Below are 57,671 nucleotides of genomic sequence, written 5' to 3' on the forward strand. Positions count from 1 at the left end.
AACACGCCTTCGGTGACCACCAACTGCTGCCCCGGACAGGGGGCTGTCAGCAGACGATCCAGATGTTGCGAGTCGTTATGGGTAAAGCGACGTAACACGGCAGGGCTAAGACTGGCAGCCTCCAGCAGCGAGGCATGGCTGAGCCTGTCGGCAACAATCTTGTCATCTTTTCCCATCAGTGCGGCAATGACCGCCTGATTGGCGGCAAAACCAGAGATGAACAACAGCGCCCGGGAATAGCCGAGCCACTGCGCCAGCTCTTCTTCCAGCGCCTGATGAGCAACGGAATAACCGCTGACATGGCCCGAGCCGCCGCTGCCGACGCCAAAACGCTCAGCGCCCTGCTGCCACGCGCAGATAATCTGCGGATGGTGGCTTAAGCCGAGGTAGTCGTTGCTGGAGAAATTCAGATACTGGCGACAGTCGGCCTGCAGCCAGCGACCGGCACCCTGCGTCACCGCATAGCGCTGACGCAACGCATCAGCACTACGACGCGCTGTTAGCGCATCGTCAATTTTTTGCTGCCAGGTCATACGGTTGCCGCGTTGTAGTAATCGTCGGTATCCGGGGTACGTAGCGCCTGCTCCAGACGTTGTTGCTGTTCGTTATCGCCCGCCAGTACCGCCGTTTGCTGCGGGTTAAGACCCAGCTTACGAAATAACAGCAAATCTTTATCTTCGTTCGGGTTCGGAGTGGTCAGCAGTTTGCAGCCGTAGAAAATCGAGTTGGCCCCGGCCATAAAGCACATCGCCTGGGTTTGTTCGTTCATCTGCTCGCGCCCGGCAGAAAGACGCACGTATGAGGTCGGCATCATGATACGCGCCACGGCGATAGTACGAATAAAATCAAAAGCATCTACGTCGTCGTTATCGGCAAGCGGTGTGCCCTTCACTTTCACCAGCATGTTGATCGGCACGCTTTCCGGCGGCGTCGGCAGATTCGCTAATTGCAGCAGCAGACCCGCGCGGTCGGTCACCGTTTCGCCCAGCCCAACAATCCCGCCGGAGCAGACTTTAATGCCCGCCTCGCGCACTTTATCCAGCGTATCCAGGCGCTCCTGGTAAGAGCGGGTGGTGATGATATTGCCGTAAAATTCCGGCGAGGTGTCGAGGTTGTGGTTGTAGTAGTCCAGACCCGCATTGGCCAGGCGCTGGGCCTGCGATTCGTCCAGCGTGCCCAGCGTCATACAGGCTTCCAGCCCCAGTTCTTTCACGCCCTGAACCATTTGTTCCAGGTACGGCATATCGCGCTCATGCGGGTTCTTCCACGCCGCGCCCATGCAAAACCGCGTTGAACCAGCCTGCTTCGCCTTACGTGCCGAGTCCAGTACCTGTTCAACCTCCATCAACCGTTCAGTTTCCAGACCGGTTTTATAGCGGGAGCTTTGCGGGCAGTATTTGCAATCTTCCGGGCAAGCACCGGTCTTAATCGACAGCAGCGTACTAACTTGTACCTGCTGCGGATCGAAATGCTGGCGATGAACCTGCTGCGCTTCAAACAGCAGATCCAACAGCGGTTTTTCAAATAATTCGGTGACTTGCGACATTGTCCAGCGAGAAGAATGAGCCATATTGGTATACGTTTCGTTGTTAGTTTGGTGTAGACTCGTAAACCTAAATCTTTTTAATTTGGTTTACAAGTCGATTATGACAACGGACGATCTTGCGTTTGACCAACGCCATATCTGGCACCCATACACCTCCATGACCTCCCCGTTGCCGGTTTATCCGGTGGCGCGTGCCGAAGGTTGCGAACTGACCTTAGCCAGCGGTGAGAAGCTGATTGACGGCATGTCATCCTGGTGGGCGGCAATCCACGGTTACAATCACCCGCAGCTGAACGCCACGATGAAAACGCAAATTGATGCCATGTCGCATGTGATGTTTGGCGGCATTACCCATGCCCCGGCCATTGCGCTGTGCCGCCAGTTGGTGGCGATGACCCCAGAGGCGCTGGAGTGCGTTTTTCTCGCGGATTCAGGGTCGGTCGCAGTAGAAGTTGCAATGAAAATGGCGCTGCAATACTGGCAGTCTAAAGGCGAATCCCGCCAGCGTTTCCTGACATTTCGTAATGGTTATCATGGTGATACCTTCGGCGCGATGTCGGTCTGCGATCCTGACAACTCAATGCACAGTCTGTGGAAGGGGTACCTGCCGGAGAACCTGTTTGCCCCAGCCCCACAAAGCCGCATGGGCGGCGAGTGGGACGAACTGGATATGGTGCCTTTTGCCCGTCTGATGGCCGCGCATCGCCACGAAATTGCGGCGGTGATCCTAGAGCCAATCGTACAGGGCGCTGGCGGTATGCGCATGTATCATCCCGAATGGTTAAAACGCATCCGTAAGATGTGCGACCGTGAAGGGATCCTGCTGATTGCCGATGAAATCGCTACTGGATTTGGTCGTACAGGCAAGCTGTTTGCCTGCGAGCATGCCGACATCACTCCGGACATTTTATGCCTGGGCAAAGCGTTAACCGGCGGAACGATGACCCTTTCTGCAACCCTCACCACCCGCCAGGTTGCAGAAACCATCAGCAATGGTGAAGCCGGATGCTTCATGCACGGCCCGACCTTTATGGGCAATCCGTTGGCCTGCGCCGTCGCCTCCGCCAGCCTGTCGTTACTCGAAACCGGCGAGTGGCGCGCGCAGGTAGCGGCCATTGAAGCGCAGTTGCGGGCAGAACTCGCCCCGGCGGCGGACTCCAGTTGGGTCGCGGACGTACGCGTGCTCGGCGCCATCGGCGTCATCGAAACCACGCATCCGGTGAATATGGCAGCGTTACAGAAGTTCTTTGTCGAACAGGGCGTGTGGATAAGACCGTTTGGCAAGCTCATCTACCTGATGCCGCCGTACATCATCCAGCCCGATCAGTTGCGTCGCCTGACGCAGGCCGTGAACGAGGCTGTGCGCAATGCAACATTTTTTAGCGATTAATCAGCGGTAAGCTCTACGGTTTCTGGCTACACTTTTTGGCTAACGAGAGGAGTCAGCATGAAACTAATCAGTAACGATCTGCGCGATGGCGATAAGCTTGGGCATCGCCACGTCTTTAACGGCATGGGGTATGACGGTGATAATATTTCCCCCCACCTGGCGTGGGATGACGTACCCGCAGGAACCAAAAGCTTTGTCGTGACCTGCTTTGATCCTGATGCGCCAACCGGCTCCGGCTGGTGGCATTGGGTGGTGGTAAATCTGCCGGCTGATACCCGCGTACTCCCGCAAGGATTCGGCTCCGGGCTGGTTGCACAACCAGATGGGGTGATTCAGACCCGTACAGATTTTGGTAAAGCTGGTTATGGTGGCGCTGCGCCGCCGAAGGGGGAAACCCACCGCTATATCTTTACGGTTCACGCCCTGGATGTGGAGCGTATTGATGTCGATGAAGGTGCCAGCGGCGCGATGGTTGGATTTAACGTCCATTTCCACTCGCTCGCCAGCGCCTCGATTACGGCGATGTTTAGCTAAGCTGTGTTGTGCCGGATGTCGGTTTCGCCTCATCCGGCCTACAAAGCAGACCGTAGGCCTGATAAGACGCGTCAGCGTCGACATCAGGCAATTTTCTACAGAAATTCAGGCAGCAATTGCAGCAGCGTTCCTTGCGCTAACAGCTCGGTCGCGCACTCAATATCCGGGGCAAAAAAGCGATCCTGCGTGTAGTGGGCAACCTGCTCGCGCAGCGCCTGTCGCGCCTGCTCCAGCAACGGACTGGAGGTTAACCCTTCACGCAGGTCAATCCCCTGACACGCCGCCAGCCACTCCACGGCAATCACGCCGCGCGTATTTGCTGCCATCTCCCACAGTCTGCGCCCCGCCGCCGGAGCCATAGAAACATGATCTTCCTGGTTAGCAGATGTCGGCAAGCTGTCCACGCTGTGCGGATGCGCCAGCGCTTTGTTCTCGCTCGCCAGCGCGGCGGCAGTTACCTGAGCAATCATAAAGCCGGAGTTAACCCCGCCATTTTTCACCAGGAACGGCGGCAACTGCGACATATGTTTGTCCATCATCAGCGCAATGCGCCGCTCTGACAACGAGCCGATTTCCGCAATCGCCAGCGCCAGATTATCTGCCGCCATCGCCACCGGTTCAGCATGGAAATTCCCACCGGAGATCACATCGCCCTCTTCGGCAAACACCAGCGGGTTGTCGGAAACCGCGTTGGCTTCAACCAGCAGGACATCCATCACCTGGCGCATTTGTGTCAGACATGCCCCCATCACCTGTGGCTGACAGCGCAGAGAATACGGATCCTGAACTTTTTCACAGTTATGATGCGACTGCGAAAGCGCGCTGGAGTCGGTCAACACATGACGGTACAGCGTTGCGGCATCAATCTGCCCACGCTGCCCTCGCGCGGCATGAATACGGGCGTCAAACGGACGACGGGAGCCCAGCACGGCTTCTGTGGTCAGCGCCCCGCACACCGTCGCAGACGCAAACAGTTCCTGAGCTTCAATTAACCCGCGCAGTGCAAAGGCGGTGGAAGCCTGAGTGCCGTTGAGCAGCGCCAGTCCCTCTTTCGCCTCCAGCGTGATCGGCTCCAGTCCGGCCTTTTTCAGCGCGTCGGTAGCCGGGAGCCATTCCCCCTGCCAGCGCGCTTTACCTTCGCCCAGTAGCGTCAACGACATATGTGCCAGCGGCGCCAGGTCGCCCGATGCGCCCACCGACCCTTTCGCCGGGATCAGTGGATACACCTCGGCATTCACCAGCGCAATCAACGCTTCAATCACGCTCAAACGAATGCCGGAAAACCCACGCGCCAGGCTGTTGATTTTCAGCACCATAATCAGGCGAACCATTGCGTCATCCAGCGCCTCGCCAACGCCTGCCGCATGCGAAAGCACCAGCGAACGCTGTAAATTCTGCAAATCTTCCGTGGCGATACGGGTCTGAGCCAACAGGCCAAAGCCGGTATTAATGCCATATGCCGTACGGCCTTCAGCGACAATATTATTGACGCAGGCGACGCTGGCGTTGATTGCATCAATCGCCCCGGCATCCAGGTTCAGTTTGACCGGCTGCTGCCAGATTTCACGTAGCTGGGTAAAACTCAGTTGGCCCGGCGTGAGTGTCATGGTGTTCATATCAGCGTTTCTCCTGCGTCGCAGCAATCATTGGCAAATTCAGCCCTTCTTCAACGGCGCACTCCACCGCAATGTCATACCCGGCGTCGGCGTGGCGCATCACCCCGGTAGCCGGATCGTTATGTAAGACTCGGGCGATGCGCGCCGCGGCTTCATCGGTGCCATCGCAAACAATCACCATCCCGGCATGCTGAGAGAAGCCCATGCCAACCCCGCCGCCGTGATGCAGCGACACCCAGGTCGCTCCGCTGGCGGTGTTAAGCAGCGCGTTCAGCAGCGGCCAGTCGGATACGGCGTCTGAACCGTCGCGCATAGCTTCTGTTTCGCGGTTTGGGCTGGCAACAGAACCGGAGTCCAGATGGTCACGGCCAATAACAATCGGCGCAGATACTTCACCGCTGCGCACCATCTCATTAAACGCCAGCCCCAGCTTTTGTCGCCACTCCAGGCCGACCCAGCAGATACGCGCTGGTAAGCCCTGGAAGTTGATCCGCTCACGCGCCATATCCAACCAGTGATGAAGGTGCTTATCATCAGCCACGATCTCTTTCACTTTGGCATCTGTCTTATAAATATCCTGCGGATCGCCTGACAGTGCCACCCAACGGAACGGGCCTATACCGCGACAGAACAGGGGGCGAATATAAGCAGGTACGAAGCCGGGGAAATCAAAGGCGTTTTCCACGCCCATCTCTTTGGCCATCTGGCGAATGTTGTTGCCGTAATCAAACGTCGGCACGCCCATTTTGCTAAACGCCAGCATCGCCTCAACGTGCGTTGCCATTGAACGTTTCGCCGCCTGCACCGTGCCCTGCGGATCGGACACCGCTTTTGCCTGATACTCTTCCCAACTCCAGCCGCACGGCAGATAACCATGCAGCGGATCGTGGGCGCTGGTCTGGTCGGTGACCATATCCGGGCGCACACCGCGCTTCACCAGTTCCGGCACAACGTCGGCGGCATTAGCACACAGCGCAATGGAGACGGCTTTACCCTCGCGGGTGTATTTGTCGATACGCGCCAGCGCATCGTCAAGCGATGTCGCCTGCTCGTCGACGTAACGGGTACGCAGACGGAAATCAATTCGGCTTTGCTGGCATTCAATGTTCAGCGAACACGCACCCGCAAGTGTAGCGGCTAGCGGTTGTGCTCCGCCCATGCCGCCCAGCCCGGCGGTCAGCACCCAGCGTCCGCTGAGGTTACCCTGATAATGCTGACGCCCGGCCTCAACGAAGGTTTCATAAGTCCCCTGCACGATGCCCTGGCTGCCGATGTAGATCCAGCTCCCGGCGGTCATCTGGCCGTACATCGCCAGCCCTTTGGCGTCCAGTTCGTTGAAGTGTTCCCAGGTAGCCCAATGTGGCACCAGGTTGGAGTTGGCAATCAGCACGCGCGGTGCGTTGTCGTGAGTTTTGAATACGCCTACCGGTTTACCAGACTGGACCAGCAGAGTTTCATCGGTCTCCAGTTTGGTCAGCGCATTGACGATGGCGTCATAACATTCCCAGTCCCGCGCGGCGCGGCCAATCCCACCGTATACCACCAGCTCATGCGGATTCTCCGCCACATCGGGATCCAGATTATTCATTAACATGCGCAGCGGCGCTTCGGTCAGCCAGCTTTTGGCCGTTAAGGTGGTGCCGCGTGGGGCACGAATATCCTGCTGACGATATTTGCTATGGGACATGACAGAAAACTCCTCGCGAACGTCGGATAGATAAGAAATATATACTTGTCTATACAAGTCATCGCAAGGATGATTTTAACAATTAAGATACATTTTTATTATATTGCGTCAGCAATCACGGTTTTGATATCCCGACATCAGGACATAAACCGTCCTTGCAGGCGATAGCGGGAACCCGGGAACAGCAAGCGGGCATGAGAGACTATGGACGACGCAGACCAGGTCTTACGGCGGATCAGCAGGCAGGGATCGTGTTCTTTGATATTCAGCAGCGCGCACTCTTCAGCGCTGGCACGTACCGCTTCAACAATATGTTCACCTTCCGTCAGCGGGGCGATCAGTGACAGGTATGCGTGCGGCGTGGTCTGACTGTAATCCTGCGCCAGATACTCCGGCACAATTTCGGCATTCACGCAGCGATCTTCAATCTGTACCGGCAGATCGTTCTCGTAGTGCACCATGACAGAGTGAAAAATGGATGTGCCTTCTTTGACGTTTAACACCAAAGCCTGCTGCGCGTTGGCCTGGGTTTTTTCCAGCGTCAGTACTTCGCACCGGTGCTGATGCTGACGGGCGTTGATTTCATCCGCGATGCTGCGGATTTCAAACAGCGCGGACTGGCCTTTTGGCTCGGCGACAAACGTCCCGACGCCCTGCAAACGCACCAGTAAACCTTCATCCGTTAACTCACGTAGCGCCCGGTTGATAGTCATGCGGCTGAAACCATATTGCGCCACCAGCTCTGCCTCAGAAGGAATGCGATCGTGAGGCTGCCAGATACCGCTGGCAATTTTTTCGCTGATCTCCTGTTTGACCTTTTCGTAAAAAGGAGCCGGAGCAGAACGGGATGGGAGCATGCGTGAGCCTTCCTTAAGCTGAAAATGTGAGTGGGTAGAGTTTACAGGCATTACCCAAGCCTGATAAGCGCAACGCCATCAGGTATATCAGTGCCACCAGTGGGCGATTTGCCAGCCTAATCGCGCCGCCACGCGTGCTGCTCTGCCATCATCGTCAAAGCGTGGATTAAATTCAACCATATCCACCGCCAGGAGTTTACCGCTACGACACAGAGGCTCAATCAGTCTCAGCAGCGTCGCCAAGGGTACGCCAAGCGCGGCGGGGGCCGACACGCCGGGCATTTCCCACACCGGCAGCACGTCGAGGTCGATTGTCAGATAGATGACTTCCAGATTGGCAATGAACTGCGCTAACTGCGCCTGCGCCGTATCGCAATGCAGATCCTCCACCACGGTAACACCGAGCCGCTGGGCCTCATCCCAAAGCGCCTGGGTGTTTGCCGCCCGACTGACGCCGATACAGGCATAGTGAAATTCACGCTGCTGTTCATCGCAAAGCTGCGCCAGCTGGAGAAATGGCGTACCGGATGTAGCTTGTTCAGCTTTGCGCAAATCGAGATGCGCATCGAAGTTGACTATCCCCACTTTCGCCTGCGGGAACGCATCCAGTACGCCAGCGCCGTGTGCAAAAGCGGTTTCATGTCCTCCGCCCAAAACAAAGGTACGCATGTTCTCCTGCTGACAGCGCTGTACCGCATTACGTAACGCCTGCTGCGCGCCCTCAAGATCGGGAGCCTGCGCCACAATATTTCCCAGATCCACCAGCCGATTGTGCTCATCGTGGCTGGCTAAATTCGCCAGCGCCTTGCGTAGCACATCGGGTGCTCCGGCGGCGCCCGTGCGCCCCTGATTGCGTTTAACGCCTTCGTCGCAGGCAAACCCGAGCAACGCTATCTGCTCGCGGTACATTTCTGGGCTAAACGTCGGGCTCAGGGTGATAGTCTGAAACAGGCGCAGCGCATTCGGCGATTCGGCGCGGTCATCACGTCCCTGCCACAGCGCAGGTGAGGCTGGTTGCCAGTTGGTCATGCTATTTGTCCTTTGAATACGCGTTGGTAGAGCGGATTGCGCCCGGGTTCATACAGGATCTCGACCGGGAGGGTTGCATCCCACACCACAAAATCGGCCACAAACCCGGCCTTCAATTGACCGTGGGTGGCATGACGCCCAAGCGCCCGAGCCGCATGACGGGTTACACCCGCCCATGCTTCTTCCGGCGTCAGGCCAAACTGGACACAAGCCATATTCATCGCCCAGTGCAGGCTGATAAACGGACTGGTACCGGGGTTAAAATCTGTCGCTACCGCCATCGGTACCTGATATTGACGCAGCAACGCTACCGGTGGGCGCTGCTGCTCTTTGAGGAAATAGAACGCGCCGGGCAGCAGCACGCCGACCGTACCGCTTTGACTCATCGCCGCCACGCCCGCTTCATCGAGGTATTCAATATGATCGGCGGATAGCCCTTGGTAGCGGCTTACCAACTGTGCGCCGCCAAGCAATGACAGTTGTTCGACATGGCCTTTAATCGGGATGCCCAGCGCCTGTGCAGCCTGAAACACCCGCTCACTCTGCGCCAACGAAAAACCAACGCTTTCACAGAACAGATCGACGGTCTCAAACAGCCCTTGTTCCCACAATTGCGGCAAAATGGTCTCACACACCAGCGTAATATAGCCGTCAGGATCATCCCGGTATTCCGCTGGAGTTGCATGCGCGGCCAACAGCGTCGGGCTGATTTCAACGATACTCTCTGCCGCCAGCTCTGCCACCACGCGCAATATTTTCTCTTCTGTCGGCAAATCCAGGCCGTAGCCGGATTTTATTTCCAGCAGCGTAACACCTTCTTTGATCAGCTGTTCCATCCGCTGATGGGCTACGTGAAAGAGTTGTTCATCCGTGGCGCTGCGGGTCGCCGATACGGTGGCATTGATCCCCCCACCCTGAGCGCTTATCTGCTGGTAGGAGACACCATTTAGTCGCTGCTCCCACTCACCTGCGCGGTTTCCGCCAAAGACCAGATGCGTATGGCAATCAATCAGGCCTGGCGTAATCAGCCTGCCCTGCATATCAAAAGTATTGTCATGCGTGAGATATAACGATGACTCCGGGACGATATCGCGAATCTTGCCCTGGCGGACGATCAGCGCGTGACCATCCAACAGCCCATATGGGGTGCCACGTTCAGGGTCCATAGTCGCCAGACGAACATTGCGCCAGATAACATCATCAGGGAAGAATTGCTGCATTCGACTCACCACTTGTCATAGGTTGTATAGACATTTATTTTTGATTATAGGGATGTTGTCAACCTGAAGAACCATAATTGTTATCTATTTGTGATATAAAGACTCTCCGCGCCAGACATTGCTGCGATAAAAAACAACTTTTTACCTTTTCGCCTTCCCGTTTCGCTCAACTTAGTATAAAAAAGCAGGCTTTAATGGATAACTTTCAAAGCCCGGAGCAACCTGTGAACATATCATCAGTTTCCCGTCTGGCGCTGGCAATGGCTTTTGGCGTGACGCTGACCGCCTGTAGCTCTACGCCGCCCGATCAAATTCCTTCCGATCAAACCGCGCCAGGAACCTCTTCGCGCCCAATTTTGTCGGCCAATGAAGCGAAAAACTTCGTTACTGCGCACTATTTTTCCGCGCTGACGCCAAACACCGCGCCGTGGAGCCCTTCTTCTATTTCTCTGCCTGCACAGCCTGACTTCGTCGTTGGCCCGGCAGGGACTCAGGGCGTCACCCATACCAGCATTCAGGCCGCTGTTGATGCAGCAATCATCAAACGTACTAACAAACGTCAGTACATCGCGATTATGCCAGGCGAGTACCAGGGCACGGTATATATTCCAGCAGCAACAGGTAGCCTGACGCTGTACGGCATGGGCGAAAAACCGCTTGATGTGAAAATTGGCCAGGCCATTGACGGTGAAATGAGCACCGCTGACTGGCGTCGTACGGTGAACCCAGCCGGTAAATACATGCCGGGTAAACCTGCGTGGTATATGTTTGATAATTGCCAGAACAAACGCGGCACGAATATTGGCGTGATGTGTTCTGCTGTCGTCTGGTCGCAAAACAACGGGTTGCAATTGCAGAACCTGACCATCGAAAACAACCTGGGTGACAGCGTTGATGCGGGTAACCACCCGGCCGTTGCACTGCGTACCGATGGCGATAAAGTGCAGATCAACAAGGTCAATATCCTGGGCCGCCAGAATACCTTCTTCGTGACCAATAGCGGCGTACAAAACCGTCTGGAAAACGATCGTCAGCCGCGTACGCTGGTTACCAACAGCTACATTGAAGGCGATGTGGATATCGTTTCCGGTCGCGGTGCCGTAGTGTTCGATAACACCGATTTCCGCGTAGTGAACTCCCGTACCCAGCAGGAAGCCTATGTGTTCGCACCGGCTACCCTGTCAAACATCTACTACGGTTTCCTGGCGATTAATAGTCGCTTCACGGCAAGTGGCGATGGCGTGGCGCAGTTAGGCCGCTCGCTGGATGTCGATTCCAACACTAACGGTCAGGTCGTGATTCGTGACAGCGTGATTAACGAAGGCTTTAACATGGCAAAACCATGGGCTGACAGCGTTATCGCAAAACGCCCGTTTGCCGGTAATACCGGTGCGGAAGATGACAAAGGTGAAATCCAGCGTAACCTGAACGACACCAACTTCAACCGTATGTGGGAATACAACAACCGCGGTATCGGTAGCAAAGTGGTTGCTGAACCTAAGCAGTAAACGTCATTCTCTGATGTAAACCCGGCAGATTCATGCTCTGCCGGGCAATGTGCCGGATACTCATCCGGCATTAGACGCAATATTAGTACGCGTTAACCACCACCCACATCGGGCCTTGTCCTACCGCGTAACGACCTTTCTCCGTCAACAGTCCTTGTTCGCCAGCAATCTCGTATACCGCGATATGGTGCGATTTTTGCCCGGCTGCAATCAGGTATTTACCTCTGTTATCGATATTAAAACCGCGCGGCTGAGTTTCGGTAGGCTGGAAACCTTCTTTGGTCAGCACGCTGCCATCTTCAGAGACGCTAAAGACCGTAATCAGGCTGGCGGTACGATCACAGGCATACAGATGACGACCATCCGGTGTGATGTGAATATCTGCTGCCCAACGGGTATCCGCGAAATCAGCAGGCATCATATCCAGTGTCTGCACACACTCAATCTTGCCGTACGGATCTTTCAGCTCCCAGACATCAACAGAGCTGTTCAGCTCATTCACGCAGTAGGCATATTGCTTATTCGGATGGAACGCCATATGACGCGGGCCCGCGCCTTCAACGGTAGTCACTTCAGTTGGTTCCTGCGCAACCAGATGGCCATCATCGCTAACGTCAAACAGGCAGATACGATCCTGTTTCAACGCCGGAACCCACAGGGTACGGTTATCCGGAGAGATGTTGGCTGAGTGGCAACCATCCAGACCTTCTACCACGTCAACCAGTTCCACCGGCAGGCCATCTTCCAGACGCGTGACGCTAACGCTACCCGCGTTATAAGAGCCTACGAACACGAAACGTCCCTGATGATCGGTAGAAATATGCGTCGGGCTACCCGGCAGCGCAGACTCTGCCGCGAAGGTCAGCGCTCCGTCATCAGGCGCAATACGATAAGCCAACACGCGAAACTCCGGGCGCACACCAACATAGAGGTAACGCTTATCCGGGCTGACGACCATCGGCTGTACCTGACCCGGTACATCAACCACCTGCGTCAGCGTCAGAGAACCATCGTGATTCAGGCTCCAGACGTGGATTTGCTGACTTTCAGGGCTGGCGGTATAAACGGTTTGCTTCATGAATACTCCTTTGCTTTTTGGCAGGTGGCTGCAATTGCCTGACACACGCCTAAGGTAGACGCTTTTAACGGTGAATGCTTAATTAAGGCTCAGAATTTTGTCCGGCTCCCGTCTCGGTGTACCATTCCAGCAGACAAAATTCTCAACCTTAATCTGGAAAAAACTATGACCGCACGCGTGATTGCCCTGGATTTAGACGGTACCCTGTTGACCCCGAAAAAAACCTTGCTGCCATCCTCCCTCGAAGCGCTCTCGCGCGCCAGAGAAGCAGGCTACCAACTTATCATTGTCACAGGTCGCCATCACGTTGCTATTCATCCTTTTTATCAGGCACTGGCGCTGGATACACCTGCAATTTGCTGTAACGGTACCTACTTGTATGATTATCAGGCAAAAAAGGTACTGGAATCCGATCCCCTCCCGGTAGACCAGGCATTACAGCTGATCGAAATGCTGGATGAACATCAGATCCACGGGCTGATGTATGTGGATGAGGCCATGCTGTATGAGCGCCCAACCGGGCATGTGGTGCGTACCGCTAACTGGGCGCAAACTCTGCCGCCGGAACAGCGCCCGACCTTCACCCAGGTTCCTTCGCTGGCGCAGGCCGCACATGACGTCAACGCCGTCTGGAAATTTGCCCTGACCGACGAAGATATTCCGAAATTGCAGCAGTTTGGTCGGCACGTCGAGCAACAGCTGGGGCTGGAGTGTGAATGGTCCTGGCACGATCAGGTCGACATTGCCCGTAAAGGCAACAGCAAAGGACGACGCCTTACCCAGTGGATTGAAGCACAGGGCGGGTCAATGGAAAACGTGATTGCCTTTGGTGATAACTTTAACGATATCAGCATGCTGGAAGCCGCAGGTACCGGTGTGGCGATGGGCAACGCGGATGACGCGGTCAAAGCCCGCGCCAACATCGTGATTGGTGACAACACCACAGACAGCATTGCGAAATTTATCTACTCCCACCTGCTGTAATCAGGCGGTAATCGATACGCTCTTAATTTGCGCGTACAGCCACAGGCCAGGTTTGATACCCAGTTCATCCCTGGCCCATGGGCTAATCCTCGCCCACAGCGTCTTACCGCCCACCTCAAGCTGAACTTCCACCTGACCGTTATCGTCATAACATTGCGCGACTTTTGCCCGGAGAACGTTACGAATACTGGTCTGCTGGGGGGGTTGGAGCACCAGTGAAACATCAGAGGCCTGAATACGAATACGCAGCGCGGTTTGCAGCGGTTGCTCCAGCTTATTGACCCACAGATGCTGATCGCCGAGCGCCAGCGCGGTCATCGCATAGTGTGGATGATGTTCCAGCACGCTGACTTTCAGAATACTGCTTTGCTGTTCCTTAGGCAGCCAGGGGTGCATCACGCTGCTGCCCCAGACATCTTCCAGCGAACCAAACGCTTTGACCTGCCCGTTCTCCAGCACCATCACTTTATCCGCCAGGTGCAAAATCTCATCAAGCGAGTGGCTGACGTACAGCATCGGAATATTAATTTCACGTGCAAGGCGTTGCAGGTAAGGCAGCAGTTCGCGTTTACGCGGTATATCCAGCGAGGCTAACGGCTCATCAAGCAGCAATAACTCAGGCGCGGTCAGCAGCGCCCGACCGATGGCGACACGCTGCTTTTCACCGCCAGAAAGACCGCCAGGCAGACGGTCAAGCAGCGGTTCAATGCCCAACAACGCCACCAGCTTATCAAACTGTCCGGCCATGCTTTTCGCCATTCCGTAACGCAGGTTGCCGCGCACTTTATAGTGCGGGAACAGGCGCGCATCCTGGAAAACATAGCCCACCCGGCGTTTTTCCGGCGTTAAACAGATACCGTTCTCGACGTCGTTTAAGACCCGACCGTTGAGCACGATGCGTCCGGACTGCGGCTGCGTCAGGCCGCTGATGGCGTTAATCAGTGAGGTTTTGCCCGCGCCGGAAACGCCAAAAATAGCGGTGATGCCGCTGGCTGGCAGCGTTTCGTTGAGCGTCAGGCAATGCGTCCCCAGCGTCTGGGAGAAATTGAGTTCCAGCATAATTATCGCCCCGTCCGCTCACGGCTAATACGCGCCAGCCATTCAGAAATCAGCAGCGAAATCAGCGCCAACACAATAGAAATGATACACAATCTCGCCGCCGCGCTTTCGCCGCCGGGAGTCTGGATCAGGGTATACATCGCCGAAGGAATGGTGCGGGTTTCACCAGGAATGTTGGAAACAAAAGTAATGGTTGCGCCGAATTCCCCGAGGGAACGCGCGAACGCCAGCACCGTACCGACAATAATGCCGGGCAGCATCAGCGGTAGCGTAATGGTCATGAATACACGCCAGCGTCCGGCTCCCAGCGTGCGGGCCGCCTGCTCCAGCTTGACGTCGACACCTTCCAGCGCCAGACGAATTGCCCGTACCATCAGAGGAAAAGACATCACCGCTGCAGCCAGTACCGCACCGCGCCAGCTAAAGGCAAAGGTAATGCCAAACCAGTCGTACAACCATTCGCCAATGAATCCGCGCCGCCCCATGGCGACCAACAGCAGATAGCCTACCACGACCGGCGGCAGAACCAGCGGCAAATGCAGAACGCTGTCGAGCAGCGCTTTGCCCGGGAACTTGCATCGCACAAGCAGCCAGGCAAAGAAGATCCCAAACGGCAAACTAAACAATACAGCCAGGGAAGAAACTTTCAGGCTCAGGATGACGGCCTGCCATTCAGGATCGGTCAGTATCATTACTTGGTCGTAAATCCATAACGTTTAAAGATTTCAGCAGCCTGCGGTCCTTTCAGGTAATCATAGAACGCGCTAACCGTTGCGTTTTTGTGCCCATCAACAATCGCGATAGGGTATTCCACTTTTTTGTGCGAATCTTCCGGGAAAGTCGCAACAACTTTTACGCCCTTACTGGCGACAGCATCGGAACCATAGACGATCCCCAGCGGCGCTTCGTTACGCTCTACCAGCGCCAGCGCACCGCGCACGTCTTCAGCAGGAGCCAGTTTCGGGGCCAGGGTATCCCATGCACCCAATTTTTGCAGCGCTTCTTTGGCATAAATGCCCGCCGGAACATGTTCTGGATCGCCAACAGCCAGGCGTCCACCATTCAACAGACTGGTCCAGTTGGTTTTGCTGTCAATGGTGAAGTCTTTCTGCGCGCTGGCTTTCGGCGCAACCACCACCAGACTGTTACCCAACAGCGTTTCACGCGATGCGGTATCAATCGACTTCTTGTCTACCGCGTAGTCCATCCATTTCTGATCGGCAGAAATAAACAGATCGGCCGGTGCGCCTGCTTCAATCTGACGCGCCAGCGTGGAAGAAGAAGCAAAAGAGGAGACAACATCAACGTTCTTCTCTTTTTTATATTGCGTTGCAATGTCCTGCATCGCGTTGGTCAGCGAAGCCGCTGCAAAAACGGTAATCTTTCCTTCATCCGCCAGCGCATGCCCGGCAACGGTAAGAGAAAGTGTTGCCCCTGCAAACAAGCGTAACCATGTACGTGCCATCTGTAACTCCTTTGCGTTTCGTTATGTAGGCGCAAATATAACGAGTAAACCAGGATTTTCCCAGTGGTTATTGATACCAATTAGAGGTTACACAAAGAAAATATCGGCAGGGAAAGCAAGATCTTGAGAAAACGAGTTGGCAGGCAAAAAATATAAACGCCCGACTGAGCGGGCGTTTGGGGAATCAATGATTCTGTCTGGACTGGTCTTTCTGACCGATAGAGGAGAAGATGTTGAACACTTCACCCAGTCCGTAAATCAGCCCCAGGATGACAGCCATCACCACAGGAACCATAATTACGGCGAATACCAGACTTTTCAATAACTCTAACATGGTCAACTCCAGATATAGTCCTTAGTTGTATTCTAACCACATAACACAGAAAAGCACTCCCCTTTTGTGCGGTTGGCTTTGCGCGCGCGCGGTTTTCCGTCACAATACCCCTTTTGCCAGGAGCTTGTGATGCAGGCCGAAATCCTTCTTACGCTGAAACTTCAGCAAAAACTGTTTGCCGATCCCCGTCGCATTTCTCTGCTTAAGCACATTGCGCTTTCCGGCTCCATCAGTCAGGGCGCGAAGGATGCAGGTATCAGCTATAAAAGCGCCTGGGATGCGATTAACGAGATGAATCAACTCAGCGAGCAGACGCTGGTTGAGCGCGCCACTGGCGGCAAAGGCGGCGGCGGCGCGGTGTTAACGCGCTACGGCCAACGCTTAATCCAGTTGTATGATTTATTGGCGCAAATCCAACAGAAAGCCTTCGATGTTTTGAGCGATGACGACGCACTGCCGCTCAATAGCCTGCTGGCGGCGATCTCTCGCTTTTCGCTGCAAACCAGCGCCCGTAACCAGTGGTTTGGCACCATTACCGCCCGCGACCACGATCAGGTTCAACAGCATGTCGACGTGCTGCTGGCGGATGGCGAAACGCGCCTGAAAGTGGCAATCACTGCGCAAAGCGGCGAGCGTCTCGGGCTTGAAGAAGGCAAAGAAGTACTGATTCTGTTGAAAGCGCCATGGGTGGGAATCACTCAGGACGACGCGATCGCTCAGGCCGCCGATAACCAGTTGCAGGGCACGATTAGCCATATCGAACGCGGAGCGGAGCAGTGTGAAGTGTTGATGACCTTGCCAGACGGCCAGACGCTGTGCGCGACTTTGCCGATAGAGCAGGCCCACACATTAACGGAAGGCGCTAACGTCACAGCATATTTTAATGCGGACAGGGTGATTATCGCCACACTGTGCTGAGTTAATTGACATCAGCCTGAAGAACACGTATCCCTGTTATTCATCGCTGCAAATAATGGGATACAAAATGTCATCGTTGCAAATTTCGCAAGGCACGTTTCGTCTTAGCGACACAAAAACGCTCCAGTTAGATGCGTTGACGTTAAACGCGGGTGATAGCTGGGCGTTTGTTGGCTCTAACGGCAGCGGGAAATCTGCGCTGGCCCGCGCGCTGGCGGGCGAGTTACCGCTTCTGAAAGGCGAACGTCACTGTCAGTTCACACGTATTACCCGACTCTCTTTTGAGCAGCTACAAAAGCTGGTCAGCGACGAGTGGCAGCGAAACAACACCGATCTTCTTAGTCCCGGTGAAGACGACACCGGGCGCACTACCGCAGAAATCATTCAGGACGAAGTTCACGACCCCGCCCGCTGCGCTGCACTGGCGCAGCAGTTTGGCATTTCATCCCTACTTAACAGGCGTTTCAAATACCTTTCCACCGGTGAAACGCGCAAAACCCTACTCTGCCAGGCATTAATGTCCACACCGGATTTACTGATCCTTGATGAACCCTTTGACGGGCTGGACGTGGCGTCCCGTCGCCAGTTTGCAGAGTTGCTCGCTGAGTTGCACCAGGCCGGTTTAACGTTGGTACTGGTGCTTAATCGCTTTGATGAAATTCCTGAGTTCGTGCAGTTTGCCGGCGTACTTGCCGACTGCACGCTGACGGAAACCGGTGCAAAACCCGACCTTCTGCAACAGGCATTAATCGCTCAGCTTGCCCATAGCGAGCGGCTGGAAGGCATCCAGTTACCCGAACCGGATGAGCCTTCGGTGCGCCACACGCTGTCAGATAACGAGCCGCGCATTGTGCTTAACGACGGCACCGTCTCGTATAACGATCGCCCTATCCTGCATCATCTGAGCTGGCGGGTAAATCCGGGGGAACACTGGCAAATCATCGGCCCCAACGGTGCGGGGAAATCAACCCTGCTCAGTTTAATCACTGGCGATCATCCCCAGGGATATAGCAACGACCTGACCCTGTTTGGCCGCCGCCGGGGCAGCGGTGAAACTATCTGGGATATCAAAAAACATATTGGCTATGTCAGCAGCAGCCTGCATCTGGATTACCGGGTAAGTACGACAGTTCGCAACGTTATTCTCTCCGGTTATTTCGATTCAATCGGCATTTATCAGGCCGTCTCCGACAGGCAGCACAAGCTGGTACAACAGTGGCTGGATATTCTGGGCATCGATAAACGTACCGCGGATGCGCCATTTCATAGTCTTTCCTGGGGGCAGCAGCGGCTGGCATTGATTGTTCGTGCACTGGTGAAACATCCTACGTTGCTGATCCTCGATGAACCGTTGCAAGGATTAGATCCGCTCAACCGTCAACTGATCCGTCGGTTTGTGGATGTCCTGATCGGTGAAGGTGAAACTCAGCTTTTGTTCGTCTCTCATCACGCCGAAGATGCCCCGGCCTGCATTACCCATCGGCTAGAGTTTGTACCCGAGGGTGATATCTACGCCTATCGACAAACCTCTCTGCGTTAATTTTCATGCCAGGGCGTTTATCACGCCCTTTTTTCTGCTTTTTTTTCAGACAAGTGCTGAAATAACAACCTAACATAATGATTTATAATAAAGTAACTGGCAGTATCGAGTGAAAACACTGGAGTGTAAACGATTCCACTAATTTATTCCGTGTCACACTTTTCGCATCTTTGTTATGCTATGGTTATTGCATACCATAGGCTTAACGGAGCGAATTATGAGAGTATTGGTTACAGGTGGTAGCGGTTACATTGGAAGCCACACTTGCGTGCAGTTGCTGAAAAACGGTCACGAAGTGGTGATCCTGGACAATCTCTGCAACAGCAAGCGCAGCGTACTGCCCGTCATTGGGCGTTTAGGCGGCAAGCATCCGACCTTCGTGGAAGGAGACATCCGTAACGAAGCGCTGATAACCGAAATTCTGCACGATCATGCCATTGATACGGTCATCCATTTTGCCGGTTTAAAAGCCGTTGGAGAATCCGTTGCCAAGCCGCTGGAGTACTATGACAACAACGTCAACGGCACTCTGCGTCTGGTGAATGCAATGCGCGCTGCTAACGTGAAAAACTTCATTTTTAGCTCCTCCGCGACCGTCTATGGCGATCAGCCGCAAATTCCTTACGTTGAAAGCTTCCCCACCGGCACACCGCAAAGTCCGTACGGCAAAAGCAAGCTGATGGTGGAACAGATCCTGACCGATCTGCAAAAAGCGCAGCCCGACTGGAGCATTGCCCTGCTGCGCTACTTTAACCCGGTTGGCGCTCATCCATCGGGAGATATGGGGGAAGATCCGCAAGGTATTCCAAACAACCTGATGCCTTACATCGCGCAGGTTGCCGTTGGCCGCCGCGAGTCTCTTGCCATATTTGGCAATGACTACCCTACTGAAGATGGCACCGGCGTACGCGACTACATCCACGTGATGGATCTCGCCGACGGCCACGTTGCTGCCATGGAAAAACTGGCGGGCAAACAGGGCGTACATATTTACAACCTCGGTGCAGGCATCGGCAGCAGCGTGCTGGACGTGGTCAACGCCTTCAGCAAAGCTTGCGGTAAACCGGTGAATTACCATTTCGCCCCGCGCCGTGATGGCGATCTTCCGGCCTACTGGGCTGACGCCAGTAAATCCGATCGCGAGCTCAACTGGCGCGTGACCCGCACACTGGATGAAATGGCGCAAGATACCTGGCACTGGCAGTCACGCCACCCGCAGGGATATTCGGATTAAGGACCAATCATGACGCAATTCAATCCTGTCGATCATCCACATCGCCGTTTTAACCCGCTCACCGGGCAGTGGATCCTCGTATCACCACATCGCGCCAAACGCCCGTGGCAAGGGGCGCAGGAAACTCCGTCTAAGCAGGTACTGCCTGCACATGACCCGGACTGCTTCCTGTGCGCTGGCAATACGCGCGTTACCGGCGACAAAAACCCGGATTACACCGGGACCTATGTCTTTACCAATGACTTTGCAGCGCTGATGTCCGATACCCCGGACGCGCCGGACAGTCACGATCCGTTAATGCGCTGTCAGAGCGCGCGCGGTACCAGCCGTGTAATTTGCTTCTCGCCCGATCACAGCAAAACGCTGCCGGAACTCAGCGTCCCTGCGCTAACAGAAATAGTGAAAACGTGGCAGGAGCAGACTGAAGACTTAGGCAAAACCTATCCCTGGGTGCAGGTATTTGAGAATAAAGGCGCAGCGATGGGGTGCTCGAACCCGCACCCACACGGACAAATTTGGGCCAACAGCTTTTTGCCTAACGAAGCCGAACGTGAAGATCGCCTGCAGAAAGCATACTTCGCCGAACAAGGCGCGCCGATGCTCGTTGATTACGTCCAGCGTGAACTGGCGGACGGTAGTCGGACGGTCGTTGAAACTGAGCATTGGCTGGCAGTCGTGCCCTACTGGGCGGCATGGCCGTTCGAAACGCTGCTGCTGCCGAAAGCGCATGTTCTGCGTATCACCGATTTGACCGACGAACAGCGCGCTGATCTGGCGCTGGCGTTGAAAAAACTGACCAGTCGTTACGACAATCTGTTCCAGTGCTCATTCCCCTACTCCATGGGTTGGCACGGCGCGCCGTTTAACGGAGAAGAAAACCAACACTGGCAGTTGCACGCGCACTTTTATCCGCCGCTGCTGCGTTCGGCAACCGTGCGCAAATTTATGGTCGGTTACGAAATGCTGGCGGAGACCCAGCGCGACCTGACGGCAGAACAAGCGGCTGAACGACTGCGTGCGGTCAGCGACATCCATTTTCGCGAATCCGGAGTATAAATAATGAGTCTGAAAGAAAAAACACAATCTCTGTTTGCTGAAACATTTGGCTACCCTGCCACCCATACTATTCAGGCACCGGGTCGTGTGAACCTGATCGGTGAACATACCGATTATAACGACGGCTTCGTTCTGCCCTGCGCTATCGACTATCAAACCGTTATCAGCTGTGCGGCGCGCGACGATCGAAAAGTCCGTGTGATCGCCGCTGATTACGACAATCAGGTTGATGAGTTCTCGCTTGATGCGCCGATTATCGCTCATGACAGCCAGCAGTGGTCAAACTACGTGCGTGGCGTAGTGAAGCATCTGCAAAAACGCAACGATGCGTTTGGCGGCGCGGATCTGGTGATCAGCGGTAATGTGCCTCAGGGCGCAGGCTTAAGCTCTTCGGCTTCGCTGGAAGTGGCAGTAGGCACCGTGTTCCAGCAGCTTTATCATCTGCCGCTCGACGGGGCGCAGATTGCCCTGAACGGCCAGGAAGCTGAAAACCAGTTTGTCGGCTGTAACTGCGGCATTATGGATCAGTTGATCTCGGCGCTTGGCAAGAAAGATCATGCGCTACTGATCGACTGCCGTACGCTGGGCACCAAAGCCGTTTCCATGCCTGAAGGCGTGGCGGTGGTAATCATCAACAGCAATTTTAAACGTACGTTGGTGGGTAGCGAGTACAACACCCGTCGCGAACAGTGTGAAACCGGGGCGCGTTTCTTCCAGCAACCTGCCCTGCGTGATGTCAGCTTTGAAACCTTTAGCGCAGTTGCTCACGAACTGGATCCGATTGTCGCCAAACGCGTTCGTCACGTGATCACGGAAAATGCGCGTACCGTTGAAGCCGCGCAGGCGCTGGAAAAAGGCGACCTGCTACGCATGGGTCAACTGATGGCAGAATCTCACGCTTCAATGCGCGATGACTTTGAAATTACCGTGCCGCAAATTGATACGCTGGTTGAGATTGTCAAAGCAACCATCGGCGATAAAGGTGGTGTGCGCATGACTGGCGGCGGCTTCGGGGGCTGTATTGTGGCGCTAATCCCGCAAGATTTGGTGCCTGCCGTACAGCAGGCCGTCGCGCAACAATACGAAGCAAAAACCGGTATCAAAGAAACATTCTACGTCTGCAAACCTTCACAAGGAGCAGGACAATGTTAAGCGAAATCCCTGTGCAGGCTCCGGACGGTCAGCCGTTTCGCCTGCTCACCCTGCGCAATGACGCAGGGATGGTCGTCACGCTCATGGACTGGGGCGCGACGCTGCTCTCTGCGCGTATTCCGCTTAGCGATGGTAGCGTGCGTGAAGCATTGCTCGGGTGCGCCAGTCCGGAACAATACCCGGAGCAGGCTGCGTTTCTTGGCGCTTCAATTGGTCGCTACGCTAACCGTATCGCCAACAGCCGCTATACCTTTGCCGGCGAAACCGTTGAGTTGGTACCAAGTCAGGGCAACAACCAGCTGCACGGCGGGCCAGACGGTTTCGACAAACGTCGCTGGCAGATAGTCAATCAGAATGACCGTCAGGTGCTGTTCGCCTTAACATCTGACGATGGCGACCAGGGTTTCCCTGGTAATCTTTGCGCCACCGCGCAGTATCGCCTGACTGACGATAATCGTATTTCGATAACCTACCGCGCCACGGTCGATAAGCCCTGTCCGGTGAATCTGACGAATCACGTTTATTTTAACCTCGACGGTGACAAAACGGATGTGCGCCAGCATAAGCTGCAAATTATGGCGGACGAGTACTTGCCGGTTGATGAAATGGGCATCCCGCATGACGGGCTGAAATCCGTCGCTGGTAGCACTTTCGATTTCCGCACGCCTAAAATCATCAGCAGTGAATTTCTTGCCGATGACGATCAGCGCAAGGTGAAAGGTTACGATCACGCCTTCCTGCTTCAGGCACAGGGCAATGCGCGTACGCCGGTCGCCCGACTGTGGTCCCAGGATGAAAAACTGCAGATGGTGGTATACACCTCCGCCCCAGCATTGCAGTTTTACTCCGGCAACTTCCTCGGCGGTACACCATCTCGCGGACCAGACGCCTACGAAGACTGGCAAGGTCTGGCGCTGGAAAGTGAGTTTCTCCCGGACAGCCCAAACCATCCAGAGTGGCAGCAGCCGGACTGCTTCTTACGCCCGGGTGAAGAGTATGCCAGCGTGACGGAATATCAGTTTATTCCAGTCTGATCCTTTCCCCTCACAGGCCCGATGACGTAACGTAGCGGGCCTGTTATTTGTTTATCACAGTAGAACCGCTCAAATCCCCACCACTCAAAGACAAAATCGCAACCTTGAATTCACAAGAACCTTACACTGTGGCGCTATTTTCGCTATGGTTATGCGTAAGCATTGCCGCTGACGCTTTACGGCAATATAATGAGAATTATTATCATTCAATATGATTTATAGGAGTGAGTGTATGGCTGTAACTAAGCTGGTTCTGGTACGTCACGGTGAAAGTCAGTGGAACAACGAAAACCGTTTTACCGGTTGGTATGACGTTGATCTGTCAGAGAAAGGCGTGGGCGAAGCAAAAGCGGCAGGTAAACTGCTGAAAGAAGAAGGCTACAGCTTCGATTTTGCTTATACCTCTGTGCTGAAACGTGCCATCCACACCCTGTGGAACGTACTGGACGAACTGGATCAGGCCTGGCTGCCGGTTGAAAAATCCTGGAAACTGAACGAACGTCATTACGGCGCGCTGCAGGGTCTGAACAAAGCTGAAACCGCTGAAAAATACGGTGACGAGCAGGTTAAACAATGGCGTCGCGGCTTTGCGGTAACGCCACCGGAACTGACCAAAGATGACGAGCGTTATCCGGGTCACGATCCGCGTTATGCGAAGTTGACCGACAAAGAGTTACCGGTTACCGAAAGCCTGGCGCTGACCATCGATCGCGTTATCCCCTACTGGAACGAAACCATTCTGCCGCGCATGAAAAGCGGTGAGCGCGTAATTATCGCCGCTCACGGTAACTCTCTGCGTGCGCTGGTTAAATACCTGGATAACATGGGCGAAGATGAGATCCTTGAACTGAACATCCCAACCGGCGTACCGCTGGTATATGAGTTCGACGAAAACTTCAAACCAATCAAACACTACTATCTGGGTAACGCTGACGAGATCGCAGCAAAAGCGGCAGCCGTTGCGAACCAGGGTAAAGCGAAGTAATTTTCATCCCGGGTCAAACGAAAAAAGCGTGGAATGCTCCACGCTTTTTTATTGTCGGATGACGGCGTTGCCTTATCCGGCCTAACGAGCGTAGCCCGGATGAATTTTTTAACCGCGGCGCGCTTTTACTGCATCCGCCAGCTGGCGCAACACCGCATCGGTATCTTCCCAGCCAATGCAGGCGTCGGTGATGCTCTTACCGTAAGTCAGCGGCTCACCGCTATCCGGGTTCTGATTACCTTCTACCAGATGGCTTTCGATCATCACGCCAATAATTGCTTTTTCGCCCCCAGCAACTTGTCCGCAAACATCTTTCGCGACATCCATCTGCTTTTTGAACTGCTTGCTGGAGTTGGCATGGCTAAAGTCGATCATCACCTGCGCTGAAAGCCCTGCTTTGATCAGACCTTCTTTCACGTCGGCAACGTGCTGAGCACTGTAGTTCGGCTCTTTGCCGCCACGCAAAATAATATGGCAATCGCCATTACCACTGGTATTTACGATCGCCGAATGACCCCATTTGGTCACAGACAGGAAGCAGTGCGGCGCTCCTGCGGCGTTAATCGCATCAATCGCTACTTTTATCGTGCCATCAGTACCGTTTTTAAAGCCAACCGGGCAGGACAGACCAGACGCCAATTCGCGATGCACCTGAGATTCTGTGGTACGTGCCCCAATCGCGCCCCAGCTCATCAGGTCGGCGAGGTATTGCGGCGTAATCATATCGAGGAATTCACCCGCTGCAGGCAATCCGCTGTCATTGATATCCAGCAGCAGTTTACGCGCAATGCGCAGCCCATCGTTGATCTGGAAGCTGTTGTCCATGTGCGGATCGTTGATAAGCCCTTTCCAGCCAACGGTAGTTCGCGGTTTTTCAAAATAGACGCGCATAACGATTTCAAGCTCGCCTTTTAACTCTTCACGCAGTGCCAGCAGGCGAGCGGCATACTCTTTGGCGGCTGCCGGATCATGAATAGAGCAAGGCCCAATCACTACCAGCAGGCGATCGTCACTCCCTTTCAGGATTTTATGAATCGCCTTACGGGCATGAGCCACCGTGTTTGCGGCATTTTCAGTAGCGGGGAATTTTTCCAACAATGCGACTGGCGGTAATAACTCGTTGATCTCTTTAATGCGTAAATCGTCGTTCTGATAATTCATGATTATTCCAGCGTTGCCATACTTATATAAATGAATGCAATCCCTCCAATCTATATCTTCAGTCATAAAGTGTAAACGGGGTTTTACACTTTGGACGGATTAATCCTGGAATTGGCCAAAAAAACGCAATAAAGTAGCGAAAAACGAGATCCAACCTACAATTTATAACTGTAACAGCTTTAATTTTCATAAATTTCAAGATTCTATGCTGGGTTTAATTTCTCTGGCAAAACTATTAACCACATATTGATGATGTAACTGGCACATGCACTGTTGGAAGACGTTATCCGACATATCGACCATAACAGGAGCATATTATGCATATGACAAAGCTGGCTTCACTCTTTCTTACCGCTACACTCAGCCTCGCCAGCGGCGCGGCGCTGGCAGCTGAAACCAATACGCAGTCCAATAACGGCCAGGCAAATTCCTCGGCGGATGCCGGTCAGGTCGCCCCAGACGCACGCGAAAACGTGGCACCAAATAATGTCGACAACAGTAACGTGAATTCGGGTGGCACAATGCTGCATCCGAACGGTTCATCAATGAACCATGAAGGGATGACCAAAGATGAGATGCACAAAAACACCATGTGTAAGGACGGTCGCTGCCCTGATGTGAATAAGAAGGTTGAGACCGGAAACGGCATTAACAATGATGCTGAGACAAAAACTGATGGCACTACGCAGTAACGCTGAAAATAAAGCTAATAATGGGAGAGCAATAGCTCTCCTTTTTAATTTTATCATCCCAAAAACGGTATGATGGCATACAGTAAAGATGAGAATAACAAAGGGATGGCATAATGGCGCACTCGTATACTCATACTTCTTCTGAGCAACCCAAGGACAATAATGCCCGCCGCTTGATGTTTGCATTCTGCATTACAGCCGGATTTATGTTGGTTGAAGTGGTGGGTGGAATACTTTCAGGTTCACTGGCCTTGTTGGCCGATGCCGGGCATATGCTCACTGATGCCGCAGCGCTCCTTTTTGCGCTACTGGCCGTCCGGTTTTCCCATCGCCCGCCCACAATACGACACACCTTCGGCTGGCTGAGGCTCACGACACTGGCCGCGTTTGTTAATGCCATCGCATTGGTCGTGATCACCATTTTAATCGTCTGGGAAGCCATTGAGCGCTTCCATACGCCCCGCCCCGTGGCTGGCGGCATGATGATGGTTATAGCTGTCGCGGGTTTACTGGCTAACGTGCTGGCTTTTTGGGTTCTACACCGCGGCAGTGAGGAGAAAAACCTAAACGTCCGCGCCGCGGCACTACATGTGATGGGCGATTTACTCGGCTCGGTCGGGGCGATCATCGCTGCGCTGATTATTATCTGGACGGGCTGGACGCCTGCGGACCCGATTCTCTCGATTCTGGTTTCCGTGCTGGTACTGCGTAGCGCCTGGCGACTGTTAAAGGATAGCGTTAATGAATTACTGGAAGGCGCCCCGCTGACGCTGGATATCGCCGCACTGCAGCGCCATCTCAGCCGGGATATCCCCGAAGTCCGCAATGTGCACCATGTCCATGTCTGGATGGTGGGTGAAAAACCGGTAATGACGCTGCATGTGCAGGTGGTCCCGCCGCACGATCACGACGCGCTGCTGGAGCGTATTCAGCATTTCCTTATCCATCACTACCAGATTGAACACGCCACGATCCAGATGGAGTATCAGCCGTGTAATGGGCCGGACTGCCACCTGTATCAGGGGGTATCCGGCCATTCACACCATCACCATTAATGGGACAGCGCGTGGGAACCCCGCTCGCGCGCGCTGTTAATCCACATCCTGCTACCGTTCAGGGCGATAACCGTCAGGATCACATATTCCAGCGACATGGCATATACGCCTTGCAGGGCGAAAATCACTACGCTTATTACGTTAATGATCACCCACAGCAGCCAGTTTTCAACGTACTTACGCGTCATCAGGATCATCGCCGCAATCGACAACACCATCATGCAGGAGTCCCAGAACGGGAATGCATCGGGTTGCAACTCAGGCACAACAACCTGCAATCCTAATGCCTGCATAATGTTCACCGCAATGCGGGTCAGGAACGCAAAGACCAGATCGATATAGACCGACATCAGGCCGATCGCCACCACGCAAGCCGCCAGCCAGCCGATCGCTTTTGGTAACGGCAGCCAGCGAATTTTCAGTTCCGCTTCATGCTGGTTGGTTTGCCTGGACCAGGCATACCAGCCGTAGATGTTGGCGGCAAAGAAGAAAACTTGCAGCAACAGGCTTGCATAGAGCTGGATCTGAAAGAAGATAATCGCAAACAGCGTGACGTTTATCAGGCCGAAGAAGTAATTGCTGATTTTCTCAAGGCTCGCCAGGCCAATACACAGCAACCCAGCGATCGTCCCCACAGCTTCGATCCACGACAGATCGTAACCGCCAGCGCCAATCGGAATATGTACCAGAATGTTCTGCGTGCTAAAAAAGTCCATCTTTTCCCCCAGAGCAAAAATAGTAATTAAGCTCGAAGTGTAGCCGCAAATTCCAACATGCGGTTTAACGGCAACAACGCCCCTTCTCGCAGCGCAGCATCAACATGTATCTCATGAGCCGCTCCGCCTTGTTCCAGGCCCTCAGCAATCGCCTTGAGGCCGTTCATCGCCATCCACGGACAATGCGCACAGCTGCGGCAGGTTGCCCCCTCACCAGCCGTCGGCGCTTCAAGCAATTCTTTATCCGGAACGGCCTGCTGCATTTTGTAAAATATGCCCCGGTCAGTCGCCACAATCAGCCGTTGATGCGGTAACGATTTAGCGGCATTGATTAACTGGCTGGTTGAGCCAACCGCATCGGCCATATCAACGATAGACTGAGGGGACTCCGGGTGCACCAACACCGCTGCATCAGGGTAAAGCCCCTTCATGCGTGTTAAAGCCTGAGTCTTAAATTCGTCGTGGACGATACAGGCCCCCTGCCAACAAAGAACGTCTGCACCGGTCTGTTTTTGGACGTAGTTGCCCAGATGTCTGTCCGGAGCCCAGATGATTTTTTCACCTAAACTATCAATATGCTCAATAAGTTCTACCGCGATACTGGATGTGACGACCCAGTCCGCACGTGCTTTAACGGCGGCTGAGGTATTGGCGTAAACCACCACGGTACGATCGGGGTGCGCATCGCAAAACGCGCTGAACGCATCAATCGGACAGCCCAGATCTAATGAGCATTCCGCCTGTAGGGTCGGCATCAGGATGGTCTTTTCCGGGCTGAGGATTTTGGCGGTTTCCCCCATAAACCTCACGCCTGCAACCAACAGCGTAGAGGCAGAATGTTTTGAGCCGAAACGCGCCATCTCCAGAGAATCAGAAATACAACCACCGGTCTCTTCGGCCAACTGCTGAATTTCGGGATCGGTGTAATAGTGCGCGACCATAACGGCATCACGCTCTTTCAGCAGGCGCTTGATTTTTTCACGATAAAATTGCTTTTCATCCACACTCAGCGGGGCTGGCTTCGGTGGAAACGGATAAATTGCTGCTTCTGGATCAAACATCACGCTCATCTTGCTTTCTCGTTTTACTGGCTGAACGAAATAACCGATTAAAAGCGTGACGCACGCCGTATTCGGTTAGATTTGTTTTATATGCTAAACAAGATAGCGGATTGGCGTAAGAAAGTCACAATAATTGCGTGTGAGGAATGCCGGAAGGCGACTGACGTCTTATCCGGCCAACGTGAATAGTGTCGTCTGTAGGACTGATAAGCAAAGCGCATCAGGCAGCAGCTTCGAATCTTATAAATCGCAGATAGCAAAAAGGCGCCTTTAGGGCGCCTTTTTACACTGGTGGGGCGTGCAGGATGACTCGCTTTGCTCGCCCTCCGGGCCGTCGCCGTAAACGGCTCCGTTGTCTCACTACGTGAGACCCGAACCTGCTGCAGGTTCGAATCGTTAATTCTGCGCATAGCAAAAAGGCGCCTTTAGGGCGCCTTTTTACACTGGTGGGGCGTGCAGGATTCGAACCTGCGACCAATTGATTAAAAGTCAACTGCTCTACCAACTGAGCTAACGCCCCCTTATGGGGTTTACTTCTTAATACTTTCAGGATGGTGGGTCGTGCAGGATTCGAACCTGCGACCAATTGATTAAAAGTCAACTGCTCTACCAACTGAGCTAACGACCCGCTCGGGTATAACCTGAAAATTTTTACTCGGTGCCACCAATAAATTGGTGGGGCGTGCAGGATTCGAACCTGCGACCAATTGATTAAAAGTCAACTGCTCTACCAACTGAGCTAACGCCCCGAGTGGTGGGTGATGACGGGATCGAACCGCCGACCCCCTCCTTGTAAGGGAGGTGCTCTCCCAGCTGAGCTAATCACCCGATACTGCGCTGGATACTACTTACTAACTAACTAAGTTAGTGGTGGGTCGTGCAGGATGACTCGACTTCGTCTCGCCCTACGGGCCGTTGCTTACGCAACGTTATCCTTCACGTTTTACTATCGCGTTCCACCAGAACGATTGGTGGGTCGTGCAGGATTCGAACCTGCGACCAATTGATTAAAAGTCAACTGCTCTACCAACTGAGCTAACGACCCACTTTTTTTGCCGCTTTCGGGCTGTTTGATATCCCTTGGCAACGGCGGCATATATTACTGATTTCAGATTTTAGCGCAACAAAAATTTCGATGTAAATAACTCAACTGCTTAGGAATCACACGACGCGACCAGAATTAAAACGATTTCTGGTCGCATGGTGTTCATTACATCGCGCCAAGGCGTTTTTGCGCTTGTTTCGCGCCATCAGTGCCAGGGTATTTAGTGATAACCTGCTGATAAACGGCTTTCGCTTTCTCTTTATCACCTTTGTCCTGCATGATGACGCCGACTTTATACATCGCGTCTGCAGCCTTTGGTGATTTCGGGAAGTTTTTGACTACTGAAGCAAAATAGAACGCTGCATCATCTTTTTTCCCCTTGTTGTAATTCAACTGACCCAGCCAGTAATTCGCATTTGGCAGGTAAGTTGAGTCTGGGTACTTTTTAATGAAGTTCTGAAATGCTTCAATCGCGTCATCCTGGCGGGATTTATCCTGCACCAGAGCAATGGCCGCATTGTAATCGGTATTCGCATCGCCAGTTTGTACCGGAGCACCTGACGCTGCCGCTGCACCCGCATCAGGTGCAGGGGTTGCTGCTGCCCCGCTCTGATCGCCGCCCGCAGATTGCGCCGCAGGTGCACTACCGCTGCCAAGATTATTCATCTGCAGCAATATCTGCTTCTGGCGTTCAACAACCTGATTCAGTTGATACTGATTTTCCTGAATTTGACCGCGCAGGGAATCAATATCGGACTGATTATCGGAGAGTTGTTGCTGGAGTTGGGTTAAAAGCTGACTGTGAGCGTTAGAAATACGCTCGAGTTGAGTGACACGGTCTTCGACCGAGCCAGAGCCGACACTACTGATTGGCGCCTGTGCAAAAGCGGCCCAGGGGGCCGCTATGCCAACCAGTAACGACAGACTCAACAGATGATGTCTGAAGTTACTGCTCATGCAATTCTCTTAGTAAACCAGTACGGCGCGACGGTTTTTGGCGTAAGCCGCTTCGTCATGACCCAGTACTGCAGGTTTTTCTTTACCGTAAGAAACGATGGAGATCTGGTCAGCAGAAACGCCTTTACCCTGCAGGTACATCTTAACGGCGTTCGCACGACGCTCACCCAGGGAGATGTTGTACTCAGGAGTACCACGTTCGTCCGCATGACCTTCTACGGTGACTTTGTAAGACGGGTTGCTACGCAGGAAGTTAGCGTGAGCATCCAGCATTGCAGCGAAGTCAGAACGGATATCGTACTTGTCCAGATCGAAGTAAACGATGTTGTTCTGCTGCAGCTGTTGCATCTGAAGACGCGCTTGCTCTTCAGAAGACATGTTGCCGCTGCCGTTTGCATCCATACCAGTGCCGGCACCCAGCATGCCTTCGCTGCCGTCATTGCTGGCGTTCTTGTTAGAAGAACACGCTGCAATAGCCATAACAGGCAGAGCAATCATCAGCCCTTTCAGCACTTTGTTCAGTTGCATTTCAATGATTCCTTTATTAATCAATTATTTATTATCACAGATACGGCGACCAGGCAGGGAATTTAACCTGTCCATCAGTTGCCGGAAGACGCGCTTTGAAACGCCCATCTGTAGAAACCAAATTCAGCACGGATCCCATCCCCTGAGAAGAGCTGTAGATTACCATAGTGCCGTTAGGTGCCAGACTTGGCGTTTCGTCCAGGAACGTTGACGACAGAACTTGTACGCCACCCGCTACCAGATCTTGTTTGGCAATGTGTTGCTGACCGTTCGCCGAGCTTACCATTACCATAAATTTACCGTCGCTGCTCACATCCGCATCCTGGTTTTGCGAACCTTCCCAGGTAATGCGCTGCGGAGCACCGCCGTTGACGTTAACTTTATATACCTGCGGACGACCGGCCTGGTCAGACGTAAAGGCCAGGTTTTGGCTGTCCGGGAACCAGGTAGGTTCCGTGTTGTTGCTACGACCATCCGTCACCTGACGGATCTGACCGGAACCAATGTCCATGACATACAGGTTCAGGCTACCGGTTTTAGACAGGGCAAACGCCAGTTTGCTGCCATCCGGAGAAAACGCAGGCGCACCGTTGTGACGTGGGAACGAGGCTACCTGACGAACCGCGCCGTTAGACAGTGTCTGAATAACCAGTGCTGAACGACCGCTTTCGAAGGTAACGTACGCCAGTTTTGAACCGTCCGGGGACCACGCCGGAGACATCAACGGCTGCGGAGAACGGTGTACCACGAACTGGTTGTAACCATCGTAGTCGGACACACGTAATTCGTACGGGAACTGACCACCGTTGGTCTGAACAACATAAGCGATACGGGTACGGAATGCACCTTTAATGCCGGTCAGTTTTTCAAACACTTCGTCACTTGCAGTATGGCCCGCGTAACGCAGCCACTGCTTGTTCACTTTATAGGTGTTCTGTGCCAGTACGGTACCCGGTGCGCCACCGGTGTCAACCAGCTGATAGGCAACGCTGTAAGAACCATCCGGGTTCGGCGTAACCTGGCCGACGACTACGGCATCAATGCCCAGCGCAGACCAAGCGGCAGGTTGAACTTCCTGCGCGGTACCGGGCTGCTGAGGCAGACGAGAACGGTCTAACGGGTTAAATTTACCGCTGTTACGCAGGTCAGCACCTACGATACCACCGATATCTTCAGGTGCAGCACCCGGTCCTGCCCACTGGAAGGGGACAACACCAATCGGGCGCGCCGAGTCCACCCCCTGGGTGATCTCGATACGTACTTCTGCGTGCAGCACCGCTGCCCACAGCATCAGAAAACCAAATGCTACTCGTAATGCCTGCTTCATCATATCTCCCTTATCTGGACGGAAAGCCCACGATAATTTAGCAGAATGTTAACAAACTCAAATACACAAAACTACCAGAACTCTGTCTCAACCTTAGACCGTTTCCCCTGATTTCTCAGGGGTCGTTATTACAGTTTGAAGTCCAGTTTGGCATCTTTTACTTTTTCATAAACTGCCTGGCTAGGCGGTTTAGGAATTCTGGCGGTTTTCGCAGCCGTCAGCGCAGCCTGACACAATGCCGGATCCCCGCCCTCTTCGGTCACATCCAGTAACAGACCATCGGGTGCTAACTTGATATGTAATACGCAAGATTTACCTGCATACAAATCTGCACCATACAGACGGCTCTGGATCGCATTACGAATTTGAGATGCGTAAGCACTGATATCAGCGCCAGATGCACCGCCATTGGCACCACTTGTACCACTATCTTTCGCCGGTTGGCCGTTTCCTTTCGCTCCACCGCCCGATTTCGGTGCATTCTTACCAGAGCTCAGGTCGCCCAACAAGTCGTCAACGCCAGAGGCTGCAGCGGCTTTTTCGGCCGCAGCCTTTTTAGCAGCAGCTGCTTTATCTGCCGCAGCTTTCTTATCGGCAGCGGCTTTCTCAGCTGCAGCTTTTTTGTCTGCCGCTGCTTTTTCTGCAGCGGCTTTCTTATCAGCCGCCGCTTTTTCAGCAGCGGCAGCTTTCGCGGCAGCAGCTTTTTCTGCTTTCTCAGCAGCAGCTTTCTCGGCTGCTGCTTGCTTAGCGGCCTCAGCCTGTGCTTTCTTCGCAGCGTCCGCAGCTGCCTTAGCAGCTTGTGCTTCTGCAGCTTTCTTCGCATCAGCGGCGGCTTTAGCGGCTTCAGCCTCAGCTTTTTTCTGTGCGTCTGCAGCGGCTTTCTTCGCGGCATCTGCCGCTTGCTTAGCCTGAGCATCAGCTTTAGCCTTCGCGTCTGCAGCAGCCTTCGCCGCAGCCTCTTCAGCCTGTTTCTGTTGCTCTTGCGCTTTCGCTGCGGCGGCTTCAGCTTGCTTCTGCTGTTCCGCCTGTTCGCGCACTTTTTCCTGCGCGGCTAAACGTTCTTTTTCCAGCTGCTTCAGTCGCTCTTGCTCAGCTGCCTGCTTCTCGCGAAGTTCTTCAGCTTGCTGCTGCGCCTGCTTTTCACGCTGCTCTTCAGCGCGTTTCGCACTTGCCTGCTGTTGCTGCTGCCTGTCGTACTGTTGCACAACGGCGCCAGGATCGACCATAACGGCGTCGATGGACGAACCGCCACCGCCGCCGGCTGAAGCATCAATGTGCTCATCGAACGAACTCCAGATCAGCGCTGCAAATAAAATGACATGCAGCACCGCTGAAATAATTATCGCCCTTTTGAGCTTGTCGTTTTGTTCGGTTGCCTTTGACACTCTCGGTTCCCAAAAAACTGTTCGCCTGTTACGTGCTATCTTTCAAGCCAGCAAAACGCAGTCATCAGATTGGCTGCGTCATCAAGCCAACCGATTTTACGCCTGCACTGTGTAACAAGTTCAGCGCTTTAATTATTTCATCATAAGGCACGTCTTTCGCACCACCGATTAAAAAGACCGTTTTCGGATTGGTCTGCAGGCGGCTTTTCGCTTCCGCAATAACCTGCTCCGGTGGTAGTTGATCCATACGATCTTTCTCAACCACCACGCTGTATTGCCCAATACCGGAAACTTCAATAATGACCGGGGGTTCGTCGTTACTGCTGACGGCTTGCGACTCGGTCGCATCCGGCAGGTCGACTTCCACACTCTGCGTAATGATCGGTGCGGTTGCCATAAAGATCAGCAACAGCACCAGCAGTACGTCGAGCAGCGGTACAATATTGATTTCGGACTTGAGTTCGCGACGACCTCGTCCACGCGTTCTGGCCATGGCTTACCCCTTGTTGCTCTCGCTAACGGTAAACGCCTGGCGGTGCAGAATCGCGGTGAACTCTTCCATAAAGTTGTCGTAATTCAGTTCCAGTTTGTTCACGCGCTGGTTCAGACGGTTGTAGGCCATAACCGCCGGGATTGCCGCAAACAGACCGATAGCCGTTGCAATCAACGCTTCTGCGATACCCGGTGCGACCATTTGCAGCGTCGCCTGTTTTACCGCGCCCAGCGCGATAAATGCGTGCATGATCCCCCAAACGGTACCGAACAGACCGATATACGGGCTGATGGAGCCAACGGTGCCGAGGAATGGAATATGCGTTTCCAGCGTTTCCAGTTCACGGTTCATCGAGATACGCATCGCACGGGAAGCCCCCTCAACGACCGCTTCCGGCGCGTGGCTATTTGCTCGATGCAAACGCGCAAATTCCTTGAATCCGCTATAGAAAATTTGTTCCGAGCCCGCCAAATTATCACGACGCCCCTGGCTTTCCTGGTACAGGCGCGACAATTCAATGCCGGACCAGAACTTGTCTTCAAATGCTTCGGCTTCACGTGAAGCAGCATTAAGAATACGGGTCCGTTGGATGATGATGGCCCAGGATGCGATTGAGAAACCAATCAAAATCAACATGATAAGTTTAACCAGAAGGCTTGCCTTCAGGAACAAATCAAGGATATTCATGTCAGTCACTGCTTAAACTCCGCGACAATAGACTTGGGAAGCGCACGAGGCTTCATTTTGAGTGGATCAACGCAAACAATCAGAACTTCGGCCTCATTCAGCACGGTGTTCTCTGCGTTGACAATGCGTTGCGTGAAAACCAATGAGGTGCCACGCATTGACGTAATTTCGGTTTGAACTTCGAGCATATCGTCGAGCCGGGCAGGCGCAAAATACTCGAGGGTCATCTTGCGCACCACAAAGGCTACACGTTCGGCCAACAGGACCTGCTGACTGAAGTGATGATGACGAAGCATTTCTGTGCGTGCTCTTTCATAAAAAGCGACGTAACTGGCGTGGTAAACCACCCCACCGGCATCGGTATCTTCATAATAGACACGAACCGGCCATCGAAACATATACTTATTCATTCCTACTGCCTCTTTGTTGGCTTCGCCCACTCACACCAGTTACTTACCTTTGTAAGCGTCTGGTGATTCGCGTTCTTGCCGCCGCGATGCATCAAGAATGTCGTTGTATATCGCGCTGTCTTCACTGTACATCCCGGTAATGCAATTAGGTTGTATCCTGTGGTTGTTCGCGGATGGCGCTGACGAAAATTTTTGCACAGAACAAGGCGCGAGTGGCGAAGTTTGGTAATTCCAAACAAGACGCAAGTAACGCAGTACTGTGCAAAAAGATTCTCAGCCCTTCGGGACGCGTTCCATCAGGATGTTCTCTGTGTTGTCGCACTTGGACATAGTTCTACTATGTCCAGCGCACTCCGCCTTGATAACGTCCTGATGGTACAGCGTCGCCACCGCACACAACCACAGGGCACAACCTCAGGTTAGTGCTTTCAAACTTCGCTACTATACGCGCGGGAATGGTGCTTTGGAATGGGGGAAAGTAAACGGAGAGTAAAAAATTATGGGCTTATGCAAGCCCATAAATATTTAAGGATGTTTCTTATTCAAAAGAAGAAGAAAAACAGTCCAACAACGAGGACGATATCCGCGATCAGCGGGCAGAAGATACCCTGCCAGTGTACGGCACGAGGACGGAAGCCAACGCCGTGAATAATGCCTGCGCAGACTGCCCACATCAGCAGGAAACCATGCCAGATTTCAAGCTCGCTGGTTTTGGCCGCGAAACGAGACGGATCCCAGAATATGCAGCCAGCCAACACGATTGCCAGCACAAATGAAAGCGCCCGCAAGGGGCGCTTGTCCATCGCGTTGTATACCATCGCGATAATGTTGGTCATTAGCTATCTTCTTGCCCGGCTTTGCCTGATTCAACGTGCTCAAGCGCCAGCGCTGTGATTATCCCAAATGCACAGGCAAGAAGCGTTCCCAAAATCCATGCGAAATACCACATTTTAAGCTCCTTACTTAGTACAGAGAGTGGGTGTTGCTTTCAATATCTTCTTTAGTGATGCGACCGAACATCTTCCAGTAACACCAGCTGGTGTACAGCAGAATAATCGGTACAAACACCGCCGCGACCCAGGTCATCAGATTCAATGTACGCTGGCTGGAGGTGGCATCCCACATGGTCAAACTTGCGTTCATCATGGTGCTGGATGGCATCACAAACGGGAACATTGCGATACCGGCAGTCAGGATGATGCAGGCTAACGTCAGTGAGGAGAAGACGAACGCCCATGCCCCTTTCTCCATGCGAGAAGTCAGGATGGTCAACAGCGGCAGAACCACGCCCAGAGCAGGAACCAACCACAGGATAGGTGCATTGTTAAAGTTCACCATCCATGCGCCAGCCACACGAGCCACTTCTTTGGTCAGCGGGTTTGAGGCGGCATGGTGATCCAGTGCGGAGGTCACAACATAACCGTCAATACCGTAAATCACCCATACACCGGCCAGCGCGAAGCAGACCAGAGTCACCAGCGCCGCAACCTGTGAAGTTGCACGAGCACGCAGATGCAGTTCACCTACCGTACGCATCTGCAGATAGGTCGCACCCTGGGTGATGATCATCCCAACGCTCACGACACCCGCCAGCAGACCAAACGGATTCAGCAACTGGAAGAAGTTACCGGTGTAGTACAAACGCATATAGTCATCTACGTGGAACGGAACCCCTTGCAGCAGGTTGCCGAACGCCACGCCAATCACCAGCGGTGGCACGAAGCTACCAATGAAGATGCCCCAGTCCCACATGTTGCGCCAGCGCATGTCTTCAATCTTAGAGCGGTAGTCAAAACCGACCGGACGGAAGAACAACGATGCCAGTACCAGAATCATCGCCACATAGAAACCGGAGAACGCAGCGGCATACACCATCGGCCAGGCAGCGAACAGTGCGCCACCCGCGGTGATGAGCCAAACCTGGTTACCGTCCCAGTGCGGGGCGATGGAGTTAATCATAATTCGACGCTCGGTATCATTACGACCGAGGAAACGGGTGAGCATGCCCACCCCCATGTCGAAGCCATCAGTGACTGCAAAACCAATCAGCAGAATGCCAACCAGCAGCCACCAGATAAAACGCAATACTTCATAATCGATCATTTGACGACTCCTGTCTTAGCGTGCCGGCTGAGAAGTCACAGTGGACTGCTCGTAGTGATAACGACCGGTTTTCAGGCTACTCGGCCCAAGGCGTGCGAACTTGAACATCAGATACAGTTCAGCCACCAGGAACAGGGTATACAGGCCGCAAATCAACAGCATCGAGAAGATGAGGTCGCCAGCAGTCAGCGAAGAGTTCGCTACGGCTGTTGGTAACACTTCACCAATCGCCCACGGTTGACGACCGTACTCTGCAACAAACCAACCGGATTCAATAGCAATCCACGGCAGAGGAATCGCATACAGCGCGGTGCGCAGCAGCCATTTTTTCTCACCGATACGGTTACGAAGCACAGTCCAGAAGGACACCGCGATAATTGCCAGCATCAGAATGCCGCATGCCACCATGATACGGAAAGCGAAGTACAGCGGCGCAACGCGAGGAATAGAATCTTTCGTTGCCTGCTGAATTTGCGCTTCGGTCGCGTCGGTAACTTTGTCCGTATAGCGTTTCAACAGCAGACCATAACCCAGGTCTTTCTTCATGCTGTTGAACTGGTCACGAACGGCCTGGTCGGTAGTACCAGCACGCAGTTCTTCCAGCAACTGATACGCTTTCATCCCGTTACGGATACGCTCTTCGTGCTGCACCATCAGATCTTTCAGACCAATGACCGGTGTATCAACAGAGCGGGTGGCAATGATGCCCAGCGCATAAGGAATTTGAATCGCAAAATGGTTTTCCTGCGCATCCTGGTCCGGAATACCGAACAGCGTGAAGGAAGCCGGTGCAGGCTGAGTTTCCCATTCTGCTTCAATCGCAGCGAGTTTGGTTTTCTGCACGTCGCCCATTTCGTAACCAGATTCATCACCCAGAACGATAACAGACAGAATAGCAGCCATACCAAAGCTGGCAGCGATAGCAAAAGAACGTTTAGCAAACGCGAAGTCACGACCGCGCAGCATATAGTAGGAGCTGATACCCAGAACGAACATCGCGCCACATACATAACCAGATGCCACAGTGTGAACAAATTTCACCTGTGCTACCGGGTTGAGCACCAGTTCAGAGAAGCTCAGCATCTCCATACGCATGGTTTCGAAGTTGAAATCCGCTGCGATTGGGTTCTGCATCCAGCCGTTCGCAACCAGAATCCACAACGCGGACAGGTTAGAACCCAGAGCCACCAGCCAAGTGACACACATATGCTGGACTTTACCCAAACGGTCCCAGCCGAAGAAGAACAGACCTACAAAGGTGGATTCGAGGAAGAAGGCCATCAAACCTTCGATCGCCAGCGGCGCACCGAAAATATCCCCTACATAGTGGGAGTAGTAAGACCAGTTAGTCCCGAACTGGAACTCCATGGTCAGACCGGTAGCCACACCCAGAGCGAAGTTGATACCAAACAACTTGCCCCAGAACTTGGTCATATCTTTATAAATCTGTTTGCCGGAAAGGACGTAGACCGTTTCCATGATGGCCAACAAGAACGCCATACCGAGCGTCAGTGGCACAAACAGGAAGTGGTACATCGCGGTCAAGGCAAACTGTAAGCGCGACAGTTCGACTATATCTAACATCATGACTCCTTGCTCATCGCATGAAGACTCCGAGAGTGAACCCCGTTAGAAAGGGTCACACGCATGCCCCAATACAAATTTATCTGCTTCCTTCCGCCGCTACCCTTTCCTCTCATTTGAAGAAAGGACAATGATGAAAGGTTACAAACATGTTAATAAAACACTCAAATTGATCCCGCAATTATATTACGCCGTAAAATCCTTACAATAAACAGGTTTTTATCGAGACAAATTTGCATTTTTCGATAGTGATCAATTTATAGCTAATTTACCACTTTCAGACCAATTTGATCTGAAGCAATTTAACCTCTTTTGGTGCTGTTTTCCAAGTTTTAAACATTGATTTAAATCAATTTTCAAATTTAATGTTAATAGTGTTTAGCACTCACGCTACTAGTAAACGCGATGTTAACAACATGTTTTTCAATGAGTAATTGCCGTTACTACAAATGATAGGATATTTATTTAAATGTACACGATCTTTTAACCAGCCCGGCTGACAAAATTGATAGCAGATAAAGAATCACTAATGCTGGGTAGCTCACAGTTTTTTGTTTAGCAAGTCATGGATTTGTTATTTCATACAAATTGTTCATTTAAATTTTACTTATAATTAACACCTAGATGTAACTATCTCAACTGGAAGCGAAAACGTTCCACAATGACCGATGCATTGCGTTTGTCGTTCTGCGAGAGAACGCTGACGTTTCGCTTAAATCATCACTGAAAGTTATCATTAACACCCCCTCCTCTCTTATGTGGCAAAGATTAAATATGCCACAAACATTTCCTTATCATTTTTATCCTAAATTTAACAAAAATGAATTGTGACATATAAGATTAAAAAATAAAAAACCGTTATGTCGTTCACAAGTTAATTAGTAATTGGGATTTTTGAAATTATTTAAAACACGTCATAAATGGCGCGCATAACAAAATAAGATTTCGATCACAAACATGGCAAGTCATTTATTACCCAATTCCCTAATAAATTAAACAAAGCTAAGAAAAGATAACCCATCACATTGATTATGAACGTATTTTATAGATGGCAAATATAACAATCATTTTTCTCAGGATATTTTGAAAATAGATCAATTGCTTCCTTTTTCGCTTCCACAGAAACTCCAACCCTATTAAGAGGTTGTCACAATCCATGTTCTAAATATTAGAAAATAATTTCACTTATTGACCATCAGCCCTACAGAGGATTACCCATGAAGAAATCTACACTTGTTATTGGCGTCATCGGTGCTGACTGCCATGCAGTAGGTAATAAAGTTCTGGATCGCGTTTTTACTGCTCATGATTTTCACGTAATCAACCTCGGGGTGATGGTGAGCCAGGATGAATATATTGATGCTGCGATTGAAACAGGCGCCGATGCCATCGTGGTGTCCTCTATCTACGGTCATGGCGACATTGACTGCCTCGGACTACGTGAGCGCTGCATCGAACGCGGCCTTGGCGACATTCTGCTGTACGTCGGCGGCAACCTGGTCGTCGGTAAACATGACTTCGCCGACGTGGAAGTGAAGTTTAAAGAGATGGGCTTTAACCGGGTCTTCGCCCCCAGCCACGATCTGGAAGATGTTTGCGCGCTTATCACTAATGATATTCACCAACACAATGGCCTCGAACAGCGTTGCCTGGAAGAGGCCATCTGATGCAAACAGTTTCTGTCGATATCGGCTCGACATGGACCAAGGCAGCCCTCTTCGCACATGAAGGCGAGGAATTAACCCTGGTAAACCATGTCCTGACCCCAACCACCACACATCATCTGGCAGACGGTTTTTTTGCCAGCCTGAATCAGGTGCTGAATGTTGCCGATGCTCGCCCGTTACTGAAAAGTGGTGAAGTGCAGTTGAAATACTCCTCCTCAGCGAAAGGTGGGCTCGCCGTTGCAGCAATGGGGCTGGTGCCTTCCATTACGCTGGAGTCGGCAAAAGTTACCGCCCATTCGGCAGGAGCGAAAATCGCGCAATATTATTCGTACAAGCTGAACCGTCATGACATCCAGGAGCTGGAATCATCACCGCCAGACATTCTGTTGTTTACCGGCGGGACAGACGGTGGCGAAGAAAGTTACGGCCTGGCGAATGCACACGCGCTGGCTGGCTCAAAGCTTGATTGCGCCATTATCTACGCCGGAAACCGGGACATTCAGGACGAAATACAAACGATTCTGGGACATAAGGATCTGACCACGGTAGACAACATTCTGCCGGACCTCGATCACCCGAATCCGTTTGCCGCGCGTCAGGCGATTTGCGATGTGTTCTTGTCACGCATCGTCAAAGGCAAAGGTCTGGACGTTATCGTCGGCGAAACAGGCGAAGAGCCAATGCCGACGCCATGGACGGTATATGAGTTAGTCAAAGCCATTAGCGATTACGACAGCGCATGGAAGGAATTCATGCTGATTGATATGGGCGGAGCCACCACGGATGTCTATTCGGCCAGCGCGAATACCCTCTCCCCCGATACCGTCCTGCATGGTGTTCCTGAACCGTTCGTCAAACGTACCGTTGAAGGCGACCTTGGAATGCGCGTTTCCGCCGTTGTGGTGGGAGAAAGCACGCAGGATATGGTGAAAGTCATCTTCGCCCAGCAGCCACAGCGCGAGGAAGCGTTTTACCGCTATCTACGCCACCTGGTTGGGCAACCGGATTACCTGCCACTCAGCGAGGAAGAGAAATATTTCGACACCCTGCTGGCAGGTTTGTGCGTGGGCTATGCCGCTGAGCGCCACGCGGGCACTAAAAAGCAGGTTTGCACCTGCGTGGGTAATGTGGATTTACAGATGGGTCGCGATCTCACCACCGTACGCAAAGTCGTCGGTTCAGGGGGATGGCTCTCTCGCGCCAGCCAGTTCGATATCCATAACTGGCTCAAATACAGGGAGCTGGACGACCAGGGTAAAAGAATTCTGTTACCGAATCAGTTTGAGTATTACCGCGATTCAAATGGCCTGCTCCCTCTACTGGCAAACGTCGCCAGGCTGTACCCGCAAGCCGCTGCTCGCACCAGCATTCAGTGTTTAACCCTATAAAACTTAAGGCAGCTACGAATGGAACTTCGAAATAAAAAATTGACCCACGACGAATTCATGACCGAAAGGCATCAGGTGTTACAAACCTGGGAAACCGGCAAAGACGTTGAGAACTTCGAAGATGGCGTGAAGTACCAGCAATCAATTCCAGAGAAAAAGCGTTTCTCCCTCGCCCTGCTGAAGGCCGATCAGGAAGGTAAAACTCTGAGCCAGCCGCGCGCAGGTGTGGCATTAATGGATGAGCATATTGCGCTGCTCAAAACATTGCAGGAAGAGTGCGACCTCCTGCCAAGTACTATCGATGCCTATACCCGTCTGAACCGCTATGAAGAAGCCGCTGTCGGGATCCAAAAATCCATCGAAGCAGGTACTTCCAAGCTGAATGGTTTACCGGTCGTCAATCACGGGGTTGCTGCCTGCCGTCGTATGACTGAATCATTGGATAAACCGATCCAGGTTCGCCACGGTACACCGGATGCGCGTCTGCTGGCAGAAATCGCCATGGCCAGTGGCTTTACCAGCTACGAAGGCGGCGGTATCTCCTACAACATCCCTTACGCCAAACGCGTCACCCTGGAAAAATCCATCCGCGACTGGCAGTACTGTGACCGTCTGATGGGTCTGTACGAAGAGAACGGCATTCGCATCAACCGTGAACCGTTTGGTCCGCTGACCGGCACGCTAATCCCGCCGTTCATGTCCCACTCAGTCGCGATTATCGAAGGTCTGCTGGCGCTGGAGCAGGGCGTGAAGTCTATTACCGTCGGTTACGGCCAGGTCGGTAGCCTGACACAGGATATCGCTGCTATTCAGGCACTGCGTGAACTGTCCCACGAATACTTCCATAACCATGGCTTCGACGATTACGAGCTGAGCACCGTTTTCCACCAGTGGATGGGCGGATTCCCGGAAGATGAAGCAAAAGCCTTCTCCGTTATCGCCTGGGGCGCAGCGGTTGCCGGTATGTCTGGTGCCACAAAAGTCATTACCAAAAGTCCGCACGAAGCATTCGGTATCCCAACCGCGGCAGCTAACGCCCAGGGTCTGAAAGCGTCACGCCAGATGCTCAACATGGTCAGCGATCAGAAATTCCCGCAGTGCGCTGCCGTGGAGCAGGAAGTTGACCTGATTAAGAGCGAAGTCCGCGCGGTATTGAAGAAAGTCTTCGAACTGGGCAATGGCGACATTGCGCGCGGTACGGTGCTGGCCTTTGAAGCTGGCGTGCTGGATGTGCCTTTCGCTCCTGCCGCCTGTAACGCCGGTAAGATCCTGCCTGTTCGCGATAACACAGGCGCAATCCGTATTCTTGAAGCCGGTGCCGTGCCGCTGCCGAAAGATATTCTCGCCCTGCACCACGACTACGTTGCAGAGCGCGCACATTTCGAAGGTCGCAAGCCTTCTTTCCAGATGGTCATTGATGACATCAACGCCGTATCCCACAGTAAATTAATAGGAAGACCATAATGAAAATTAAACAGGCCCTTTTCACAGCTGGCTACTCCTCATTTTATTTTGACGATCAGCAGGCCATCAAAAACGGCGCCGGTCATGACGGGTTTATCTATACCGGCGATCCGGTAACGCCTGGATTTACGTCTGTTCGTCAGGCGGGTGAATGTGTTTCCGTACAGCTGATTCTGGAAAACGGTGCGGTAGCTGTGGGCGATTGCGCAGCGGTGCAATATTCAGGTGCAGGCGGTCGTGACCCACTGTTCCTGGCTGAAAACTTCATTCCGTTCCTCAACGACCACATCAAGCCGTTACTGGAAGGCCGTGACGTTGATGCGTTCCTGACCAACGCCCGTTTCTTTGACGAACTGCGTATTGACGGCCATCTGCTGCATACCGCCGTACGTTATGGTCTGTCTCAGGCGCTGCTCGACGCGGCGGCACTGGCTACCGGTCGTCTGAAAGCCGAAGTGGTTTGTGATGAATGGCAACTGCCATGTGTCCCGGAAGCCATTCCGTTATTTGGTCAGAGCGGCGACGACCGTTATATCGCCGTCGACAAGATGATCCTCAAAGGTGTGGATGTCCTGCCGCATGCGCTGATCAATAACGTTGAAGAGAAGCTGGGCTTTAAAGGTGAAAAACTGCGTGAGTACGTCCGCTGGTTGTCTAACCGCATCCTGAGCCTGCGCACCAACGAAAGCTATCACCCGACGCTGCACATTGATGTCTACGGCACCATCGGTCTGATCTTCGATATGGATCCAGTGCGTTGCGCCGAATACATCGCCAGCCTGGAAGCCGAAGCGCAAGGCCTGCCGCTGTACATTGAAGGTCCGGTTGATGCCGGTAACAAGCCGGATCAGATCCGCATGTTAACCGAGATCACTCAGGAGCTGACTCGCCTAGGTTCCGGCGTGAAAATCGTTGCGGATGAATGGTGTAACACCTATCAGGACATCGTGGACTTCACCGACGCGGGCAGCTGCCACATGGTGCAGATTAAAACCCCGGACTTGGGCGGCATTCACAACATCGTTGATGCAGTGCTGTATTGCAACAAACACGGAATGGAAGCCTATCAGGGCGGTACCTGTAACGAAACGGAAATCAGTGCTCGTACCTGCGTACACGTCGCGCTGGCCGCGCGTCCAATGCGCATGCTGATCAAACCGGGTATGGGTTTCGATGAAGGTCTCAACATCGTGTTTAACGAAATGAACCGCACCATCGCGCTGTTGCAAACTAAGGATTAAGAGATGGCACGCACATTTAAGATCTTATCGCCTACGGCTATCCTGGGTTATGGCTTCCCGGAAGAAAGTTTTCGTAAAGCCATGGAAGAGTCACCGGATCTTATTGCTGTTGACGCAGGTTCCTCCGATCCTGGCCCTCACTACCTGGGGGCAGGTAAACCCTTTACTGACAGGGCCGGTGTGAAACGCGATCTGCGCTATATGATTGTGGCAGGCGTTAAGAACAACATCCCTGTCGTGATCGGCACAGCCGGTGGTTCTGGTGCAGCTCCGCATCTGGAGTGGTGTCGTCAGATAATCCATGAGATCGCGCAGGAAGAAAAACTGTCTTTCTCAATGGCGCTGATTCCGTCTGATGTCGACAAAGAAATCGTTCATCAGGCGCTGGATAACGGCAAAATCACCGCGCTCGATTTTGTGCCTGAACTGACTCACGAGGCCATTGAAGAGAGCACCTACATTGTCGCGCAGATGGGCGTCGAGCCTTTCCAGCGTGCGCTGAAAGCCGGTGCGCAGGTGGTCCTGGGCGGACGTGCCTACGATCCGGCCTGCTTCGCCGCGCTGCCGATTATGCAGGACTTTGATGAAGGTCTGGCGCTTCATTGCGGTAAGATCCTTGAGTGTGCAGCCATTGCCGCCACCCCTGGCTCCGGCTCAGATTGTGCGATGGGAATCATTGACGATAACGGCTTTACGCTGAAGGCGTTCAATCCCAAGCGTAAGTTCACCGAGACTTCCGCAGCAGCGCACACCCTGTACGAGAAGTCAGATCCGTACTTCCTGCCAGGGCCAGGCGGTGTGCTGAACCTGAAGGCATGCACTTTCACCCAGGTTAACGAGGGTGAAGTGTATGTCAGCGGTTCACGCCATGAAGAAACACCGTATGCGTTGAAACTGGAAGGTGCACGCCAGGTTGGCTTCCGTTGCCTGACCATCGCCGGAACACGTGACCCTATTATGATTGCCGGGATTGACACGATTCTTGAAGAGGTACAGGCAAGCGTGGCACGTAACCTCTCGCTGAATGACGACAGTATCCGCATGACGTTCCACCTTTACGGTAAGAACGGTGTGATGGGCAACCATGAGCCGATGAAAACTGCGGGCCATGAACTGGGAATTCTACTGGATGTCGTTGCGCCAACGCAGGATATCGCCAACAGCGTTTGCTCGCTGGTGCGCTCTACCCTGCTGCACTACGGCTATGAAAATCGTATTGCGACTGCGGGCAACCTCGCCTTCCCGTTCTCGCCATCTGATATTCAGAGTGGACCGGTGTATGAGTTCTCGATCTATCACCTGATTGAAGCGAGCGATGCGCTGCGTTTTGATTTCCACATTGAACAGGTGACGCCAGAAGGAGTTCAGGCATGAAACACTCAATTTGTTCACTGGCGCAAGTAATTCGTTCCAAAAACGCCGGACCGTACGAACTGGTTTTAGATATTTTATTTAAAACAAGGGAAGACTATCAGCGGGTAAAAGCCTGCGAGCAATTAACACCGCAGCTTATTGCCGGTTTATATAATGTTGAGCCTGAATTTATTCACAATATCGTCTGGTTCGATCCAGCGAATGCCGTAAAAATCGTCATGCCACGAGATATTATTTCCGGCAACGTCGGTGACAATGATGTTTATGGTGCGCAGCAACACGCTCCATTATTAAGTATTGAGTTCGACTTGTAACAAAAAAACACAATAACAACCATTGGAGCACAGAATTCAGCTGTATCACAGTGCTTCGAATTATTCATGCGGTTGGTCACAACAGGCGTGCGTCTGAGCTGCTGTCCAGGTTCAGGCGCACGCCACCCTACACAATTCCAATTACCAGCCTTTATCCGATGGAGTACACATGAAGAAAATTAGTTTAACGAAGATGATCATATTAGGCCTGATACTCGGCATGATTGCCGGGGTGGCCATAAATAATATGGCCGCGGCTGAAACAGCAAAATCTTATGCAGCAGATATTTCCATTTTCACCACCATATTCTTACGTATGGTGAAAATGATTATCGCTCCATTGGTTATTTCAACTCTGGTTGTAGGTATTGCCAAAATGGGCGATGCCAAAACGCTGGGACGTATATTTTCGAAAACCTTCTTCCTGTTTATTTGCGCCTCTCTGGTGTCAATTGCACTGGGTCTGGTTATCGTTAATATCTTCCAGCCAGGCGCAGGTATCAACTTTGTGCCACATGACGTCGGAGCCGTTGCCGCCGTTAAGTCAGAGCCATTCACGCTGAAAGTATTCATCTCACACGCGGTACCGACCAGTATTGTCGATGCGATGGCGCGTAACGAAATTCTGCAGATCGTCGTGTTCTCAATCTTCCTCGGTTGCAGCCTCGCTGCGATTGGTGAAAAAGCCGATCCTATCGTGAAAGTGCTGGATTCACTGGTGCACGTCATGCTGAAGCTGACGGGTTACGTCATGCTGTTTGCACCATTGACCGTTTTTGCCGCTATTTCAGGTCTGATTGCCGAACGTGGTCTGGGTGTGATGGTTAGCGCCGGGATCTTCATGGGTGAGTTCTACCTGACGCTGGGTATGCTGTGGGCGATCCTGATTGGCCTGTCTACGATGATCGTCGGGCCTTGCATCGCGCGTTTAACGAAATCAATCCTCGAACCCGCTCTGCTGGCCTTTACCACTTCAAGCTCTGAAGCCGCCTTCCCGGGTACGCTGGACAAGCTGGAAAAATTCGGTGTTTCGTCAAAAATTGCCAGCTTCGTTCTGCCTATCGGTTATTCCTTTAACCTGGTCGGTTCCATGGCTTATTGCTCATTTGCCACCGTCTTTATTGCCCAGGCGTGCAACATCGAACTGAGCATGGGCGAGCAAATCACCATGCTGTTGATCCTGATGCTCACCTCGAAAGGAATGGCAGGCGTACCGCGCGCATCAATGGTGGTTATCGCTGCAACCCTGAACCAGTTCAACATTCCAGAAGCAGGTCTGATTCTGCTGATGGGTGTCGATCCGTTCCTCGATATGGGGCGTTCCGCCACGAACGTTATGAGTAACGCCATGGGAGCAGCCATTGTCAGCCGTTGGGAAGGTGAACACTTCGGCCAGGGTTGCCGTGGCTCTGCACCAGTGAAGTCCCCGGAGCAGGAACGTCCGGTTACCGAAACGGAAATCGCTTTGTCCTGACAATAGAACAACAACTAATCGTAGGCCGGATGGCGTCGTGAACGCCCTATCCGGCCTACAGGATAGTTTTCCCAACAACACCAACAGGAATGCATAATGAATAAAACAATTCTCGGCGTGAGTCTCTTTTCTTTCAGCGTCTTGTTTAGCGCAACCACATTCGCGCAAACCACGCCCGACTACGCCAAGCTGATAGAACAGGCTCATCAGAAGTACAAAAGTAACAACGATGGAAAAGTCGCCGACTACATCCCTGCTCTGGCGACCTATAGCCCGAAAAATTTTGCCATCACCATTGCGACGGTGGACGGCAAGATCTACCAGGTTGGCGATGTTAACAAACCTTTCCCAATGGAATCCCTGAGTAAAGTGTTCACCATGGCGCTCGCCATGGAGCAGCACGGTCCTCAGGTAGTGCTGGATAAACTTGGCGCCAATGCCACCGGTATGCCATTCAACTCAGGTTTAGCCGTTGAACTGACCAAAGGCGCGCCTGAAAACCCTCTGGTAAACGCCGGGGCCATGAGCACCGTTAGCCTGATCGAAGCCAAAGACAAAACCGATCGTTGGAACAAAATCCTCGACAACCTGAACGTCTGGGCCGATGCCACTCTCACCGTGAACGAACCGGTTTTCAAATCTGAAATGGAAACCAACCAGCACAATCAGGCGCTGGCCAAGCTGATGGAATCCTATAACAGCTTCTATGGCAACACTGACGAAGCCGTTGAAATTTATACCCGCCAGTGCTCGGTGGATATCACCGTTGAGCAACTGGCCAAAATGGGTGCCGTACTCGCGAACAAAGGCAAATCTCCGTTCAACGGTAAACAGTTGCTGAATGAGAAATATGTTCCGCAGGTGCTGGCAGAAATGGCAATTGCCGGGCTTTACGACGGTAGCGGTAAATGGCTGTACACCGTTGGCATCCCGGCGAAAAGCGGCGTCGGCGGCGGCATGGTTGCCGTTGTCCCAGGTGAATATGCGATTGCGGTCTATTCTCCGCCGCTTGATGAAGCCGGAAACAGCGTTCGTGCCCAGAAAACTATCGAATATGTCGCCGAAGCGACAAAAGCCAATGTCTTTTTAGCCAAATAACTTTACGCCGGATGGCGCTTCGCTTATCCGACCTACATCAATGCGTTAATCGTAGGCCGGATAAGCGAAGCGCCATTCGGTAAACAACACGAAGAGGTGAGAAGTAAACATGTCTAAACCATTTGTCTGGCAGGAACTCTTTGTTCAGAGTAAAGATAGTACCGAGTATGAATTACTTAGTAACCAGCACGTTACGGTAACGGAGTTAGACGGAGAGGAAGTGATCAAGGTTGCACCGGAAGCGTTAACCTTGTTAGCACAGCAGGCGTTTTATGAGGCTTCATTTTTCCTGCGCGCCGGACATTTAAAACAGATTGCCAGCATTTTGCACGACCCACAGGCCAGCAGTAACGATAAGTACGTCGCATTGCAGCTGCTGCGCAATGCAGAGGTTTCAGCTAAAGGCGTTCTGCCCAACTGCCAGGATACCGGGACGGCAACCATTGTGGCCAGCAAAGGACAACATGTCTGGACCGGCGGCGATGACGCAGAAGCATTAAGCAAAGGCGTGTATTCCACCTTTACCGAAAACAACCTGCGTTACTCACAAAATGCCCCGCTGGATATGTATACCGAGGTCAATACCCAGACCAACCTGCCCGCACAAATCGATATTAGCGCCACCCCAGGTAACGAATACCGTTTCCTGTTCGTCAATAAAGGTGGCGGCTCAGCTAACAAAGCGGCGCTGTACCAGGAAACCAAATCCATTCTACAGCCGGAAAAACTCACTGCGTTCCTGATCGAAAAAATGAAATCACTGGGTACAGCCGCTTGTCCGCCGTATCACATCGCTTTTGTGGTTGGGGGCTTATCCGCCGACCAGGCGCTGAAAGCCGCCAAACTGGCTTCAACCAAATATTACGATAATCTACCCACCAGCGGGAACGAGCTGGGCCAGGCGTTCCGTGATACGGCGCTGGAAGCCGAGTTGCTCAATGCCAGCCGCGAGTTTGGCATCGGGGCACAGTTTGGCGGCAAATACTTTGCCCACGATATCCGCGTGATTCGCCTGCCGCGTCACGGCGGCTCCTGCCCAATCGCGATGGCCCTCTCCTGCTCTGCCGACCGTAACATTAAGGCCAAAATTAATAAACACGGTATCTGGCTGGAGAAACTCGAGCATAATCCAGGCAAATTCATTCCTGATTCTCACCGGATAGAAAACGGCGCTCAGACCGTACAACTGGATCTGAACCGTCCGCTGCGCGACATCCTGCATGACCTTTCCGCTCTGCCCATTGGTACACGCCTGTCGTTAAGCGGCCCGATTGTTGTCGCTCGCGATATCGCCCACGCGAACATCAAAGCGCGACTGGATAACGGCGAACCGATGCCGGAATACATGAAAAAGCATATCGTTTACTACGCGGGTCCCGCCAAAACCCCGGAAAATCAGGCTTGTGGCTCAATGGGGCCCACCACCGGCGGGCGCATGGATGGGTATGTCGATGCTTTCCAGGCACAAGGTGGCAGCCTCATTATGCTCACCAAGGGTAACCGTAGCCAGCAGGTCACTGATGCCTGTCACAAACACGGTGGATTTAGCCTCGGCAGCATTGGCGGTGCAGCAGCCCTGCTGGCGCAGCAGTACGTGAAAAGCCTGCAGTGCCTTGAATATCCCGAACTGGGAATGGAAGCCGTATGGATGATGGAAGTTAAAAATATGCCGGCCTTCGTGTTAGTCGACGACAAAGGTAATAACTTCTTTAGTCAGTTTGAGCAGCAGCATCGCTGCGCAACCTGTCCGGCAGGGCATTAAGGAGTTTCCATGGAAGCGCGCGCCAATAACGACAGACACCGTCAGCGTCAGCAGAAGCTGAAAGAGCAGGTTGATACCCGCGTAGCGGCGGCAACGGAGAAGAAAGGGATCCTGATTGTCTTCACCGGCAACGGAAAAGGAAAATCCACCGCAGCCTTTGGCACAGCAACGCGCGCAGTGGGTCACGGAAAAACCGTTGGCATCGCGCAGTTTATTAAAGGTCAGTGGGATAATGGCGAGTACAACACCCTGCAACCACTCGGCGTTGAATTCCATATTATGGGCACCGGGTTTACCTGGGAAACCCAAAACCGGCAAGCGGATATCGAGGCGGCAACGGTTGTCTGGCAGGAAAGTAAGCGCATGCTGGCTGATGCGCATTACGATCTAGTGGTGCTGGATGAACTCACCTACATGCTTGCTTACCACTATCTGGATACCCAGGAGGTTATCAGCGCCATCGAAAATCGCCCTGCCGGTCAGAGCGTTATCGTAACAGGACGCGGATGCCACACACTGTTGCTGGAACTGGCCGATACGGTCAGTGAAATTCGCCCGGTCAAACACGCGTTTGACCGCGGTATTCAGGCACAGATTGGGATCGACTGGTAGCCGTTTTTTGCCGGATAACGATGCTAACGCGTCTTATCCGGCCTACCCATCGTTGTAGGCCTGATAAGGCGCAAGCCATCCTCAGGCAGCCGATACCACGGACTTACTGAGCAACCAGTTACGGAAAATCTGTAAATGCTCGGATTCCGATTTCTCTTCACGCCACGTCATAATAAATCGATTCCCGGTACGCATTGGAACATCGCAAGGAATGACCATATCACCGCTGTCCAGATCGTGCTGAATGGCAAAACGTGGGAGCAGCGCAACGCCCAGATTAGAGCGGACCGCCGCGATCAGCATCGATAACAAATCAAATCTCGGACCTTTATTCACCAGCGGACTGCTGACATCTGACAGCGCAAACCACTCCTGCCACCCTTTGATGCGCGTGCTTTGGTGCAAGAGCGGAAATTCGTTTAGTAATTCGTTCACCGCCAGTTTTCGTTCCGGTTCGGCCAGCAAACAGCGGCTGCAAACCGGCAGAATTTCCTCTTCAAACAGGTACTCAACCCCTGACCATGGAGAATAAAAGTCTTCGCGCATGATTGCCGCGTCATACTCTCGATTGAGAAAATCACCAATATTCGCCAGGGAATGAATGTTCACGATAATATCAGGATTAAGTTTGTTAAATTCACGCAGGTTTGGGATCAGCCAGTGCGTGCTGAACGTCGGATTCACCGCCAGCTCAATAACCTGTACCGTCGGCTGCCAGGTCATTATCGTCGTCGTATCTCGTTCAAGTTTATTTAACGTTTCTTTAACGATACTTAAATAGTGTTTACCGGCCGCATTTAAAAAAATGCGTTTTTTGGCATGATTAAATAGCGCGGTATTGAGAAAATCCTCCAGTGCATTTACCTGGCGGAAAACAGCACTTTGTGTTAAAGCCAGCTCTTCAGCTGCCCGAGTATAACTTTCGTGACGCGCAACAACTTCAAAAGTTACCAGCAACTCCGTCTTGGGTATTTTTCCTCTCATAACCTCTTCCATATGCAGCGTACAAAAATAGTTTAATTTATAAAAAATAATTCAAGCTACCCAGATAAGCACCGAGAGTTATATTTTATTTCATCCATTAATGTCATTGATCCAATCCATGATTTACTCACACTGATGGCGGATAAATATTAACCAATAATACTCAAGAGCAGCAATAAACACAATTTAAATAAGGTTAAACCTAAGCAAATGGTGCCAATAAGTTCTTAATAATTTTTCAAGTTATCTTGTTTATTGCAGAAAAAACTTTGCGAGATTAATCAATATTATCAGTGCGATAATTTTGGATAATTTCACGTTATAACTTACGGGCAAACGACTGCTTTTTATCATTCCTTGATGTAGTTTCTGCCTTTTTTTGATCGATGTGATAAAGGACACAATGTGAAAACTTTCGGAAAGGTCTGGCTCGTTGGTGCAGGTCCCGGTGATATTTCATTACTTACCCTCAAAGCAATGATGTGCATTAAACAGGCTGATGTCATTATTTACGATCGGCTGGTCAATCCTAAAATTTTGGAATGGGCATTACCTGATTGTCTTCTTATCAATGTCGGCAAAAACCCAGGTTTCCATTGTGTACCGCAGGATGAAATCAATGCACTGCTTGTCCAGTATGCCCAAACGCACAATAATATTGTGCGTCTGAAAGGCGGCGATCCGTATGTTTTTGGACGTGGGGCTGAAGAAGTTGAGGATCTCGTCGAGACGGGCATCCCGTTTGAAGTCGTGCCGGGTATCAGCTCAACCATTGGTGGCCTGACCTATGCCGGGATTCCGGTAACACACCGCGATTTCGCCTCGGGATTTCACGTGGTAACCGGTCATACGCGGGAGGGCAACCAACAGCAGGACTGGCGTCAGCTGGCCAAACTGAATGGTACGCTGGTTATCGTCATGGGTATCGCCAATCTGGCGTTTATCTGTGAGGAATTATTGATGGGTGGAAAATCAGCAGATACGCCTGCAGCGCTAATTATGTCCGCCACCCGGGATAACCAACGCCGACTGACCTGTACGCTCGGTTCACTACTGAGCAAGGCGCAAGAAGCTAACATTCTCCCCCCTGCGCTGATAGTGATTGGTGATGTGGTAACCCTGAGTGATCGGCTCTCTTTTATCCCTGAAGCCATTACGCTGCCAGAAAACCTTTACTGCGACAGTCTGGCATGACGAAAAGACTGGGGCGACGTTTGATGCGCCGCCCGGAAAACGCGGCAAAAGTAACTGGTTTGTGCGTATTGGAGTTTCCGGGCAATGCTGTCTATTGAATGAACGGGATCGTGCAATAACTCCCCCGCTTTTTGCATTTTTTTCTGATTCACCCAGGTTTTAAAGTTAACGCCCTGTCGTTTCTTAAAAAAACGGCTGAAATAGTTTGCGCTTAAGCAAACGTGAGCTGCTACGGATTCCAGTGATAATTCACTATATAAATTCTCATCAATATAACGCAACGCTGCCAGAAGCTTTTTCTCGTGTCGGGAAGGCTCTGTAAAATAATGACGCATGTAACTGGTCGGCGGGATAACAAACTCATCAGGTTGTTGCTGTTCTGTCTCAAAATTATCAACAATAAAATTTAATAAATTAGCTGATGCCACCAGTGTATTATTATCGACTACCGCCACCTGACTCCATTCAGCTTTTATTTTTGGTTCATCCATCCATGAGCATTCATTATCAATAACGATAGTTTTATATTCCTGATATTTTGCCCGCACCTGCCCACAGAGCATAAAACCGTACAGATGCCCATCGCGAATTAATGGCATAGAAAACAGACTTAGCCCTGCGTGGCAGCTGAGTATTCTGGGTTTAAGGTGTTTTAACCCTTCAAAAGCACAATATTTTTCACACTTTTGACAACTCGTACAATATCGTTCATCCGCCCGCATTAATGTGCAGAACGAATTAAAGTTATGGCAATCCGAGAGAGTTTTTCCGTTAACATCAACCACAACCGTGGCTAATCCAGTCGCACTGGAGAATACTTTTGCTATCGAGAAAAAACGTTGTAGATAATCATCCTGGATTTTCAACGACACGGTATCCTCCGGCATTAATGAAATTAAAGCCGGTAATATGCAGAAATTAATCAAGAGAAAGAATGATGCTCACCGCAAAAAATAATCTCATTTATGCAGATGATTATGATCAATTGGCAAGAGAGTTAAAGCGACCTCGATAATACTCCGCTGCATACTACTGACTTCGCTTTCTCAAAGATTAACGAATCTTCACACTCTCTTGTGAGACTCTTTTCGCAACACCAAACATCTTTATCCATTATTTTCAATAGATTACTCATTTTTACTGTGAATCAATGATGTGCTTATTTGTGATAATCATCATGTGAATGTGAAAGTCCCTCCTGAATAATATGTTCAATTAGCAAACAATCTGAACGGAGTTGATCCATGGCCGTCACCACAGGCGTTATCGCCGACGATTTCACCGGCGCAACGGACATTGCAAGCTTTATGGCGCAGCAGGGGTGGCGCGTTGCACTCCTGCCCGGAATGCCTGATACCACTCAATGGTGGAATGAAGAGGTTGACGCTATCGTCATCTCGCTGAAAAGCCGCTCATTACCCGCAGCACAGGCCATCGCACAATCTCTGTCCTGTGCCCGCTGGCTGAAACAAAAGGCAGGTGTCCGCCAGATCTATTTTAAATATTGTTCGACGTTCGACTCCACGCCAACAGGCAATATTGGACCGGTCAGCGATGCGTTGATGAACGACCTGCGTACACCCGTGATCGTCCACTGCCCCGCCCTGCCGCAAAACGGGCGCACGGTGGTGCATGGCCATCTTTTTGTAAACGGCGTACTGCTTAACGAATCCGGGATGGAAAAGCATCCGCTTAATCCTATGACCGATGCCAGCCTGCCGCGCCTGTTGAGCGCGCAAACGCCAGGCAAGGTTGGTTGCATCAACCTCACGACGCTGCGTCAAGGTGTGGAAGCGGTCACTGACGCTCTGGCCCAACTTCAGGCTGAAGGTACGCGTCACGTTATCGTCGATACGCTGGATGAAGCAGATCTCACCACGCTGGCGCAGGCACTCCATGCCAGCCCTCTGTTAGCCGGGGGCTCCGGGCTCGGTGGCGCACTGGCCGCCTGCACAGGAACTCAGCAAACCATGCCGCCGGACGCTTTTCCACTACCCGCTAACACGGTGGTGTTCTCCGGTAGCTGTTCTGCAATGAGTAATCGTCAGGTCAATCGCTATAAGGCCGCAGCAGCCTCTCGTGTACTCGACGTGGCCCGCTGCCTGTCTGATACAGAACGCTACACTGATGAACTGTGTGCCTGGGCGATGACGCATATCAACGACCCATTCGCGCCGATGATATACGCCACCCAGCCGCCAGACGTACTCCAACTCATTCAACAAGAGTACGGCGAACAGACTGCCAGCCAGGCGATCGAACACGCTTTTTCCCGACTGAGCGCAAAGCTACAAGTTGCAGGTGTAAACACCTTTATCGTCGCAGGCGGAGAAACATCCGGCACCGTGGTAGAGGCACTGCAGGTGAAGCGTCTGTCCGTTGGCAAAGCCATTGCGCCTGGCGTGCCGTGGGTATTTTCCTCCGGTCTGGCGCTGGCGCTGAAGTCAGGCAACTTTGGTGACGAAGATTTCTTTTTTACAGCCCAGGAGTACGCATTATGAATCCGGTGAGTGAACACCAACTACGCGAACTACTCGTCCACTATGGCCGTTCCTTGTTTATGCGTGGTTACAGCAGCGGCGGCTCCGGCAACCTCAGCGTCAAATTGCCGGATGGCGGCTATCTGGTGACCCCGACCAACTCCTGCCTGGGTGAGCTTGATCCTGCCACGCTAAGTAGGCTGGATGCCAACGGCGTGCATCTTAGCGGCGACAAACCGTCAAAAGAGGTGCCCATGCATTTGGCGTGGTATCGGCATCGGCCATCCTGCGGCGCGGTTGTGCACCTGCATTCTCCATGGCTGACCGCGCTCTCCTGTCTGCCTTGCTCCACACCAGAAAACTGTCTACCGCCACTAACGCCATACTATGTGATGCGCGTCGGACAGCTACCGCTGCTGCCTTATTTCAAGCCCGGTCATGAAGGCATTGCCAGCGCATTGAGTGAAATCGCGGCAGATCATACGGCTGCGTTGCTGGCCAATCACGGGCCGGTAGTAAGCGGTCGCTCGCTGCGTGAGGCGGTGTTTAACGCCGAGGAACTGGAAGACAGCGCCCGCATCTGGCTGACATTAAAACCGCTCGGCTATGTTCCGCTCTCAGAAGAGGCGGTGGCCGAACTTGAACATTCCCGGCAAGCGTGAGGTGACATGATGATCCCCGAGCAACGACGTGATTTTATCTACCGCTACGTGCACGAAAAAAATGCCGCCTCATTTAATGAACTGGCAGATCTAATGAGCGTGTCGCATATGACCGTACGTCGCGACATTCAGTTGCTGGAAGAAGAAGGCAAAGTTATCGCCATTAACGGCGGCGTGAAGCTCAATAACCTGCTGAAATCCGAACTGCCGTGGCGGGAAAAAGCCGAGTTGAATCATGATGTGAAGCGCAAAATGGGCCAGCTCGCCGCAATGCTCATTGAGCCCGGACAAACGCTGTATCTGGATGCCGGAACGTCGTTGTTTGAAGTGGCGAAAGCGGTGGCCGCCAGCCACTGTTTCAATCTGACGGTCGTCACCAACGATTTTTCCATCAGCCACTATCTGATGGATATGCCACACATTACGCTCTATCACACCGGCGGTCTGGTGGATCAGCGTAACCGCTCATGTCTTGGCAAAAGCGCCGCCAGTTTTCTGCGCACCATTAATATTGATGTGGCGTTTCT

The 57,671-nt window shown here is 52.5% G+C and carries 54 protein-coding genes, 5 tRNA genes, 1 other RNA gene and 1 pseudogene (2 of these 61 cut by a window edge); 27 read left to right on the top strand and 34 right to left on the bottom strand.

Annotated features, from left to right (window positions below; all coding sequences use genetic code 11):
* Positions 1–533, bottom strand: partial view of an 8-amino-7-oxononanoate synthase gene (bioF, locus tag JQN59_RS15670; protein ID WP_048214635.1) — the 5' end (the start) only. The gene continues 625 nt to the left of window position 1, outside the view; only the first 533 of its 1,158 coding nucleotides appear in the window; the start codon lies at positions 531–533; the stop codon falls past the left edge of the window.
* Entirely contained in the window at positions 530–1,570 is a 1,041-nt protein-coding gene (gene bioB, locus JQN59_RS15675; RefSeq protein WP_008784180.1) for a biotin synthase BioB, read from the bottom strand. The genes bioF and bioB overlap by 4 nt, the downstream gene beginning before the upstream one ends.
* Positions 1,571–1,646: 76 nt before the next feature.
* Here bioB and bioA point away from each other — a divergent pair, with 76 nt between their 5' ends.
* Positions 1,647–2,936 (top strand): adenosylmethionine--8-amino-7-oxononanoate transaminase, encoded by a 1,290-nt coding sequence (gene bioA / locus JQN59_RS15680; RefSeq protein WP_149607116.1) that lies wholly within the window; start codon positions 1,647–1,649, stop codon positions 2,934–2,936.
* Between the two features lie 57 nt (positions 2,937–2,993).
* Positions 2,994–3,470 carry a kinase inhibitor gene (locus tag JQN59_RS15685; protein ID WP_048214637.1) on the top strand — a complete coding sequence of 159 codons (477 nt, stop codon included), beginning with the start codon at positions 2,994–2,996 and terminating at the stop codon, positions 3,468–3,470.
* Between the two features lie 95 nt (positions 3,471–3,565).
* On the opposite strand, the gene hutH is transcribed toward JQN59_RS15685, so the two are convergent.
* The 5 genes from hutH to hutI all read right to left on the bottom strand — a co-directional run bounded on the left by hutH (position 3,566) and on the right by hutI (position 9,879).
* Entirely contained in the window at positions 3,566–5,086 is a 1,521-nt protein-coding gene (gene hutH, locus JQN59_RS15690) for a histidine ammonia-lyase (RefSeq protein WP_048226039.1), read from the bottom strand.
* 1 nt (position 5,087) lies between these two features.
* Positions 5,088–6,773, bottom strand: a complete 1,686-nt coding sequence (hutU, locus tag JQN59_RS15695) for a urocanate hydratase (RefSeq protein ID WP_048214639.1) — start codon at positions 6,771–6,773, stop codon at positions 5,088–5,090.
* Between the two features lie 137 nt (positions 6,774–6,910).
* The gene (locus JQN59_RS15700; protein WP_003831502.1) at positions 6,911–7,630 is read right to left on the bottom strand and encodes a histidine utilization repressor; all 720 of its coding nucleotides are present in this window, start codon (positions 7,628–7,630) and stop codon (positions 6,911–6,913) included.
* A gap of 87 nt (positions 7,631–7,717) precedes the next feature.
* Positions 7,718–8,659 (bottom strand): formimidoylglutamase, encoded by a 942-nt coding sequence (gene hutG / locus JQN59_RS15705; protein ID WP_204528089.1) that lies wholly within the window; start codon positions 8,657–8,659, stop codon positions 7,718–7,720.
* On the bottom strand, positions 8,656–9,879 hold the full coding sequence (gene hutI, locus JQN59_RS15710; protein ID WP_125362535.1) for an imidazolonepropionase: 1,224 nt from the start codon (positions 9,877–9,879) through the stop codon (positions 8,656–8,658). The genes hutG and hutI overlap by 4 nt, the downstream gene beginning before the upstream one ends.
* A gap of 224 nt (positions 9,880–10,103) precedes the next feature.
* On the opposite strand from hutI, the gene JQN59_RS15715 reads away from it, so the two are divergent.
* On the top strand, positions 10,104–11,387 hold the full coding sequence (locus JQN59_RS15715; RefSeq protein WP_048216339.1) for a putative acyl-CoA thioester hydrolase: 1,284 nt from the start codon (positions 10,104–10,106) through the stop codon (positions 11,385–11,387).
* Between the two features lie 82 nt (positions 11,388–11,469).
* Here JQN59_RS15715 and pgl read toward each other — a convergent pair whose 3' ends face one another.
* Complete coding sequence (gene pgl / locus JQN59_RS15720) at positions 11,470–12,465, bottom strand: 6-phosphogluconolactonase (protein ID WP_149607114.1); 996 nt, start codon at positions 12,463–12,465, stop codon at positions 11,470–11,472.
* 165 nt (positions 12,466–12,630) lie between these two features.
* On the opposite strand from pgl, the gene JQN59_RS15725 reads away from it, so the two are divergent.
* Positions 12,631–13,449, top strand: a complete 819-nt coding sequence (locus tag JQN59_RS15725; protein WP_008784170.1) for a pyridoxal phosphatase — start codon at positions 12,631–12,633, stop codon at positions 13,447–13,449.
* Here JQN59_RS15725 and modC read toward each other — a convergent pair whose 3' ends face one another.
* The 4 genes from modC to JQN59_RS15745 all read right to left on the bottom strand — a co-directional run bounded on the left by modC (position 13,450) and on the right by JQN59_RS15745 (position 16,307).
* The gene (gene modC / locus JQN59_RS15730) at positions 13,450–14,508 is read right to left on the bottom strand and encodes a molybdenum ABC transporter ATP-binding protein ModC (protein WP_003831474.1); all 1,059 of its coding nucleotides are present in this window, start codon (positions 14,506–14,508) and stop codon (positions 13,450–13,452) included.
* Positions 14,509–14,510: 2 nt separating this feature from the next.
* Positions 14,511–15,200 carry a molybdate ABC transporter permease subunit gene (gene modB / locus JQN59_RS15735; protein ID WP_008784169.1) on the bottom strand — a complete coding sequence of 230 codons (690 nt, stop codon included), beginning with the start codon at positions 15,198–15,200 and terminating at the stop codon, positions 14,511–14,513.
* The gene (modA, locus tag JQN59_RS15740; RefSeq protein WP_003831470.1) at positions 15,200–15,973 is read right to left on the bottom strand and encodes a molybdate ABC transporter substrate-binding protein; all 774 of its coding nucleotides are present in this window, start codon (positions 15,971–15,973) and stop codon (positions 15,200–15,202) included. The genes modB and modA overlap by 1 nt, the downstream gene beginning before the upstream one ends.
* Before the next feature lie 184 nt (positions 15,974–16,157).
* Complete coding sequence (locus JQN59_RS15745) at positions 16,158–16,307, bottom strand: AcrZ family multidrug efflux pump-associated protein (protein ID WP_020996536.1); 150 nt, start codon at positions 16,305–16,307, stop codon at positions 16,158–16,160.
* A gap of 129 nt (positions 16,308–16,436) precedes the next feature.
* On the opposite strand from JQN59_RS15745, the gene modE reads away from it, so the two are divergent.
* From modE to gpmA, 7 genes are all read left to right on the top strand, one after another.
* Entirely contained in the window at positions 16,437–17,225 is a 789-nt protein-coding gene (gene modE, locus JQN59_RS15750; protein ID WP_032942748.1) for a molybdenum-dependent transcriptional regulator, read from the top strand.
* A gap of 67 nt (positions 17,226–17,292) precedes the next feature.
* Positions 17,293–18,765: a molybdate ABC transporter ATP-binding protein ModF gene (gene modF / locus JQN59_RS15755; protein WP_149607113.1), complete on the top strand. Its 1,473-nt coding sequence runs from the start codon at positions 17,293–17,295 to the stop codon at positions 18,763–18,765.
* 217 nt (positions 18,766–18,982) lie between these two features.
* Positions 18,983–19,999, top strand: a complete 1,017-nt coding sequence (gene galE, locus JQN59_RS15760; protein ID WP_149607112.1) for a UDP-glucose 4-epimerase GalE — start codon at positions 18,983–18,985, stop codon at positions 19,997–19,999.
* 9 nt (positions 20,000–20,008) lie between these two features.
* The gene (gene galT / locus JQN59_RS15765; RefSeq protein WP_032942745.1) at positions 20,009–21,055 is read left to right on the top strand and encodes a galactose-1-phosphate uridylyltransferase; all 1,047 of its coding nucleotides are present in this window, start codon (positions 20,009–20,011) and stop codon (positions 21,053–21,055) included.
* 3 nt (positions 21,056–21,058) lie between these two features.
* Entirely contained in the window at positions 21,059–22,207 is a 1,149-nt protein-coding gene (gene galK, locus JQN59_RS15770; RefSeq protein WP_149607111.1) for a galactokinase, read from the top strand.
* Positions 22,201–23,241 carry a galactose-1-epimerase gene (gene galM / locus JQN59_RS15775; RefSeq protein WP_149607110.1) on the top strand — a complete coding sequence of 347 codons (1,041 nt, stop codon included), beginning with the start codon at positions 22,201–22,203 and terminating at the stop codon, positions 23,239–23,241. The genes galK and galM overlap by 7 nt, the downstream gene beginning before the upstream one ends.
* A gap of 232 nt (positions 23,242–23,473) precedes the next feature.
* On the top strand, positions 23,474–24,226 hold the full coding sequence (gpmA, locus tag JQN59_RS15780) for a 2,3-diphosphoglycerate-dependent phosphoglycerate mutase (protein ID WP_003022999.1): 753 nt from the start codon (positions 23,474–23,476) through the stop codon (positions 24,224–24,226).
* A gap of 108 nt (positions 24,227–24,334) precedes the next feature.
* Here the strand turns inward: gpmA and aroG are convergent, their stop codons facing one another.
* A complete protein-coding gene (aroG, locus tag JQN59_RS15785; RefSeq protein ID WP_003831449.1) occupies positions 24,335–25,387 on the bottom strand; it encodes a 3-deoxy-7-phosphoheptulonate synthase AroG in 1,053 nt (350 codons plus the stop codon).
* Positions 25,388–25,704: 317 nt separating this feature from the next.
* Here aroG and JQN59_RS15790 point away from each other — a divergent pair, with 317 nt between their 5' ends.
* Together JQN59_RS15790 and zitB are read left to right on the top strand one after the other, a co-directional pair.
* Positions 25,705–26,079, top strand: a complete 375-nt coding sequence (locus tag JQN59_RS15790) for a YbgS-like family protein (RefSeq protein WP_003022994.1) — start codon at positions 25,705–25,707, stop codon at positions 26,077–26,079.
* A 113-nt stretch (positions 26,080–26,192) separates the two neighbouring features.
* Positions 26,193–27,134 (top strand): CDF family zinc transporter ZitB, encoded by a 942-nt coding sequence (gene zitB / locus JQN59_RS15795; protein ID WP_048214652.1) that lies wholly within the window; start codon positions 26,193–26,195, stop codon positions 27,132–27,134.
* Here zitB and pnuC read toward each other — a convergent pair.
* The 19 genes from pnuC to cydA all read right to left on the bottom strand — a co-directional run bounded on the left by pnuC (position 27,131) and on the right by cydA (position 39,430).
* Entirely contained in the window at positions 27,131–27,850 is a 720-nt protein-coding gene (gene pnuC / locus JQN59_RS15800; RefSeq protein WP_048214653.1) for a nicotinamide riboside transporter PnuC, read from the bottom strand. The two genes, zitB and pnuC, sit on opposite strands and share 4 nt — an antisense overlap.
* A gap of 26 nt (positions 27,851–27,876) precedes the next feature.
* Positions 27,877–28,920, bottom strand: coding sequence for a quinolinate synthase NadA (gene nadA, locus JQN59_RS15805; RefSeq protein ID WP_149607109.1), 1,044 nt, complete (start codon positions 28,918–28,920; stop codon positions 27,877–27,879).
* Positions 28,921–29,200: 280 nt separating this feature from the next.
* A non-coding RNA gene (locus JQN59_RS15810) (RtT sRNA) lies at positions 29,201–29,333 on the bottom strand.
* 22 nt (positions 29,334–29,355) lie between these two features.
* A tRNA-Lys gene (locus JQN59_RS15815) sits at positions 29,356–29,431 on the bottom strand.
* Between the two features lie 32 nt (positions 29,432–29,463).
* A tRNA-Lys gene (locus JQN59_RS15820) sits at positions 29,464–29,539 on the bottom strand.
* Positions 29,540–29,584: 45 nt separating this feature from the next.
* Positions 29,585–29,660 (bottom strand) — tRNA-Lys (locus tag JQN59_RS15825).
* Positions 29,661–29,663: 3 nt separating this feature from the next.
* Positions 29,664–29,739, bottom strand: a tRNA-Val gene (locus tag JQN59_RS15830).
* A gap of 141 nt (positions 29,740–29,880) precedes the next feature.
* Positions 29,881–29,956, bottom strand: a tRNA-Lys gene (locus JQN59_RS15835).
* A 165-nt stretch (positions 29,957–30,121) separates the two neighbouring features.
* Entirely contained in the window at positions 30,122–30,913 is a 792-nt protein-coding gene (cpoB, locus tag JQN59_RS15840) for a cell division protein CpoB (RefSeq protein ID WP_003831441.1), read from the bottom strand.
* Between the two features lie 9 nt (positions 30,914–30,922).
* Complete coding sequence (pal, locus tag JQN59_RS15845) at positions 30,923–31,441, bottom strand: peptidoglycan-associated lipoprotein Pal (protein ID WP_003022983.1); 519 nt, start codon at positions 31,439–31,441, stop codon at positions 30,923–30,925.
* A gap of 34 nt (positions 31,442–31,475) precedes the next feature.
* Positions 31,476–32,768, bottom strand: coding sequence for a Tol-Pal system beta propeller repeat protein TolB (gene tolB, locus JQN59_RS15850; protein ID WP_003022981.1), 1,293 nt, complete (start codon positions 32,766–32,768; stop codon positions 31,476–31,478).
* Between the two features lie 128 nt (positions 32,769–32,896).
* Entirely contained in the window at positions 32,897–34,153 is a 1,257-nt protein-coding gene (gene tolA / locus JQN59_RS15855; RefSeq protein ID WP_008784157.1) for a cell envelope integrity protein TolA, read from the bottom strand.
* 64 nt (positions 34,154–34,217) lie between these two features.
* Entirely contained in the window at positions 34,218–34,646 is a 429-nt protein-coding gene (tolR, locus tag JQN59_RS15860; protein WP_003022978.1) for a colicin uptake protein TolR, read from the bottom strand.
* Between the two features lie 3 nt (positions 34,647–34,649).
* Positions 34,650–35,342: a Tol-Pal system protein TolQ gene (tolQ, locus tag JQN59_RS15865; RefSeq protein ID WP_003022976.1), complete on the bottom strand. Its 693-nt coding sequence runs from the start codon at positions 35,340–35,342 to the stop codon at positions 34,650–34,652.
* Positions 35,339–35,743, bottom strand: coding sequence for a tol-pal system-associated acyl-CoA thioesterase (ybgC, locus tag JQN59_RS15870; protein ID WP_003831439.1), 405 nt, complete (start codon positions 35,741–35,743; stop codon positions 35,339–35,341). Before ybgC ends, tolQ begins: the two co-directional genes overlap by 4 nt.
* A 542-nt stretch (positions 35,744–36,285) precedes the next feature.
* Positions 36,286–36,579, bottom strand: a complete 294-nt coding sequence (gene ybgE / locus JQN59_RS15875) for a cyd operon protein YbgE (RefSeq protein ID WP_048214655.1) — start codon at positions 36,577–36,579, stop codon at positions 36,286–36,288.
* On the bottom strand, positions 36,579–36,692 hold the full coding sequence (gene cydX, locus JQN59_RS15880; RefSeq protein ID WP_003022970.1) for a cytochrome bd-I oxidase subunit CydX: 114 nt from the start codon (positions 36,690–36,692) through the stop codon (positions 36,579–36,581). Before cydX ends, ybgE begins: the two co-directional genes overlap by 1 nt.
* Before the next feature lie 14 nt (positions 36,693–36,706).
* Positions 36,707–37,846 (bottom strand): cytochrome d ubiquinol oxidase subunit II, encoded by a 1,140-nt coding sequence (gene cydB / locus JQN59_RS15885; RefSeq protein ID WP_003831431.1) that lies wholly within the window; start codon positions 37,844–37,846, stop codon positions 36,707–36,709.
* 15 nt (positions 37,847–37,861) lie between these two features.
* Positions 37,862–39,430: a cytochrome ubiquinol oxidase subunit I gene (cydA, locus tag JQN59_RS15890; protein WP_008784156.1), complete on the bottom strand. Its 1,569-nt coding sequence runs from the start codon at positions 39,428–39,430 to the stop codon at positions 37,862–37,864.
* A 1,217-nt stretch (positions 39,431–40,647) separates the two neighbouring features.
* Between cydA and glmS the strand changes: the two genes are divergently transcribed.
* From glmS to cobO, 10 genes and pseudogenes are all read left to right on the top strand, one after another.
* On the top strand, positions 40,648–41,097 hold the full coding sequence (gene glmS / locus JQN59_RS15895; protein ID WP_003022963.1) for a methylaspartate mutase subunit S: 450 nt from the start codon (positions 40,648–40,650) through the stop codon (positions 41,095–41,097).
* Positions 41,097–42,485, top strand: coding sequence for a methylaspartate mutase accessory protein GlmL (gene glmL / locus JQN59_RS15900; protein ID WP_003831429.1), 1,389 nt, complete (start codon positions 41,097–41,099; stop codon positions 42,483–42,485). Before glmS ends, glmL begins: the two co-directional genes overlap by 1 nt.
* An 18-nt stretch (positions 42,486–42,503) precedes the next feature.
* The gene (locus JQN59_RS15905; protein WP_003831428.1) at positions 42,504–43,949 is read left to right on the top strand and encodes a methylaspartate mutase subunit E; all 1,446 of its coding nucleotides are present in this window, start codon (positions 42,504–42,506) and stop codon (positions 43,947–43,949) included.
* Positions 43,949–45,190: a methylaspartate ammonia-lyase gene (locus JQN59_RS15910; RefSeq protein WP_149608207.1), complete on the top strand. Its 1,242-nt coding sequence runs from the start codon at positions 43,949–43,951 to the stop codon at positions 45,188–45,190. Before JQN59_RS15905 ends, JQN59_RS15910 begins: the two co-directional genes overlap by 1 nt.
* Before the next feature lie 3 nt (positions 45,191–45,193).
* Positions 45,194–46,564, top strand: coding sequence for an acyclic terpene utilization AtuA family protein (locus JQN59_RS15915; protein WP_149608208.1), 1,371 nt, complete (start codon positions 45,194–45,196; stop codon positions 46,562–46,564).
* Positions 46,561–46,878 (top strand): DUF4387 domain-containing protein, encoded by a 318-nt coding sequence (locus JQN59_RS15920; protein WP_003831425.1) that lies wholly within the window; start codon positions 46,561–46,563, stop codon positions 46,876–46,878. Before JQN59_RS15915 ends, JQN59_RS15920 begins: the two co-directional genes overlap by 4 nt.
* Positions 46,879–47,047: 169 nt before the next feature.
* Positions 47,048–48,329 (top strand): annotated as a pseudogene (locus JQN59_RS15925) (dicarboxylate/amino acid:cation symporter); the annotation flags it as partial.
* A gap of 119 nt (positions 48,330–48,448) precedes the next feature.
* Positions 48,449–49,450 carry a glutaminase A gene (glsA, locus tag JQN59_RS15930; protein ID WP_032942734.1) on the top strand — a complete coding sequence of 334 codons (1,002 nt, stop codon included), beginning with the start codon at positions 48,449–48,451 and terminating at the stop codon, positions 49,448–49,450.
* A gap of 109 nt (positions 49,451–49,559) precedes the next feature.
* Complete coding sequence (locus JQN59_RS15935; RefSeq protein WP_128316869.1) at positions 49,560–51,212, top strand: class I fumarate hydratase; 1,653 nt, start codon at positions 49,560–49,562, stop codon at positions 51,210–51,212.
* A gap of 9 nt (positions 51,213–51,221) precedes the next feature.
* On the top strand, positions 51,222–51,824 hold the full coding sequence (gene cobO / locus JQN59_RS15940) for a cob(I)yrinic acid a,c-diamide adenosyltransferase (RefSeq protein ID WP_003022939.1): 603 nt from the start codon (positions 51,222–51,224) through the stop codon (positions 51,822–51,824).
* An 81-nt stretch (positions 51,825–51,905) separates the two neighbouring features.
* On the opposite strand, the gene JQN59_RS15945 is transcribed toward cobO, so the two are convergent.
* Complete coding sequence (locus tag JQN59_RS15945) at positions 51,906–52,808, bottom strand: LysR substrate-binding domain-containing protein (protein WP_003022936.1); 903 nt, start codon at positions 52,806–52,808, stop codon at positions 51,906–51,908.
* Between the two features lie 405 nt (positions 52,809–53,213).
* Between JQN59_RS15945 and cobA the strand changes: the two genes are divergently transcribed.
* Positions 53,214–54,002 (top strand): uroporphyrinogen-III C-methyltransferase, encoded by a 789-nt coding sequence (gene cobA, locus JQN59_RS15950; RefSeq protein ID WP_003831416.1) that lies wholly within the window; start codon positions 53,214–53,216, stop codon positions 54,000–54,002.
* Here the strand turns inward: cobA and JQN59_RS15955 are convergent.
* Positions 53,981–54,874, bottom strand: a complete 894-nt coding sequence (locus tag JQN59_RS15955) for a PocR ligand-binding domain-containing protein (RefSeq protein WP_048226070.1) — start codon at positions 54,872–54,874, stop codon at positions 53,981–53,983. The genes cobA and JQN59_RS15955 overlap by 22 nt on opposite strands.
* Before the next feature lie 372 nt (positions 54,875–55,246).
* On the opposite strand from JQN59_RS15955, the gene otnK reads away from it, so the two are divergent.
* The 3 genes in view from otnK to JQN59_RS15970 are tightly spaced (at most 6 nt apart) and all read left to right on the top strand, a layout consistent with a single transcriptional unit that may run on beyond the window.
* Complete coding sequence (gene otnK, locus JQN59_RS15960) at positions 55,247–56,503, top strand: 3-oxo-tetronate kinase (RefSeq protein ID WP_149608209.1); 1,257 nt, start codon at positions 55,247–55,249, stop codon at positions 56,501–56,503.
* A complete protein-coding gene (gene otnC, locus JQN59_RS15965; protein WP_008784146.1) occupies positions 56,500–57,144 on the top strand; it encodes a 3-oxo-tetronate 4-phosphate decarboxylase in 645 nt (214 codons plus the stop codon). Before otnK ends, otnC begins: the two co-directional genes overlap by 4 nt.
* A 6-nt stretch (positions 57,145–57,150) precedes the next feature.
* Positions 57,151–57,671 carry the 5' portion of a DeoR/GlpR family DNA-binding transcription regulator gene (locus JQN59_RS15970; RefSeq protein ID WP_188110117.1) on the top strand. The gene runs 289 nt beyond the window's last position, so the window shows 521 of its 810 coding nt (coding positions 1–521); it begins with the start codon at positions 57,151–57,153; its stop codon lies beyond the right edge, outside the window.

Source organism: Citrobacter sp. B72 (genome assembly GCF_016894305.1).
GTDB lineage: Bacteria > Pseudomonadota > Gammaproteobacteria > Enterobacterales > Enterobacteriaceae > Citrobacter > Citrobacter portucalensis.

Bases quoted from the DNA above. Each gene is read 5' to 3' on its own strand.
- bioB (WP_008784180.1), bottom strand. From the start codon at position 1,570: ATGGCTCATTCTTCTCGCTGGACAATGTCGCAAGTCACCGAATTATTT.
- bioA (WP_149607116.1), top strand. From the start codon at position 1,647: ATGACAACGGACGATCTTGCGTTTGACCAACGCCATATCTGGCACCCA.
- JQN59_RS15685 (WP_048214637.1), top strand. From the start codon at position 2,994: ATGAAACTAATCAGTAACGATCTGCGCGATGGCGATAAGCTTGGGCAT.
- hutH (WP_048226039.1), bottom strand. From the start codon at position 5,086: ATGAACACCATGACACTCACGCCGGGCCAACTGAGTTTTACCCAGCTA.
- hutU (WP_048214639.1), bottom strand. From the start codon at position 6,773: ATGTCCCATAGCAAATATCGTCAGCAGGATATTCGTGCCCCACGCGGC.
- JQN59_RS15700 (WP_003831502.1), bottom strand. From the start codon at position 7,630: ATGCTCCCATCCCGTTCTGCTCCGGCTCCTTTTTACGAAAAGGTCAAA.
- hutG (WP_204528089.1), bottom strand. From the start codon at position 8,659: ATGACCAACTGGCAACCAGCCTCACCTGCGCTGTGGCAGGGACGTGAT.
- hutI (WP_125362535.1), bottom strand. From the start codon at position 9,879: ATGCAGCAATTCTTCCCTGATGATGTTATCTGGCGCAATGTTCGTCTG.
- pgl (WP_149607114.1), bottom strand. From the start codon at position 12,465: ATGAAGCAAACCGTTTATACCGCCAGCCCTGAAAGTCAGCAAATCCAC.
- JQN59_RS15725 (WP_008784170.1), top strand. From the start codon at position 12,631: ATGACCGCACGCGTGATTGCCCTGGATTTAGACGGTACCCTGTTGACC.
- modC (WP_003831474.1), bottom strand. From the start codon at position 14,508: ATGCTGGAACTCAATTTCTCCCAGACGCTGGGGACGCATTGCCTGACG.
- modB (WP_008784169.1), bottom strand. From the start codon at position 15,200: ATGATACTGACCGATCCTGAATGGCAGGCCGTCATCCTGAGCCTGAAA.
- modA (WP_003831470.1), bottom strand. From the start codon at position 15,973: ATGGCACGTACATGGTTACGCTTGTTTGCAGGGGCAACACTTTCTCTT.
- JQN59_RS15745 (WP_020996536.1), bottom strand. From the start codon at position 16,307: ATGTTAGAGTTATTGAAAAGTCTGGTATTCGCCGTAATTATGGTTCCT.
- modE (WP_032942748.1), top strand. From the start codon at position 16,437: ATGCAGGCCGAAATCCTTCTTACGCTGAAACTTCAGCAAAAACTGTTT.
- modF (WP_149607113.1), top strand. From the start codon at position 17,293: ATGTCATCGTTGCAAATTTCGCAAGGCACGTTTCGTCTTAGCGACACA.
- galE (WP_149607112.1), top strand. From the start codon at position 18,983: ATGAGAGTATTGGTTACAGGTGGTAGCGGTTACATTGGAAGCCACACT.
- galT (WP_032942745.1), top strand. From the start codon at position 20,009: ATGACGCAATTCAATCCTGTCGATCATCCACATCGCCGTTTTAACCCG.
- galK (WP_149607111.1), top strand. From the start codon at position 21,059: ATGAGTCTGAAAGAAAAAACACAATCTCTGTTTGCTGAAACATTTGGC.
- galM (WP_149607110.1), top strand. From the start codon at position 22,201: ATGTTAAGCGAAATCCCTGTGCAGGCTCCGGACGGTCAGCCGTTTCGC.
- gpmA (WP_003022999.1), top strand. From the start codon at position 23,474: ATGGCTGTAACTAAGCTGGTTCTGGTACGTCACGGTGAAAGTCAGTGG.
- aroG (WP_003831449.1), bottom strand. From the start codon at position 25,387: ATGAATTATCAGAACGACGATTTACGCATTAAAGAGATCAACGAGTTA.
- JQN59_RS15790 (WP_003022994.1), top strand. From the start codon at position 25,705: ATGCATATGACAAAGCTGGCTTCACTCTTTCTTACCGCTACACTCAGC.
- zitB (WP_048214652.1), top strand. From the start codon at position 26,193: ATGGCGCACTCGTATACTCATACTTCTTCTGAGCAACCCAAGGACAAT.
- pnuC (WP_048214653.1), bottom strand. From the start codon at position 27,850: ATGGACTTTTTTAGCACGCAGAACATTCTGGTACATATTCCGATTGGC.
- nadA (WP_149607109.1), bottom strand. From the start codon at position 28,920: ATGAGCGTGATGTTTGATCCAGAAGCAGCAATTTATCCGTTTCCACCG.
- cpoB (WP_003831441.1), bottom strand. From the start codon at position 30,913: ATGAGCAGTAACTTCAGACATCATCTGTTGAGTCTGTCGTTACTGGTT.
- pal (WP_003022983.1), bottom strand. From the start codon at position 31,441: ATGCAACTGAACAAAGTGCTGAAAGGGCTGATGATTGCTCTGCCTGTT.
- tolB (WP_003022981.1), bottom strand. From the start codon at position 32,768: ATGAAGCAGGCATTACGAGTAGCATTTGGTTTTCTGATGCTGTGGGCA.
- tolR (WP_003022978.1), bottom strand. From the start codon at position 34,646: ATGGCCAGAACGCGTGGACGAGGTCGTCGCGAACTCAAGTCCGAAATC.
- ybgC (WP_003831439.1), bottom strand. From the start codon at position 35,743: ATGAATAAGTATATGTTTCGATGGCCGGTTCGTGTCTATTATGAAGAT.
- ybgE (WP_048214655.1), bottom strand. From the start codon at position 36,579: ATGACCAACATTATCGCGATGGTATACAACGCGATGGACAAGCGCCCC.
- cydX (WP_003022970.1), bottom strand. From the start codon at position 36,692: ATGTGGTATTTCGCATGGATTTTGGGAACGCTTCTTGCCTGTGCATTT.
- cydB (WP_003831431.1), bottom strand. From the start codon at position 37,846: ATGATCGATTATGAAGTATTGCGTTTTATCTGGTGGCTGCTGGTTGGC.
- cydA (WP_008784156.1), bottom strand. From the start codon at position 39,430: ATGTTAGATATAGTCGAACTGTCGCGCTTACAGTTTGCCTTGACCGCG.
- glmS (WP_003022963.1), top strand. From the start codon at position 40,648: ATGAAGAAATCTACACTTGTTATTGGCGTCATCGGTGCTGACTGCCAT.
- glmL (WP_003831429.1), top strand. From the start codon at position 41,097: ATGCAAACAGTTTCTGTCGATATCGGCTCGACATGGACCAAGGCAGCC.
- JQN59_RS15905 (WP_003831428.1), top strand. From the start codon at position 42,504: ATGGAACTTCGAAATAAAAAATTGACCCACGACGAATTCATGACCGAA.
- JQN59_RS15910 (WP_149608207.1), top strand. From the start codon at position 43,949: ATGAAAATTAAACAGGCCCTTTTCACAGCTGGCTACTCCTCATTTTAT.
- JQN59_RS15915 (WP_149608208.1), top strand. From the start codon at position 45,194: ATGGCACGCACATTTAAGATCTTATCGCCTACGGCTATCCTGGGTTAT.
- JQN59_RS15920 (WP_003831425.1), top strand. From the start codon at position 46,561: ATGAAACACTCAATTTGTTCACTGGCGCAAGTAATTCGTTCCAAAAAC.
- glsA (WP_032942734.1), top strand. From the start codon at position 48,449: ATGAATAAAACAATTCTCGGCGTGAGTCTCTTTTCTTTCAGCGTCTTG.
- JQN59_RS15935 (WP_128316869.1), top strand. From the start codon at position 49,560: ATGTCTAAACCATTTGTCTGGCAGGAACTCTTTGTTCAGAGTAAAGAT.
- cobO (WP_003022939.1), top strand. From the start codon at position 51,222: ATGGAAGCGCGCGCCAATAACGACAGACACCGTCAGCGTCAGCAGAAG.
- JQN59_RS15945 (WP_003022936.1), bottom strand. From the start codon at position 52,808: ATGAGAGGAAAAATACCCAAGACGGAGTTGCTGGTAACTTTTGAAGTT.
- otnK (WP_149608209.1), top strand. From the start codon at position 55,247: ATGGCCGTCACCACAGGCGTTATCGCCGACGATTTCACCGGCGCAACG.
- otnC (WP_008784146.1), top strand. From the start codon at position 56,500: ATGAATCCGGTGAGTGAACACCAACTACGCGAACTACTCGTCCACTAT.